Raw genomic sequence first — 56,847 nt, 5'->3', positions numbered from 1 at the left:
TGCTTTTTTTCAACAGTCATTTTAGGTCTAGGCGATTCTAAATGATTCTTAAGCCACCGTTTAATTTCAGTATCAATAATATGCATATACTCAAATCCTATCTTAGCGCAATAGATTGCCTCTAAAATAGTAATGATTTTTCGTAAGGGTAATTTATCAACACCTTGTAAGGTCCCTGTATCAAAAATAGTTTCCATATCAGGTTCAGATAACCCATAATAAGCGGGATCTAAATCAATAGGCTTAGAGGGTTGATTATCTAATGGGTTGATATTTGCGGCTTGGTGTCCACAGGTACGATAATGATTAATTAATCGGGCCACTGCGGTCTGTTTTTTAACACTTTGCTCTGTAAAACCTTGAAGCCTTACCAAAGGACTTGAGGTCGATGCTGCTAAATTTGCAAACCGTTCGACAATAGGACTGTGCGGCATATCCGTAATGCCCTGATGTAAATGACTGAATTTAATACGCCAACTTTCTTCAATAGATTCTGGGTTTTCCAGGTATTGTTCATACATATCTTCAATAAAAACAGCATTACTGCCATAAAAAGCGGAAGACTCTCGAAATAGTTTTAATAAATCACTCATGCTAAATTAATTCAATGTTGTTGAGAGGGGTATCAAACGTTATCTATTCTAGCTTAGAAAGAAACTATTTACTAAGTTTCACGCCTGTTAAATACGATATATAAAACAAATACCTTAATTTAAAATACCCTAATCTTCTACATTTGTCCTGCTTTATTTAGAAAAACCTATCTACTAAAATCATAGGAAAATTATATGACCTCATTAACACTCTCGGCTATTCCCATTTTTACTCTGGCATTACTCCTAACTGCGTGTAATCCTGAGCCTATTATTTACCACCAAGACCATTACAAAGGTTTATCGCAACCCATCATACCTAGCCAACCCAGCACAACAAAACCCAAAACGGCCCCCAAACAAATAGGTCATTATTCAGCCTCTAAATTAACAGGGGCTTATGCAAGTTCTACGGGGACTCGTAATTTTATCCGTTATATGGCAAAAGAGCATGGATTTAAACAAAATTATTTAAATGGTTTATTTTCACAAGCGCGTCATTTACAATCGGTCGTGAAACTAGAAACACCTTCCTCAAAAATAAAAACGAGCTTTGTTCCATCCCCTGGTAGCTGGTCACGCTATCGCAAAAAATTCCTTACCACCACTCATATTAATAATGGGGTGAAATTTTGGAAAAAAAATGCCCTTACGATTCAAAAAGCAAGTGCGACTTATCACGTTAACCCTGAATATATCGTGGCGATTATTGGTGTTGAAACATTTTTTGGATTGAATGTAGGGAAAACACGCACACTTGATGCTTTATCCACCTTAGCGTTTCACACTAAAAGACGCAGTAAATTTTTCACCTCTGAACTAGAAAATTTTTTACTGATGACAACGGAAGAAAATTTAGAGCCTCGAAAAGTGGTCGGCTCTTGGGCTGGGGCAATGGGATTAGGTCAATTTATGCCCAGTAGTTTTCGTCGATTAGCGGTTGATTTTAACGAAGATGGCAAGCGTGATTTATGGAACCCAACGGATGCCATTGGAAGTGTCGCCCATTATTTTTCAAAAAGCGGTTGGCAATTTAATAAACCTGTTGTCACTAAAACGCAACAAAAAACATCCGCCTCAACGATTAAATTAAGTGCTTATTCAGGCAATGAGTTTTGGCGTACACACCCTAATTTTAAAGTGATCAAAAAATACAACCACAGCAATCATTATGCGATGGCGGTTCATCAATTATCTCAGGCCATTAAACAACGTTATCAACAATGAGCTAACGTATTCCTTTTAACTTTTTTTATTATGGAGTGAACATTAAATTTCACTCCATTTAAAATTTCCAACGCACTTGCCCGTAAATACTCCGCTGTACATTACTGTGTGGCTTATTACCTTCTATCCTAGGATACTCTTCATGTGACTCATTCAATAAATTTTGTCCCACTAACGATAACTCAACATCGTTAATAACGTCCCAGGCTAAACGGGCATCTAGCTCTAAATAATCATTAACCGCTTCAATCTTATCCGTATAACGTAACCATAAATCTAAGCTTACATCATAGTCAAAATCCATACTGGAACGTAACGACACTTGATTACGCGGGCTATGCTTACCTTTATCCCGAGTATCAAGAAAAGCAACATCATTATCCTTTTTTAACTTCATTTGAAAATAACTATAACTCCCTTTTAATGTCCACCAATCATAAGGCCGCCACGTTGAAAAAATTTCAGCCCCATAGCTATACCCCGAAACATTATTTTCAAAACGAGTGATAAAATTTCGCTGCCCTTCAATTTCACTGACAAAAGTCGTTTCAGTAATGTCTACAACATCGTCATATTCACTATAAAAGGCAGCAAAATCCCAAGAGAATTGTTTAGAAACTTGTTGCCGAATGCCAAATTCATAAGAAATTACACTTTCTGATTGTACATTCTCATCGCCCTCAGTAACAAACGTATCATCACCAAAAGAAATAGAAAAGTTTAAATCATGTTGCTGTCTTGAAGGGGTTCTTACCGCCCTAGAAACAGCCGCCCAAGTACTCGTTGATTCGGTTATGTTCCACAATAAACGGGCATTCGGTTGTATTTCAAAACCACTGTACCCATTATGCTCAATTTTTGTTCCGATAATAAATTTAAGTGTCTTCGGGATTAATGCAATCTCATCTTGAATGAAAGCACTAAAAATATGATTATCACGTGTAATAGGATCATAAGTACTCTCTGGTAACTTAAACACGTTTTTAACTTCTTGAAAACGATAGCCTAATCCCCAAATAACTTCATTTGAATCATTAAAACGATAACGTTGCTGTAATTCAAAATCAGCCGTATGTGTAATCGATTCAGTTATTGATGTATCCCGCTGTTGATAATCATAGTAAGCTTGTAATCGCCAATCTGACTTATCTGAGGCTTTTACTGACCAACGTGTCAATACATTTGCCCCTTCTGTACGCGCTCTTACACTAGAGGAATCCATTAAATTTGCGGTATACGTATTACCCTGTACTAGCCATTTATTTTCTTCATCAGGTTCACCATCCATACGAAAACCCAACTGATAACGCTCCCAATCATCCTTTACATCACCATCCAATTCATCACGCTTTAAGGCCTTACCATAAACACGGTAACCCGTATTTTCATTAATTTTTCCACCATGGCGTAAACTAACAAAGCCACGCTCCTCTGAACCGCCCCCCGCCACTGCTAATGTTCCTTGCGTATCTTTAGTGTCTTTAGTGTCTTTAGTAATAATATTAATAACACCATTAACGGCATTCGCCCCCCATAACGTCCCGCCTGACCCTCGAATAACCTCAATTCGTTCTACATCCTCTAAGATCAGATCAACATTATCCCAATAAACCCCTGAGAAACTCGCATCATAAACCGATCGGCCATCAATCATCACTAGTAATTTATTCGAAAACAAACCATTAAATCCGCGTATCGTAATCGCCATTCCATACGAGCTGTAACGCGCCACCTGAACACCGGGTGCCATTCTCAAGGCATCTGCAACTGATTTAACCCCAGAGCGATGTATATCGTGTTGCGTAATAACAAATACCGCCCCCGTTGTTTCTGAAATTTTTTGCTTTTTCTTAGCCGCTGAAAACACAATAGATTCAGCTTCTATCCACTTGCGTGACTCTTCTATTGCTCGCTTATCTTCCTCAGAAAATGTCGCTAAACTCACATCGACCAAAAAAAGACTTCCAGCCACTATTGTTATTATTTTTCTAAGCATCATTTGCTCCATTCATTCCGCTTTATTTTTTCGGTAATTGTTCAATAGACACTAAAAGCTCTTTTAATGCCATATCACACTCAGATAAAGCCTCAAAACAATTTTCTTGGTTATTAATAGCATCTTCTAATTTCTGAGATTTTTCATATAATTTATAAGCACTAAGATTACCCGACACCCCTTTCAAACTATGCACTAACCGACTTGCTGTTTCTTCATCTTTAAGACAAAACGCCTCATTAATTTTATTGGTTATATCCGTAAAGTCTGCTTCAAAACTTAATAATAGTTTACGAAAAATACTTTCTTTTCCGCCTAAACGATCTAAAGCCAATTCAACATCAATGCCTGATAAGTTCGAAAATTCCTGCTGCACGCTGGTTGGCTGTGATATCACAGGTTCAAAAACATTAGCCGGCTCTTTTTCTATTTGGGGCTGTACCCAACGTGCAAAAATACTGAGTAATTCATTCATCTTAAAAGGCTTACTGGCATAATCATTCATTCCAGCGTGTAAACATTTATCTTTTATATCTGACATTGCATGAGCCGTCAGCGCGATAATGGGCAAGTCTTGATATTTCAAATTACGTCGAATTTGCCGACAGGTTTCATAGCCGTCCATTTCAGGCATTTGTAAATCCATTAACACTAAATCAAATGGTTGTTGATTAATTTTATCTAAAGCTTGTTGTCCACCCTCGGCTAAATCGACAATTAAACCTTCATCTTCTAACATCTCTTTAGCAATAAGGCGATTAATATCATCATCATCAACCACTAAGATTTTAATCCCTCGCATTAAGACATTCTCACTGCCATCCAAACTTAATGCCGATTGAGATGAAGCAGGTAAATTGACATATAAAACACGTGCAATATTTTCAAGCAAATCTGTCGGTTCAACAGGTTTAATTAATAAAGCGTCTATATCCCCTTGATTAACTTTAGATAAAACATCATCACGACAATGAGACGTTACCATAATAATCGTAGGAATAGGGATAACATTCTCACTGGCTTTTATCCGTTTTGAGGTTTCAATACCATCAAGACCCGGCATTTCCCAATCCATTAAGATAAGTCCGTAAGACGATGTGGGGGATGTTTTTAATAAAGATAAAGCTTGCTCGCCTGACTCAACACTATCGACTTCAAATCCAAAGGATTCTAAATACGTTTGCAACACGGTTCGAGAAATAACATCATCATCGACAGCCAATATTTTTAAATCTTTAAGTGCTTCAGGTAACACATAATCGCCCGAAATCAATTCGGGTTCATAATTTAAATCTAATTCAAAATAAAACTGACTGCCTTTTCCAAGTTCACTGCTAACCTGAATTTGCCCCCCCATCATTTCAACTAGCTGCTTTGAAATAACCAGTCCTAAGCCTGTCCCGCCATGCGTTCGCGCAATCGTTTCATCCGCTTGACTAAACGATTGAAATAGCCGCGATAGTTGCTCAGGACTTAACCCTACTCCTGTATCAGCGACACAAAATTTAAGACGCACCTTATTAGATTCCGCCGCTAATAACGTAATGCTAACCAAAACGTCACCCGTGGTGGTGAATTTAATTGCATTTGTGACGAGATTTAATAAAATTTGCGTGAGTCTTAAAGGATCTCCAATTAAACATAAAGGAATATCCTTCTCAAGCGAAAATCGCAAGCCAATAGATTTTTTTTCCGCTTTGACCAAGGTTAAGTTCGATATATCATCCAGAACATTTTTAAGATTTACCTTTATTGCTTCAATCTCTAATTTACCTGCTTCAATTTTAGCAACATCCAACAAATCATTAATTAAATAAACTAAGGTATTAGAAATAGTAACAATATTATTTAGATGATTACGCTGTTTTGACACTAGCTGTGTTTTTAACATTAACTGAGTCGTATTAATAATCGCATGCATCGGATTACGAATTTCATGACTCACAGTGGCTAAAAATTCAGTTTTTGCTTTACTGGCATTTAACGCTTGATCGCGTACTTCTTCGAGTTCAAGGGTTCTTTTATCAACTTGCTCTTCTAAGTCATGATTATAATTTTCAAGCTTTTCGTACGAATCTTTAAGGTTCTTAGACATTTCAACAAATACATCTGCTAAAATTTCAATTTCATCACCCGTTTTAAAATTAAGATTTTCTGCGACTGAAAAGTTACCCGCTGCCAATCGGCTTGCAGCCTTCGTTAAATCGCTAATAGGTCTAGAAAACCTAGTCGATAACATAATAATAATTAACGATGAAAAAAGTAAAAATATCGTCGAAATTAATAATGATTGGATCATCATTTCTTCAATAAGCAGCGTATTTTTTTGCTTCGATTCATTAATTTTTTGCTGTAAGGATTCTAATGAAAAGCCCAACCGCAAAACGCCCCATTGGGACGTACTAAATTGTATCGGTAAAATAATTTCTAATATCTTTATTTGTTGTCGTTGATATTCATACTCACTTACCGTTTGCTGCTTTACAGCAAATAAAGCCGCTTCCGTATTTAAAACATCACCTTCCAACTCAGGCTTTAAGGTGTGGGTAAAGGCTTTACGCGACATAGACATTAAAATGGCATAATTTAAATCTTTATCACTATTCACCCTTTTTTTCAATAAATGACTAATTTCGACAAAATTATAAAGTGATAAACCTTCTTCAACATGAGCCGATAATGATTCAGAAACGGTATTGGCCCGTAGTGTTAAATGGTCCTTCATCAATTGAGTTCGTGCTTCTAACTCATCTTGAAGAAAATTAGTTTGAAATTTTATCTGAATATAGGTGATTATAACCAATAGACTAATCACTAAACTAACCATAGTAGAAAGTAACTTCCAGCGAATCCCCCTTTTAAACCGCTTAATTTTCATAAATATTCTCTACTCTATAATCTGATTAACAGAATCTAGTGCCTGCTCATTTAATTTTAAGGAATAATGTGCGTTCAATGCTTTCATATTCAAAATAATATGAAAACCTGCCGCGGCAACAATTTTCTTATCAATAGGCCGATTATTTAAAACATCGTCAACCAGCGTAACCACTTGACGACTTATCGTTGGAATATCAGACGAAATAACCAATAAAGCCCCTAAGTCTGCATAAAAATTTTCATAAGCAAAAACAGGCTTTTTCATTTTATGACTGTAATCAAAAATTTTTTCAACGGTTTCATGCGATGCCGTTGCTGAATCGGCAATTAACCATAAAGCATCCACCTTACCTAATAATGCTTCTAATTTTGATTCAAATACGTCATCCTTATCAACCGCCTCACTAATTATTTCTATTCCTACATCATGGCTCGTTGAAATGGCCTCGTCTAACCATTCTTGATTCATATCACGACTATAAATAATACCTAATTTTTTTAATTCGGGAAAAATATAGCGGTACATCATTAACTGCATTCCTGCAGGCAATTCATTAGCAACCCCATAAGCATTATCTTTTTTAGGTAATCGTAACGAATTAATAATGGTAGAAAAAACAATCGGTTTATTTATTCCCAATTTAGTCACAAAGTGATAAGCCTTTGAACCGATGGTATAAACAATATCGGTTTCCTTTAAAAGTGTTTTCGTCTTTTCATCTAAAAATGATTTATTCGCCAAATCAACATGCGTAAGCTGATAAGACTGGTTATTTTCAAATGCTTGCTCAGACCGCTGGTAATTGAGAAGATTCGCATTTGAATTAACAATTAAAAGTTTGCGATCATCAGCTCTCACGGGATTACTGAGAAACATGATTGTAATTAAAACCAGGATTAAACCATTACATAACATTAAACGCATAGAAGAAAACTGATCTGACCACGTTGAAAAAGAAAATAAGGCGTAAAATTTCATTATTCGACTCCGCCTTGAAATTGCAATTGCTTAAGTTCAGGAGGGGTTAAATAATGCCAACCATCTAAACCTAATAACCGAAGCCTCTTTTTCCCATCCTCGGTCTTATTCATCTGTAATAGTACATCAACCAGCTCCTGTGCTTTTTTATCTCCCTGCTTAATAACAGCCACTGTACGCAGCTTTTCTTTACTTTTTCCGATAGCATTAAGTTGAATAGCAAGTTTAGGGTTGACAATTTTAAGCTGATTTAAACTTATCTCACTACTTAACGCCGCAGCGGCCATTCCATAGTTAAGTGAGATTAAGGCATTCATATCCGTGGGAACAACAAGAAATTTGATAAGCTCTATAGATTCTTTTGATTGTAACGGGAACATTTCATACAAAAGGTTTCGAGAATATTGCTCATTACCTGCTGTCGCTATCATCTTCCCTTTTAAATCACTAAACCTAAGTTGTGTTGATTTAACTAGCAATACTTTTTTTTGAACACTTTTTCCATTAAACTCAGCAATTAAAATCGGCTTAATCTGTTTGTTTTTTCGTAAGAATTGATAATGCCAACTTGATAATAAAAATACACTGCCTTGTGTATTTTCAAGCATTTTTTCAAACGTTTCCTTGTTTTCAAACGGTTGAAATTGAAATTTTCCAAACACTGATAAATACGTATCAAACGATATTTTTAATGATCGAAAATTATTAATATTAGATTCTGGATTATGAAAATAAATTTTCCTATAACTCAGTAAATTCGATTGTTCATCCGCTTTAGAAATAGGGGTTGTATAAACACAAGCAACGACTAAACTAACGGATAAAGATAAAAAACGTGATAAAAAAAAAGTCATATGTAGGTTATATTCAGTAATCAGAATTTCACAAAAAGTAAGCAAGGTGTTATCAACCTAGGAAGGTGATATTAAAATACCCGAGCTTTTTGTAGCCTTTATATTGCTACCTACGCAGTGTGAGCTTTGAAAATTATTAAGGTTCATTCCTTAAGTCATTCCAATAAGCATGAAAATAAGGAATATATTACATAAGCATATAACTTATTTCTTATTAAGGTCAAGAAGAAAATTGATATAAAAACGGTTTACTTTATAATAAATTTTCATTATTTTATTCGTATTTCGTACATAACAAATAAAGACTCATTTAATTTTGTCCTATCCAGAGATAAAAATATTAGGCTTTTGCGTGCTGTAGCAATAGCCTATTAGACATAAATTAAACGATATCTTCTAGGCAGCTATAATAGGTAAAATTACCGCTACCTAGATTAAGCCTTAGCCCTTATATTTTTAATTGACAGGGGTAAAAAAATTCACCCATTATTTAACATCCGTCAATAGACTTGTTCTTTAAGAAGAAGTTAATATATCATGTTAAAATTCCATAGGATAGCCGCTAAAAAAGAAAATAAATCTTTTACACCTTCTTTTTTATTTCTAAACTTGTCAACTAGGCATCTATATCTTTTCATTCCACCGATTACATGCTCAACAATGACTCTTTCACGACTCATCTCTTTGTTTTCTTTTTTTTGATTTTCAGTTAATGTTGGGTTTGGATTATGCTTAGATTTATTTGGTTTTTTATGAGGAATATTTACCGAATTAGTTTTATATTCATTATTAAACCCCAAATAACCTAAATCAATAAATATATTAAAATTACTAAACCAATTTAATTCTGGATTAAATTCTTTTTAAACATTCCATAATCATGATTTTTACCGGAAAACTAACCCCAATATATAAAATTAAATGACCTAAAGAAGCTATAGTGGTATTTTTAATTGTATGCTGTTTTTTTTACCACTGTAAAATTCATTTTGTTCTTCATAGTCACTAGGGCGTTGTACAGCACGCTCTGTAGCATCTATTATCAATGTTTGAATTCCGCCAAAAGCCTGCTGCATTTCTTCAGGGGTTGAAAAACTTGTTGCAGGTAAAACATTAAATATATCTAACGTCTTTATTAAAATTGGAAATAATTTGTATACATGAGTATGGGCGCATGATTTATTCATATTAAAAGAAAACCCTAAGTGATCGAAAGTAGAATAACACTTCATATAATTTAATATAAATAATAATTTGTCTGCGGGTGTTTTTAATGTGCTATCTAAACCACTACCGTATTTTCTTTCTTTATTTTCATGTTTTTCTTTTTGATCTTCAATAAGGGTCTTTTCAAATAGAGATAATAGTAAAATAAAATGTTCTGTTTTTAATCCTGTTAAAGCTCTTAACTGTCTATCATCATAAATTCTTGGTAAAATTTCTTTTATTTTCATGTTATACTTTGATTTTTATTTTTTATAGAAATTTATTATAAAGCTTATTTATTATTTTTAATAATTTAATTTAAAGTTTATTTATTAGGCTGTATCAACTGATTGTGAGTGTTATCAAGTATATATAAGCAATTGATTTTAATATATTTTATTTAGAAGAACAAGTCTAATAACATTAACCATGCTGACAACTTCCAGTATGAATATGCCCATGTTCTAATTCATCAGCCGTCGCTTCACGAATATTAATAACTTCAACATCAAATGTTAACGTTTCACCTGCTAAAGGATGGTTACCATCAATGGTGATTTCATCCTCCTCAATTTTAGTAATACTTACAATCCCCGTTCCATGGCTTACATCCGCATTAAACATCATCCCTACTTCTAATTCCTCAACGCCCTCAAACATTGACTTATCAACGACCTGCTGCATATCCTCTTGATAAAGACCATAGGCTTTCTCAGGTTCAATCGTTACATTAAAAGTGTCACCCACCTTTTTATCGGCTAACGCCTCTTCTAGCCCTTTCACTATATTATGAGCCCCCTGTAAATAGACTAAAGGCTCTTCACCTTTTGAACTATCTAGTTCGCTACCTTCGCTATTTGTCAATGTATAATGGATAGAAACGACTAAATTATCTACAATTTGCATATAAAATCCTGTGAATAAATTTTAAAAGAGGTACATGATAGCTTATTTATTCTTTATAGTCTTTCTCTAATCACTTAGCCTGATAGCAGTAAGCCTTACAATCTAAATTCCTATAATAAATGCCTCTCCTTTAGAAATCGCTAATTCAATCATAGAAAAACAATATCAAGCACTGCGTTTTCCTTGGAGTCCACCAGTATGCATAGCAATGATCGAAGAACCCGCGTTAAAATAACCTTGGCCAATTAAATCATAAAGTGCAAAAAGCATTTTACCACTGTAAATAGGCTCAATTTCTATTCCATGGTCTTGTTCAAATTGCATTATAAACGTTAATAATTCAGGCTTTGTTTTTGCAAACCCACCAAAATGATAATTTAGGTTAATCGACCAATTTTCTCGCACGCCTATTTCTGTCGATAATAATGATTTCACCTCATTTCTTAAAAAATCGCCCCCTTTTAAAGCTGAAATACCCAAAACCTGACATTCCTTAGAAACCGCATTAATCATTCCAGCTAAGGTTGTTCCTGTTCCACAAGGGCTACAAATCCAATCAAATGGTTGATTTATTTCATCTATTAACTCCGCAACCCCCTTTAAAGCCAATTCCGATGTGCCACCTTCTGGCAACCAGTATTCATTAGCGTTTAAATCAGGAAGTGCATCATAATGTTGGTACGTTCTTAATTGTCGATAATCACTCCGACTTATAAATTCAAGTGTCATTCCCCACTTTAAAAGATCCCTTAAGGTTGGGTTAAGGTATTTTGGGCGTTCACCTCGAATAAACCCCTTAGTTTTTAAGTTTAATAATTTTCCCGTAAACGCTAACGCATGAAGATGATTAGAATAAGCCCCCCCCATACTAACCAGCGTGTTTTTATCTAAAGTTAGCGCGTGATTTAAACTGTATTTTAATTTACGCCATTTATTTCCTGAAATAATAGGGTCTAATAAATCATCTCGTTTCAGATAAACCTTAAGTTGATGCTGTTCAAATAAAGGCTCATATAAAGGTGTAAGTATTGACGGTGAAAATCGCTTTTCTAAAACCTGTAATCGCGGGTGTATCATTCTGTTATTTAATAAAGATCAATCGGATCAACATCTAAAGACCCTTTTACATTACTTACGTCGAGTCGCTTATTTATTTCAGGCATCAATGAGGTTAAAAAATGCTGTAAAACGATTCGCCGATCACTTTGAAATAATAATTGATAGCGATATTTCCCTTCACGTTTTGCCATAGGCGCGGGAATAGCCCCTAAAATTAAGACCTTAGAGTTACATTTTTTAGTTAACGGTTTCAGTCCCTCAAAAAAATAATTTAATCGCCGCCTCGTTAATAGACTCTACACGCAATAAGGCTTGATAACTATAAGGGGGGAAGTAAAGCCGCTTGACGTTCAGCTAAAGCAGTCTGAGCAAAACGTGCATATCCCTCCTGAATCAATGCAACTAATAGCGGGTGTTCAGGTTGTCGCGTTTGCAATATAACTCGTCCCAATTTATTACCCCGCCCTGCTCTACCCGCTACTTGCGTAATTAATTGCGCTAATTTTTCAGCCGCTCTAAAATCTAGACTGAATAATCCACGATCAATATCCAATAAAACCACCAACGTGACATTAGGGAAATGATGCCCTTTCGCTAACATTTGTGTCCCTAAAATAATATTCGCTTCACCTTGGTTAATTTGAGCTAAATACGCCTCTAAACTGCCTTTTTTTCGAGTGGTTTCAGCATCTAAACGAATAATTTTTTTATCAGGATAAAGTTGATTAAGCAATAACTCGACCCGCTCTGTCCCTATCCCCAGTGCATTTAATTCATTTTTTTGACAAGCAGGGCAAATTTTAATTAATAAATACAGTTGTTGACAGTGATGACAACGGAGTTGATTTTTCTGCTTATGAATCACTAATGGGGCATCACATTGTTGACAACAGGCAACCCAACCACACCCATGACACATTAATCGAGGTGCAAATCCACGTCGGTTTAAAAAAATTAATACTTGTTCCTCTTTATCCAACGTTTTTTTTATTTGCTTTAATAAAATAGACGATAACCCTTGCTGCATTCGCTTATTTCTAATATCCAACACCCATAATTCAGGTTTTTTAGCACCGCCCGCCCGTTCAGGTAATCTTATTTTTTGATAACGTTTCTTTTCAACATTGGCCAATGACTCTAAAGAAGGAGTCGCCGATCCTAATAAGATCGGAATATTTAATAATTTAGCCCGCATAATCGCAACATCACGCGCTGAAAAACGTAATTTATCTTGTTGCTTAAATGAACTATCATGCTCTTCATCTAAAATTAACAACCCCATTTTTTTAAACGGCGTAAATAATGCAGAACGAGTGCCTAATAAAATAAACGCTTCACCTGATTGCATGGCTAACCATGATCGTAGTCGTTGCCGATCGGTTAGTTTTGAATGATAAATCACAATAGGAACCGAAAAGCGTTGTTTAAACCGTGCTTCTAATTGAGGCGTTAACGTAATCTCAGGGAGTAATACCATCACTTGTTGCTGCCTTAATAAAACATGGGTAATAAGCTGCATATAAACTTCCGTTTTTCCACTACCCGTTACTCCCTCAAGTAAAAAAACTTGAAACGTACCTGATGCCTTTTCGACTATAGTCACCGCATCTTGTTGAGATGAATTTAAGAGCAGCTCATCTTCATTTAAGGGATTTTCAAGGTCAAACTCAGCAAAATAACGCTCTTCAACAATTAACCATTCTTTTTTTAATAACGCGGTTTTAACGGTTCGCCAATTTTTATTCCATGACTTAAATATTTCATTATTAACCGCGCCAGTCTTCTGTAATTTTTGAATAAAAACTTGCTGTGTCGAACTAAGTGTCAGTAATGCAACATCAACAGCCTGCCCCTCAGACGTTAATGAATAATAAGGTTCTGTTTTTAAAATAGCAGGCTCCCCTTTTTTCAATAACGACGGCAAGGTATTACAAAAAATATAGCCCATGGGATAATGATAATAATGACTTAACCAATGTAATAATTGCCTATCATTAGTCGCAAGTAAAGGATAATCATCTAAAATTTGAATCAAGGCTCTTAATTTTGAAACCTCAATCTCAGTTTTAGTCACTAACTCAATAATAATCGCTACTTTTTGAGTTCCTCTAAAGGGAACTAAAACACGGAGACCTACTTTAATTTTATCTGTCTCCATAAATTCAGGAACCCAATAATCAAATAACTGGTTTAAACTCACAGGAACGGCAACTTTAGCGATTAATATTTTTGAAAGTGGAAAGATAGAATGATTCATTTTATGGGCCAAATTTTACTAAACGCAAGCTAACCCCTTATTGAAATTAGTTTATTTAAGTTATCCACAGAAGCTGTGGATAACCCTGTGGATAACTTTTTCAAATACACTCAAAGTAACGGTTTTTATTACAGTTTTATTACATTGTACAGATTATAACCATTTATTAAAATCCTTTATTTTCAATGAGTTATAAAAAAATAATTTAAGGTGTTTAATTTTTAAAACTTCTTGACAGCCTCTAAATTTTTTTTATCTTATCTGTGGATAACATTTACTGACCAGACGTTAATTAGGAATAAAAATGGTGAGTGAGGCTTTTAAGATCGTGTACTATAAAAACCGAAGCCTCTATAAATGCCAAGGACACGAAGTTGGGCTACATTAAACGCCTAAAATTAAATAACGCAACGTCATTTTTTCGGTAGGACAACAATTATTATGATAAAAACCAGTCAATCTATAAAAATTTATCGCCTACTTATTTGTTTAAGTTTAATGTTAATCATTAGTTTACATACAACTAATCAGTTAATATTACCTCTTATCTCTCGACTAGAACATATTTGTTATGACTTGCGTTTAATCGCAACGATGCCTGAGACAATGGATGAACGCATTGTTATTGTCGATATTGATGATAAAAGTTTATTACAAGAAGGTCGATGGCCTTGGTCACGAAATAAATTAGCGTATTTAGTCGATATGTTATTCGATTATTATAATGTAAGTTTATTAGGTTTTGATGTTGTTTTTGCAGAAAAAGACACCTCATCGGGTCTTAATTTACTTGAAACCTTAGCTCACAATTCCTTAGCCAATAATGCATCTTTCCAAGCTGTTTTAAATAAGATGCGTTCAGAATTATCTTATGATGCCTTATTTGCTCAAAGCTTTGAAAATCGAAATATTATTTTAGGTTATTTTGTAAGTCATCTCGCGAATAAAGCCAATCCTAGCACTAAACTTCCTAAAGCTGCGGTTATCACTCAGGCCCCGTTTTCAAATTGGTTATTTGAAGCCAAAAGTTATGGTGGGAATTTAAATAAATTACAAGACAGTGCGCGGTCTGGCGGTTTTTTTAATAACCTTGGTGCGGATAGTGATGGTGTAAGTCGTCGATTACCGTTATTAGTTAATTATAAAACCGAGATTCACCAAGCCTTATCCTTAGCTATTTTTAGGCAATATCAAGGACTTCCCCCGCTTGAATTTATAACTAATGACAGCTACGGGGATAATAAAATGGGGCAGCGACTTGAGTATTTAAAAATTCAATCATTTACGATTCCTGTTGATGAACAAGGGGCGGTCTTAATTCCGTATCGTGGAAAGAAAGGGATGTTCCCTTATATTTCAGCAACGGATATTTTAAATGGTCTCGTTGATATTGAAAAATTAGAACATAAAATTGTTATTATGGGGGCGACGGCAGCGGGCTTATATGATTTACGAAGTACCCCGATGCAACGACAATACCCTGGTGTTGAAATTCATGCCAACATTATCAGTGGAATATTAGACCAAACCATAAAATCAAGACCTAATTATATTATCATCTATGAATTGTTATTATTAGTGATGATTAGCGGTATTATTATTTTCATTATTCCACGCTTATCAGTCACGAAAGCAACGGTTATTTTTATAGGGTTAACCGTATTTATTTTTGGAATTAATCTTATTTTATGGGTTTATTTTAACCTTGATAGCAATCTTGCAACCCCCTTATTATTGCTTTACGTCTTATTTAGCATTCAGTTGTTTTTTGGTTATTTTTTTGAAACTCGCCGTAAAAATAAATTAGGCAATTTATTTGGTCAATATATTCCGCCTGAACTAGTCGAACAAATGAATCAAACCGATGAGGACTTTTCGCTCAAAGGTGAAAGTAAAGAAATGACGGTTTTATTTTCTGATATTCGTGGCTTTACAACCCTTTCAGAAAACCTAAATCCACAAGAACTTTGCGAGTTAATTAATGACATTTTAACGCCAACCACTCAAATTATTCATCAAAATAAAGGAACTATTGATAAATATATCGGGGATGCGGTCATGGCTTTTTGGAATGCTCCTGTTAAAGATAATAATCACGCTGCCAATTCGGTACAAGCAGGGCTTGATATTCTAACTAATTTAAAAGATTTACAAGCTGAATTTAAAGAAAAAGGGCTACCCCGTATAGATGTTGGGATTGGAATTAACACGGGGATTATGAACGTAGGAAATATGGGATCACAGTTCAGAACCGCTTATACCGTCATGGGAGATGCCGTTAATTTAGGCTCACGCTTAGAAGGGCTTACTAAATATTATAGCGTTAAATTAATTGTCAGCGAAACGACTAAACGAGCAGCCCCTCTCTATGTTTACCGTGAATTAGATAGGGTACAAGTTAAAGGTAAAAAGGAACCCGTCACTATTTATGAGGTTATTTCAAATCAACAGGTAATTACGGCAGACTACAGTGATTATTTAAATTTATTAGACTATGCGTTTAATGACTATTACCAGCAAAAATGGATAGAGGCAAAAGAGAGATTTAGCTATTTACACCAACAAAAACCCGATGATCGATTACATTTACTTTATCTCGAAAGAATTGAAAATTTTATCGCTCATCCGCCGGCAAAAGACTGGAATGGTATTTTTATTCATACCACTAAATAGAAAGGCTACCAACTAAAGACGGGACACTATATGGCGCGAGGCTTAACCTCAACGTGTCCCATCTTAAGTTGGTAGCCAATAGAAACCCTTATTTTTTATAATTATTTTTTTCATGGGTTTCTTGATGCTCAATTTCATCAAATTCAGCTTCTAACTCAACATCGTCTATTTCTGTTTGATAACGTGATTTAGGAATAAAAAATCTAGAAAAAACTAAGCCTATTTCAAATAATAGCCAAATAGGAATGGCTAATAAGGTTTGAGAAATTGCATCAGGCGGGGTTAAAAACATGCCAATAATAAAAGCCGCCACAATAATATAAGGGCGTTTTTCTGCCAAACTTTTAGGTGAGGTTAATCCCGTCCAAACTAAGACAATCGTAAAAATAGGGACTTCAAAGGTAATACCAAAGGCAAAGAAAAGGGTTAAAACAAAATCCAGATATTTACTAATATCCGTCATAATCGCCACATTATCAGGTGCGGCGGTCGTTAAAAAGCCAAAGACTAAAGGGAAAACCACAAAATAGGCAAACGCAACGCCTAAATAAAATAAGAACGTGCTTGCGATTAATAAAGGGAAAATCATTTTCCGTTCATGTTTATATAAACCTGGGGCGACAAAGGCCCAAAATTGATACAAAATAAAAGGGACTGCAATAAATACCGAAAAAACCAGTGCCAGTTTAAAGGGCGTAAAAAAAGGCGAGGCAACATCAATAGCAATCATGGTGCTATTTTCGGGGAGATGTTGCAACAACGGAACAGACAATAGCGTATAAATTTCATTGGCATACCATGCCAATCCGAAAAACACACACACAATAATAAAAACCACTTTTAACAAGCGATTACGCAATTCAATTAAGTGGGAAATAAAGGGTTGTTCTGAATGATTCTCTTGATTCATGATGATTTTTTATCAAGGTCAATGAGTGCATCTTTAGCATCCTCAGTTGCCTCATGCGTTTCATCAATAATGGATTGAAAGTTTTGCATCTCTGCTTTTTGTTCTTCAACAATTTGGCGCATTTCTTCCGCGTGTAACTCTTGATTAATTTCAATTTTAACCGCATCAATGGTATGACGCGCTTTGCCCACCCAAAACCCTGCAATTCGCGCCGCTTTAGGTAAGCGTTCAGGTCCTATGACTAATAAACTTACCAAACCAACTAAACATAACTCCCAAAACCCAATATCAAACATAGGCTAATTATTTAACCTTCTTTTTTGACTCAGACTCAACTTTGCCATCAATTATATTATCATCGTCTTCTTCGGTTATTTTGTCCTTTTCTTCACCCTCTTTCATTGAAGAACGAAAGCCTTTAATCGCCCCGCCTAAATCTGAACCTAAATTACGCAAGCGTTTAGTACCAAAAAGTACCACGACAATGGCTAAAATAATTAATAACTGTACAGGACTCATTCCCATGTTTTTACTCCTCTTTTATTTAGATCGTTGAGCTTTTTCTTCTAAGCCTGATAATCCGAAACGGCGTTGTAACTCGTTAAGCACATCATCAGGATGCAGGTCTTGTTGTGCTAATAGCACCATGCAATGAAACCATAAATCGGCGGTTTCATAAATAATTTGTTGTTTATCGCCATCTTTTGCCGCAATCACGGTTTCAGTGGCTTCTTCGCCTATTTTTTTTAAAATCGTATCTAAGCCTTTATTATAAAGACTGGCGACATAGGATTTATCAGCGGGTTGTTGTTTGCGCTGTTCTAGGACTTCTGCGAGTTGAGTTAGCGTATTATTCAAGGCTCTATATTTCCAGTAATTAGGTTCTCTGTGTAGATTTGCGATTGCAATAATAAACACTTCTTTTTCAGAAATTTGATAAACAATGGCATAAGGAAAACGTTTGACTAAGCAGCGTCGAATGTTGCCTTCGATGATTTTCCAAGCTTCAGGATTACACCTAATACTTTGAATAGCCGCATGAATATCGCGGATAAACTTTTTTCCAAAATTAGGTTTTTGCTGTTGATAATAATCATAGCCATCATCTAATTCAGCTTCTGCGCGTGAATGAAATCTTATTTCCATTCGAGTCCATATTTGGCAAAGACTTCTTTTGCACTACACGTTTTAGCTTGTCCAGATTCGTATTCTTTAATGCGCTTGTTAATTTCTTCTAACCATTTATCACTCAAAACGGGTTCGCTTTCGTGAAGGCTTTCAAAAACCTTTTCAGCAAAGTTTGCTCTGGCAACAAGCGGAAGTTTCAATACTTCATTAAAAAGTTGTTGTTCTAACATAATATGACCTAAATTAATTCGTGAAAAATTAGGTGAGTGAATCTATTTTATTCTAAAATACCAAACATCACAGCAAAGAGTTTTTCTAAATCAGAGGGAATTAAAAAAGCATCAATATCCTTTTTAATGATTTTATTTTTTCTATCAAGCACACCAAATCGCCACATATCCCCCATCGTTACCGCGCCATATAATAAGTTATTTTTATTATCCGACATATAGCTTTCTATGGCTATCATCTCCACTGCTAATTGGGTAAATCCTTTATCGACTTCTGAATTTTTAGCTTCAATCACAATAAATTCTTGTGAAGAATGAATTAAATAATCAATACTGCCTTTTAAGCGTTCGCTGACATTTACGGTATATTCAACATCTATTTCTATGTCTATATAATCCAGTAATTCTAACAGCAAAGGAGAGACAAAAAACTCTCGTTTAGCCGTTTCGGAATTAAGGGATATATGAGGGAGTTTTTTATAAAAAGTCTCTCTTAATTTGTCACAATTAAGCGTGTCGATTTGTTTTTTAGGTAATTCTAGTTTTTCAAGTTTAAACGCATAACCTAATTCGGCTAAGATGTCTCGTGTTGAGTAAGGTAGTTTAAAATAATCTGAAAAAGTATAGCTTTTATTTTTTTCCAGAATTGTTTTTTTCATCATTCAATTATTTATAAATCTCATTAGGATTTTTTAAAACAGGTTCAACCGCTTGCCATTCACCCTCAATCAACTGACGATAAAAACAACTTTCACGTCCTGTATGACACGCAATACCGCCTTGTTGTTCAACTTCCAATAAAATTACATCTTCATCACAATCAAGCTGAATACTAATAACTTTTTGTTGATGCCCTGATTCTTCGCCCTTACGCCAGAGTCTATTCCGAGAACGTGACCAATAAACCGCATAACTTTTTTCAACCGTTAACGCTAAAGATTCACGATTCATCCATGCGAACATGACCACTCTACCTCTGCCTGTTTGTTGAGCGATAACAGGGACTAAGCCATCTTCTGTCCAGCGGATTTCATCTAAGTAATTCATTTTTTAAATAGCCTAATCAAATGATTCAAAAATTTGGGTTAAATCAAGTTTTAAATCAGGAAAAAAAGAGGGTGTTATAACATCATCATCGGTAAACATAGCGTTTAATTGGTAGTTTTTATTTTCATCTAAAATGAATTGATGAATCGCAAAATCATTCGGATAAACAATCCAATATTCATGCACACCGCTTTCTTGATAAAGTGCAAATTTTACCTGTGTTTCTTTTTTTGAATTGCCTTTAGATAAGATTTCAATAATCCAATCAGGCGCACCGTTACAACCCTGTTTATCTAAAAAATCAGGATTACAAACAACACATACATCAGGCTGTACGACGCTGTAAATATCTTGACTGGCTAATAAGGATTTCTTGCGGTCATATAGGCGAACATCAAAAGGCGCAGGGAAAATCTGACATTTTTTACCCCTTAAATAACTGCCAATATCAATAATTAAATTTCTTTCAATTCGTTGATGATTAACATTAGGTGCTGGTGACATCAATGAAATTTTACCTTTAATTAGCTCAACCATTTCATCTAATTGCCAAGTCAAATAATCGGCATAATTATACGATTTATTTAAATCTAATTGTGATAGATGCGTAATTTTAGTCATATCATTTGCCAATTCATTTTGAATCATCAACAAACTATTAATTTGTTATTGCATTATCAATAGGTATTATAAAAGAACTTTTGATATGATTAACATTGATATTGTAAGATCCCGCTGTTAATCCATTAACATCAAGAGGAATAACTTTTTCAAAGGGAACTAAAGCCGCGATACAAACTTCACCTATTCTTTTTTGAGTAATTATTATCGTAAATGTTTCACCCTGTTTTTTAGAATACGTTTTATCAATATTTCCGCAACCATCTGAAAAAACGCCTTTAGCCACAACATTAACCTGAACAGGGAATGATTCAAGAATTTGAATATCAACCGTTTGAATTGGGGCATATTCAATGGAATTAGCTTTTATTTTTGTATAATTTATGACTTCAAAATCTAATGCTTCTCTTTTATGTTGCATATTAACTTCATAATAATCAGTCCCAATTAAGACTTTTGGGATAATCAAAGTCCCTGATTTTTCATCAAAAATGGCTTCATTTTCAGCTTGAGATATACCCGTAGAAATAAGTAATCCACAGACAACCCTAATTAAAATTTTATTTTTCATAGCAAACCTCTTAATTTTTAATTAAATTAAATTAAATTCAATTTTTATAGACTCCAAATAAAGCGTATCAGGACAAATATCCTGCTCATCTACCCATGCGACACTACCACCAACAACACGAACTTGATTAAAATAATTTACATCCTGTAATTCTTTAAAAACACCAAAATCAAGCAAATATTTACAATCATAAATTCCAACTTCATCGTTAGTAAACTCTAATAATAATTGATAATCACTAAGTGGTTTTACCGATTTAACTCGTGGATTCATAATATTAGCCTAGTGGTTTAATCTTGTAAGGATGCTCACCTGAAACGGCAAGTTCCCAATCAGCCATCAATTCATCTTTATGTAATTCAACCCAAGCTTGCAATAATTTCATTTTAGACTTTGGAATACTACCTTCCAAAACATCACCTTCTGGAATTGAAATCACAACTTCATCATCTTGATATTTCACATGAATATGTGGAAGTTTGTGTTGTTTATTATCCATAAAATACATATAAACAATAAGACCGTAAAACATTGAAATACTTGGCATATCATTTCCTTTTTTATTAAAATCATGTGAATTCAAGTTATAAATAATTTATGATAATTATCCCTTTTTACATAAAATAAATAGTTATTTCATCATCGACACCAAAATCCCCATAATTTTAGTCACATCAGCAATATAATATTCGGGTAAATCAATATAAGCCTTCTTATTTTCATAGCGCAAAAACCGCCATGTACTTCCCGTCGTAACCGCACCATAAATAACCGATAAGTGCGTGCCTTCTTTATCATTAAACAAACTCGAAGCATACATTTCAGCAATACATTGACCCAAGCCGCTACCAATCGACTCATTTTTTGCCTCAACTACGGTAATAATAGGGCTACTCATGTAAAACTGCTCACTCGATTGACTCATAATAAAATCACAAAAACCCGTGAGACTTTTGGATTTATCCACGTCTAAATTAATTCCTGAAAAAAAACTCACTTTATTATCAAGTTTTTTTCGTACCTCCAATAAAACATTGGCAATTACCAACTCAGAACGCGCTTTTTCTGTCCCTAAAGCCATTGCAAGCGGGAGATTGTATTTTAAAGTTGAGGTTAAATAATCACTGATTTTAACTGCCTCTACTGGGGAAAATAAATCCTCATCTTCAATAACTTTTATTCCCAAATCCTGCTTAATTTTTTTTAACGTAAAATCACTATATGACATCGTTTATACATCAATTTTCAAAGGAAACTTAGGGACTAATTCAGAGTGAACTAATTCATGTTGAGAATTAAAAAACTGCATTTCACCTTGTTCACTGCATAACCAAACTTCTTTTGCCCCGACCTCAAAATATAAAGCTCTTTTTTCAGTCATTTCTTTTTTCGTATTACTACTAGATAAAACCTCAATACATATTTCAGGGGCAATAGGTGACTCAACTAGATATTTAATTTCATTTAGTAGTTCTAATGATACCCAAGCAACATCCACAGCTTTTGTTCCTTTGCTTGTTTTTATAGCAAATTCCGGTAAAGCTTTACCTTTAGGTAATAAGGTACGTAAGATGAATTCTATTTCACCTTGAAAAACAGAATGATAAATCTTGACAGGACTCATTATTATTTGACCATATTCATTTAATTCAATTTTGAACGGTAAATTTTGTAAATCTGAATGCTCACATACTTCTTGCCAATTCATTTCACACCTCACAAAAAACTATAATCTAACTTCAATTCCACGCGCTTGCATGTGCAATTTAGCTTCCTCAACACTGTATTCCGCAAAATGAAAAATACTCGCCGCCAATACAGCATCGGCTTTGCCTTTAATAACACCATCGGCTAAATGGTCTAAATTACCGACTCCACCAGAGGCAATCACTGGCACAGAAACCGCATCACTGACCGCACGCGTTAATTCTAAATCAAAGCCAATTTTAGTACCATCTCTGTCCATGCTGGTTAATAAAATTTCACCTGCGCCAAAATCAACCATTTTTTTAGCCCATTCAATCGCATCAATACCTGTGCCTTTGCGTCCACCATGGGTGAAAATTTCCCAGCGATTCGGCTCATTATTGACACTGACTTTTTTAGCATCAATCGCAATCACAATACATTGTGAGCCAAATTTTTCAGCGGCTTCCTTAACAAATTCAGGTCTAAAAACCGCCGCGCTATTAATGCCGACTTTATCCGCTCCCGCATTTAACATGCGGCGAATATCCTCTAAAACTCGAATACCGCCGCCTACCGTTAAAGGAATAAAAACTTCACTGGCGACTTGTTCCACCACATGAACGATAGTGTCCCTATTATGATGGGTGGCCGTAATATCTAAAAATGTGATTTCATCCGCGCCTTCACGGTCATAACGTCGAGCGACTTCTACAGGGTCGCCCGCATCTCGAATATCGACAAATTTAACCCCTTTAACAACTCGTCCATTATCGACATCAAGGCAGGGAATTATACGTTTGGCTAGGCTCATATTGTATATTGCAACACTTTTAATTTTAAATAATCATCTTTAAGCGCAAGATTCTTAAAATCTTCATCTTTCGATAATCGTTTTGTTAATAAATCAATATTAATATCATCATTTGTATCAAAAATACGATACAGTTCCTTTTTAGTTAATTCGTTTATTTTTCGGTGCGCAATAATAACTCTATCACTTACAGATTTTTCAGGATCAAAACATAATTTATCAATTTGTTCAGGTGTTAAATCGGGGTTAGCCGCAATTTCCTCCCTATCTTTTTTTTTCTTACTATTAACCATTTCATCAATAGTATAAAGACTTAAGGTGAAAATATTTTTACGAATTTCGGACTTTGTTGTTTCCCAAAGAACATCAATAAGCTCATCTAGTGCCTTGCCTGTAGTTGAATATTTCCATGATTTTTTTGCAACAATATTAACAATAAATGAGGTAGGTTCTACACCAGGATAAGCTTCATCAAAAGTTAAATCTTTATAAATATAGCCTTTATCATTACCCATTTTTATAAATGCTTGTAATTTATTTATTAACTCTACTTTATTCATTTTCTATCCACTCTAATAAACCATTCCCACAGCCTAATAACCTAATTAATTCTTGAACATCACTTGGCTCTTGATAATTTAATTGATAACGAGTTTGTTCATTCCAAATACATTTACCAGAAACATGAAATAGCTTTGATAATGTTTTATCAAGTATTATGTCATTGGACTTATCATTTTCAAGTTTGTCTTTTAAACCACTGAAAACTAATAACATATTAATATCGTGAACTTTCACCTTGTTTCTAACCTTACTTACCCATTCTATGTTACATGTATCATCAAATAAGTTATTAACACCAAAACGTTCACAAATTTTGGCTTTCAACATTAATTCGATACTATAACCTGCAAGATAAAATGCACCATCGTATTTGTCATCATTACACAATGTTTTTGCTTCTTCCAATCGAAGTTTAGAAAGATTTTTTATTTCATTAGGATTTCTCATGTTAATATTTTAGCTTATAAAGTTTCAAAAGAATTCCATCAATTCATACCACAAATCCGAATGGTAAGAATATTTTTAAGGACTTTCTCATCTCACTTAATCGCTCATAAGCAAGATTTCTTATTTCTACTGGGCTTCTCATATAAACCGTTTAATGATGATGCTTAAGCAAATCCGTCTCACCTTCATGAAAAATACTTAAAAGATATACACTCTCACGGGTTTCAAACGTAGTGGTTTCCCAGAGGACATCAATGAGGACATCAATAATTCTATCACGGTTCCCCCCCATAATATCTATCCACTCCTTTTTCACCATCATCTTGACAATAAAGGACGCAGGCACGCCATTAACCTTCGCTTCATCAAAATAAAGCTGCCCGATTATATACCCCTTATCTTGACACGCTTCTTTGAATTCTCTTAAATTAAAGCTTAACTTTTCTTCTTCATCCATCGTTATACTCTCTATTTATAATTCATTTATTTATAAAACAATCGCCATAAATAAATGCCTTATTTTTTTAGTTATTATAATCTAAACGATTGATTATGAATAAGACTCAGAAACCTTTTCCGCTTCAATAAAATCCAATGTTCCTTCATAAATAGCGCGTCCCGTAATTGCACCCATAATCCCTTCATTAGCCACATGACCCAACGCGTGAATATCGTCTATATTTGTTATTCCACCTGAAGCAATGACAGGAATATTAATGGCTTGTGCTAATTTTACCGTTGCCTCAACATTGACTCCTTGCATCATTCCATCTCGTGCAATATCCGTATATATGATTGCTTCTACACCGTAATTTTCAAATTTCTTAGCTAAATCAATAACATGATAATCTGATAATTTTGCCCAGCCATCAATAGCAACCATGCCCTCTTTTGCATCTAACCCAACAATAACATGCCCTGAAAATTCTTTTGCAACCTCTTTCACAAAATCAGGATCACTGACGGCTTTAGATCCAATAATAACGTATTCAACGCCTGTTTCCAAATAAGCATTCACCGTTTCTTTATCACGAATTCCACCCCCTATTTGTACAGGGACATTAGGATAACGTTTAACGATTTGATTAATCACCTCTGCATTTTTAGGTTTCCCCGCAAAGGCACCATCTAAATCAACGAGATGAATGCGTTTAGCCCCTGCCTCTACCCAACGCCCAGCAACAGCCACTGGGTCATCTGAAAATAGGGTGTTATCGTCCATTCGTCCTTGGCGTAAACGAACACATTTTCCATCTTTTAAATCAATTGCAGGAATTAGTAACATAATTATAGTTTTTTAAAGCGGTGAGAGAGGTTAGAATAAAAATAAGCCATCGGTAAAATGGTTTTTATTGCACGTTAATAGGTGATAACTTCGCTACCTTTACCCACAAGGACAACATCCGCATCACGCAAAGCAAATAAGCCAACCGTGACCACCCCTGGAATATTATTAATCTCTTTTTCCAACGTCATCGGCTCCATAATATTTAAATTATGAATATCAATAATTTCACAACCATTATCCGTTACATAATTTTGTCGCCAAACAGGTTGTCCTCCCATTTTAACTAATTCTCTAGCCACATAGCTACGCGCCATAGGAATGACTTCAATCGGTAAAGGAAATTTTCCCATCACGTCAACACACTTGGAATCATCAACAATACAGACAAATTTATTACTGACGGCCGCTACGATTTTTTCACGCGTTAATGCCCCACCGCCGCCTTTAATCATTTTCTTTTGTGGATTAACTTCATCTGCGCCATCAACATAAACGCCAATTCTATCCACTTCCGATAATTCAATCACCCGAATCCCGATTTTTTCTAATCGTTTAGTGGTGACAATAGAGCTAGAAACAGCCGCATCTATATCATTTTTTATATCGGCTAATAAGTCAATAAAAAAATTAACCGTGGAACCCGTACCCACACCAATAATGGATTCACCTTTTACATATTTAATTGCAGATTTTGCAACTTGTTGTTTTAATTCATCTTGAGTCATTATACTTTGCCTTATTAAGGTTAAAAAATAAGATCTTGTAAAAATTTATTTATCTTTCACAAGACCTTTTAATAAAAATCTAAACCTTGAAATGATAACCGATATAAGAAATTTTATCTAATGACAAGGAAACCCTGAACTATGACGCGTGTCATGTGTTGCATTATGAATCACCTCTAAAGGCGCGAACCCAACAGCAGATAAAATAATAAGCCCTAATAAAGCACTGGCTAAAATTTGGCTCTTTTTATTAACCTGATTTTCTTCCCGTATTTGAGGTTGTGTAGTAATAGACATAGTTGTTCCTTAAGAATTAAGTGGATGAATAAATTTAGCCGTTAACAAGGCCGATAACATGCCAATTATAAGCCATAATAAACCATTGGCAACACTGGTCTGTAAGATGAAGTCATGCCATAACATCGTTAATACATTGATAGCATGAGGATCTGTATTTACAAACCCATGAATTTCAGGCTGTGGCGCACCAATTAGGTGAGGAATCAATAATAAGCCCCCCCCGATCCCTTTTAAAGTGATTGATTTAAATGCAATCAACCACAAGCCAATGCCTGTTAATAAAACGGTGAGTAACCACCAGCTTTGTCGTCCTTCTAAATGCGCCGCTTCCATCCCTGGAATTTCAGGTAAGAGTCCTAATGCTGGGGCAATAAAAACACTTAAATAAGCGGCTCCGCCCCAAAAAATACCTTGTGATAATTTAATTGACGTTCTGACTGCCATCGCACTTAATAGTAATAAACTAAAAGCAAAGCACACTAAAAAATTAGCCATTAAGCTAAAAGATGAACGCTCCGTCCCCTCTTCTGGACTCCATGCTTCCGCCACGCCTGTCGCATTCGGTTCAGTCACCTCATAAAGTTCTGAGGCTAAAATAATAGGCGTTATAAAGAAATGTTGATAAAGGCTTAAAAATAAACCTGCAACTATCGCAACAGCCATCGCGGATAAAATAAGATTTCTAAAATACATAAAAGGTCTCTAGTAACGGTAAGTAATAATAGCGCGTAACTGGTTAGTGTCTTCATTTGAATTTTTATCATCAACCCTCGCATAAATTAATTCCGTGGTTAACGTATCATTCCAATTGTAATTGATAAAATAATTAATTTCTTCTGTCTGGTAGTCGTGCTTATTCATTGCATTAAATTCACCGAACACAATGCCAAAATTTATGTGATCATTGAGGGTATAATCTAAACCAATTAAGTAACTTTGACTATCAACACCAATGACAGCATCCAAGGTTTGATCTTCTAGTGACGTAAAAAAAGCCCCACCGCCGATACTCGCTAACGCGCCTGATTTTCCAAAGTTTTTATTATACGCTGCGGTGAGCGTTAATCCATGAATTGAAACCGCCCCCATAACGCCAAAAGTATGCGCCTCAATAAGCCCCAATTCATGTCGTCCGATTGAATGCCCCCCATCATATTGCACCCCTAAACTATATGAAATACTTTCCGTTAAATCATGTCTCATAATGAGTTCCCCATAAGTCATAACCAAATGATCGGGAATTAAATAAAACCAAGCGTTTCCAGTTAAAAAGGCTTGCTCATAACTTAACCAACTAACCCAAGCTCCTGACTGTTTTCCACCCAGCGCTTCACCAATGGAAATAAAATGGGAGGCGTTAACGCCATTTTCCCAACCCGATGCTTCACGAATAAACCCAGCTCCCCCATATAAATTTTCAATGAAATGATAATCGACCAAATAAGCTTCAAATAAATTGGCGACCATGCGTAAATCATCGCTATCTAAATGCGGAGAATCAAAATTTTGTCGCCCTAAATGAGCTTCAAAATTTTCATACGATAACGTTAATACCGCTTCACCTAACATTAAATAACTCTCTTTATTCGCATTAAAAAATTCACCATGAAGGTTATCATCATTGTGGCTATTTAAGCCTGAGTTTAACACGCCAAAAATACCTAAATGCGCTTTAACATACGAATTAAGACGATAGCCACAACCTAATTCCGCCGCAACAGCACTGGCCGAGGTTGTGTTAACAAAATGAACCTGTGTTTGAATAAAACCTGTGCGAAGATAACCACTGCAGCCATAATAGTCTTCTTCGTGCTCAACAGCCTGATAAGATTCCATATTATGAGGAGATTTGTAATTAAAAACTTTATCTTGCTCTTTGTCACCATGAAGGTGTGCATAAGCTGGGCTAACAACGAAGGTTAGCAAAAATAAATAAGGGGGGTACATAATGCCCTCTGCGCCGCCCGCGCAAAATGAAAACTAAAATGCAGCAGAGGGAGAAGGGCAAACAAAGGGGGGTATAAAATACAAGACTTTGCCCGCATAAACAGCCCACCGCTGTGCGAATAAACTCATTGGCAGGTCTCCGGGCTTATAAGTGGCTAATGGCCTAATAAATCGCCTTCCCATCGTTAAATAGACAGTGGCTTCAGATTTATTTTTTACTTATTTACCGTTGCGGGGGCAGCGTCGGCTTTGTAAGGATTAGTCCTTACGCACCGACTTCCCATTTAAGTCTTCATTAATTAATCAATTCAGACACCAGAAAGTAGGGAGGGGATTATAACGAGTTAGCAAGTTAAAGCAAGTTAATTTTATCCCCTTACATCACAACAACTGATAATGTCATTGTAAAAACAAACATAAAAATAACCGAAAAAATTAACGTAATATTATAAGGACTGGCTTCATTTAAACGCTGATATTCTTCTTTAAAAGCAATCCATGTACTACTGGATTCTTTGGTTGCTTTAAATCGACCTGCTAAGGTGCGCTTTTCAACTTCATCCGCTTCTGCTGCAAGGATTTCATCTAAAGGCGAATAAAAACAATCACATTTAGGGCATTTATATTCTTCACCTTTACGGTGATGGTTACATTCGGGGCATCGAGTCATGTTCATTGAGCTGTACCTTGACGTTAATTAGAATTAAAAGTTTTTCTATGGTACTTAAAATTATCAACGAGGTGAACTGAAAATTATTTAAAACACGTATTTGCAGGCATGAAGGGGAAACTTTACAATAACCTAATTCACTCTAATTTTTTTTAAATCTTAATGATTAATTTTTTTTTAATTGGGCTGCTTTTATTTGGGTTTTATTTTTTTTCTAATGCCTTAAAAGCGCGCGAAACTGCCCTCAACGCGGCCAAACGTCATTGCCAAAAGCTGGAATTACAAATGCTGGATGAATGCGTTGCTCTCACTGCTTTCTGGATAAAACGGAATAAAAAGGGACAATTTGAAGGTTGGCGTTCCTACAGCTTTGAGTTTTCATCCACAGGATTAGAACGCTATCAGGGAAAGCTGACGCTATTAGGTTCAACGATTATCGCCATAGAACTCGAACCTTATCGAGAAGGATAACGCATGTCATCAAAGTATAAATCACAAATTTCAACTGAAACTGAAACCGAGGCGATGAAAATTGCACGCGCCACACAACGTCCTCAGCAAACAAAAGAACACACTAAATTAATTACTCAAGGGATTGAAAAAGGAATTGCGCAGTATAAAAAACAGCAAAAAATGAAAAATAGGGAATCCGATAAACACCGTAAACAGGTCATTAAAACCAAACAAACGCCTATTGAAACCGTCGTTCCTGTCAACCATTCAAAAGCGCACTTAATACCTTGGTTTTTACTCGGGGCAACATGGCTTGCTATTGCACTTTATACGCTCACTCAAAATGAATTATTTTAGTGAAGCTTTCTTTGCCGCGTGCCAACTCATTATTCAGTTTGACCCCGCTATTTACCAAATTGTTTTTACCTCCTTAAAAATTTCTTTTATCGCAACCTTCTTTGCCAGTTTGATCGGTATTTTTTTAGGCATTAATCTCGCTATTCATCACTTTACGGGCAAACAATTCGTACAACACTTATTAAATACCGCGATGGCGATGCCAACCGTGATGATTGGGCTTATTTTTTATGGTTTATTTAGTCGACGAGGCTTATTAGGTGACTGGCAATTACTTTATACGGACACCGCCGTTATTATCGGGGAAGCCTTTTTAATTACCCCCATTATCATAAATTTAACTTTTATTGCCGTACACGCTAGCGATCCCCGCTTACTTGAAACCTTAAAAATGTTAGGAGCAACCGCATTTCAACAAATAATGCCTATTTTTAGTGAATGCCGTCTTGCCATCCTTGCAGCAATAATAACAGGATTTGGACGCGCTATTGGCGAAGTAGGGGCTGCAATGATGTTAGGGGGTAACATCCAAGGAACAACACGAACAATGACCACTGCCATTGCCTTAGAAACCAGTAAAGGGGATTTTGAACGCGGATTAGCACTCGGCTTATTATTGTTATTAATTGCCTTTGGTCTTAACTTAGGATTACAGTATTTAAGTCCTGACACTCGTTAAACGGAAAAAATCATGGTCTCTAAACATTTTGTGAATAATAATCCCCTTACGCCCCCTTTTCCTGAAAATACCGAACACGCTATTTTTGGTTTAGGTTGTTTTTGGGGGGCAGAACGGATGTTCTGGCAACAGCAAGGGATATTTTCAACTGCTGTCGGTTATGCGGGCGGGAAAACAATAAATCCCACTTATGATGACGTGTGTACAGGAACAACAGAACATGCCGAGGTGGTTAAGGTTATTTTTCACCCTGATGAAATAACGTATTTACAACTTTTAGCGTTATTTTGGGAATCACATAATCCAACTCAAGGCATGAGACAAGGGAATGATAAGGGAACACAATACCGTTCTTGTTTATATACTTTTTCAGCGCAACAACAGCAACAGGCTAAACAGTCAAGAGACCATTATCAGCATCAATTGACCTCGAAGGGATTCTGTAAAATTACCACTGAGATAAAAACCAGCCCTATTTTTTATTATGCTGAAAATTATCATCAACAATACTTAGCCAAAAATCCCGCAGGCTACTGTGGCTTAAAAGGGTTGGGCATTAAGTTGAACCCCTGACCCTAGTTCATTTAATGCACTAGCAACGGTCGTTAAAACAAAATAAAATCATAAAAAATGTCTACATTATAAATTATTCATGTTAAATTTATGACAACCACTCAAATAGAAGATATAACGGTTATATTAATATCCCTTATATTTTTAGAGTAGGTGTTTATTTATTTTTTAACAAACGCATTGTTAATAGTTTAAAACGTATGAACATGACTAATAAGTTCATCATGAATAATAAATTTTGGAGGATATATGTTTAAAATTCGTCTCTTAGCGGTTGCAATTACGCTTGCAAGCTCTGTTTCTATGGCACACGCATGGGAAAGCTTACCCACAAAAGCCCCTGCACCTGCGGATAACCCCACAACCGCTGAAAAAGTTAAATTAGGGCAAATGCTTTATCATGATCCTCGTTTATCTTCAACAGGCACCGTTTCCTGTGCATCCTGCCATAACACGATGGCAGGTGGCGAAGACAACCGTGCAGGCTCTATGGGCGTTCATGGTCAAGTCGGGGGACGAAGTGCGCCAACCGTTTGGAATGCTGCGTTTAATAAAGTACAATTTTGGGATGGACGTGCGCCCAGTTTAGAAGCTCAAGCCGCAGGCCCTGTCACTAACCCCATTGAAATGGGAATGAAAAGTTGGGATGATGTCGTTGTCCGCTTAAAAGCAGTTGAAGGTTATCAAACGGCCTTTACTGCGGTGTTTGGTAAAGATTCAATTTCAGAAGAAAATGCCACTAAAGCGATTGCGGCTTATGAACGAACCTTAATTACCCCTAACAGCCCTTATGATAAATTTGTAAACGGCGATAAATCCGCGTTAACCCCTCAACAAATTCGAGGCATGAAAAAAGTGGCTGAATTAGGGTGTACCTCTTGCCATAGTGGCGCTGCTTTTAATGGAGCAGGTACGTTCCAAAAATTTCCAGCGAATGACAATGGCTATTTTGAAGCTAAATTTAACTTCAAAAAAGACAAAGGGCTTGCAGAAGTCACTGAAAAAGAAAAAGATGAACATTTCTGGAAAGTCCCAACCTTACGTAATATTGCGCTAACGGCACCTTATTTTCATAATGGTTCGGTTAAAACCTTAAAGCAAGCCGTTGAAATAATGGCTAAATTACAACTTAATAAAGATTTATCAGATAACGAGACTGCTGATATTATTGCTTTTTTAAATGCGCTAACAGGTCAATTTCCAAAACAAACTATGCCAGAATTACCATCAACACCAGGATCAACCTTTACACCATAATAACGTTATTGTCGAAGAATCTGGCTTTCAATGGTCGATTCTTCAACGAGTTACACGGTTGAATATCCTATTCTCAAAAAACGCGATATTTATATCGCGTTTTTTGTTGAAGACCCACGTTAACTGATTTCAAATACCTATCTTTTCTCTTGTTGTTGTAAAACAAGACTATAAATAACCAATACTTCGGACAGTTTTAAAAAAGGTAGCGGTCTTAATTCTATAAGATATTGATTTTAAAGGGTTTTATATTTACGAGATGTGTTGGTAAATTCTTTTTAAAATCAATGAGTTACAAAAACTGTCCGAAGTATTGAATAACAGGAAAAACCAATAAACGCAATAATAATACCGTAAACATCCCCCCCCCTAATACTGGAGCTGCAATACGTTGTGCAACATCTACACCTGTTCCTGTACTCATCATAATAGGAACAAGTCCTGCCATCGTTGAAATCGCGGTAATCGCTACAGGACGAACTCTTAACGCGGTTGCAGTTTCAACGGCTAAGGAACGCCATTTTAATAATACCCGAAACTACACATTGGTTTACGCAATAAAACATATCAATCATGAAGAACATGAAGTTTTAATGATTTTTCTTCATGAACTTCATGTTCTTCATGGTAAAAATATATTTCAAGTTTCGGGTATTATTTAGTTCTCATTCCTAACCGCTCCTTTTGGCTTAATCGGTGGTATTTGGATTACTTATTTTTATGATTTTAATTTATCGGTTGCCGTGTATGTAGGTTTTATCGCTCTCGCAGGCACAGCGGCGGAAACTGGGGTGATGGTATTAAATTTTATAGATATAGAAATGGCTAAATTACGCCGACAAAAACAACGGTTATTATCCGCAGAGGAAATCAGCTTAGGAATGAGAACTAAATAATACCCGAAACTTAAAATATATTTTTACCATGAAGAACATGAAGTTCATGAAGAAAAATCATTAAAACTTCATGTTCTTCATGTTCTTCATGATTTATATGTTTTATTGCGTAAACCAATGTGTAGTTTCGGGTATTATTAAAATGGCGTTCCTTACCAACTAATATAATTTATTAATTTTTGGGTTTTATTAAATCCGCATTCCTAAGAAGGTGATGGGGGGTTACAAAGATGAAAACTGCAATGCAGGGTTGCATGACACAGTTGCATCGTCTTGTTTGAATGCTTTTGTAAAGGCGACTCAATGGTTTTATCGCTAGATTCAAAAGAAGGGGAACCCATTACCATACTTGTCTGTTTTGGGTCTAAACTATTTTTGTATCTACTTTAAATCTCAGGGTAAAGATAAAATTTCTAAAATAGATTTGACAACATATCATAAAAGAACGAACATTTACATACTTTGAATATCCACGACCTACAGGCTGAAACTAACGTCATTTATCAAGCAATCGCTCAAATGGAAAGTAGCGAAGCGCAGGATATTGTCAAAAAAATATTCAATCTTATTGAACGCTTAGCCAGTGATAAATTGTCTTTAGAAACTGAATTACAGCAACTTCGTGACGAGGTTAATCGCTTGAAAGGTGAGCAGGGAAAGCCTGATATCAAACCCAATAAAAATAATAAGGGTGATGATATTTCATCCGAAGACGAACGTAAAAAAGCACAAGTTGACGCGCAAAAAGAAACTAATAACGACACTGAAAATACGGACTCGGATAAGAAAAACGCCGCCGTAAACCCAAGATCCCACGAGTTAAAATCGACCAAACGCTAAAATGCCTACTCGACAAAACTGGCTTGCCTAGCGACTTAGTATCTAAAGGCTTTTTCGTAGCTTAATTCCCATGCTTAAGTCTCAGGAAAAAAGCGAGCTTTATCGCAGCGGTATTCTCAACAGTGATACGGTCATATTGATGATACCAGTGCGCGAGTCAACGGTGACAACCACTATTGTCAGGTGGTCTGCAATGACTTGTTTACCGCTTATTTCACCCCTAAAAACAAAGACCGTTTATCGGTTCTGGACGTGCTGACCGATTATGCGCCACGCCATTATATCTACAATCAACAAGCTCAATCCTTGCTTGACGAGTTCAAGTTAGCTGATAAATCGCGGGTAAAAGTTGATGCTCAAATACCTGTTAATACAGTGATGAATCAAGAAGACAAGCGCGTGCGCGAGACATAAGCTTCCAGACTCGAAATGAGAAAGGCACGAAAATCAAAGACAGTTTTATGAGTCTTGCTGAAACGGCTAAAAAACTAGCCGTGAGTTTTTATGATTATGTTTATGACCGAGTTAGTGGTGAATTCAAAATGCCGTCTATGGCGAATCTTATCGCTCAAAAAGCGCAAAGTTTGCAGGTCTGATATTTGTTTTACCCTGAAATTTAAAGTAGATACCTATTTTTCATACAATGACTAAATGCCGCCATAACAGGAGTTGTTACGATTATTAAAACAAAGAAAAAATAGGCGGCGTATTTATACATAGCTATATGGTAATACAATACTTCGGACAGTTTTAAAAAAGATAGCGGTCTTAATTCTATAAGACATTGATTTTAAAGGGGGTTTATATTTACGAGATGTGTTGGTAAATTCTTTTTAAAATCAATGGGTTACAAAAACTGTCCGAACTATTGGTAATAGAGATATTATACAAAATCAATAATTTAATAAAAAACTACCTATTATTAATAAAAACTATTATAATAGAAACTTTTTTCTGTAACACAGCTTTTACAATAGGATGTTTGGGTGTTTCGTAATTTTTTCACTAAATATTTTAGGTGTAAGTAATAATGGTAACAAGTAATTTAGATTTAATAACGACAAACTCACAGAAACAGCTGCCTAGGCGGCGTTTTTTACAACTTTTAGCCGCAGGTTCTGCAACCGCATTAAGTTTCCCAACAGTCGCCTCTGCTACGTTAAAACGTACTTATTTATCCCCTCGTGAATTAAGTTTTAATAATTTACACACGGGTGAAAAACTTACGCTGGCGTATTTTGAAAAAGGTCGGTATATCGACTCTGCACTTAAAGAAATTGATTACCTGTTGAGAGATCATAGAACCGATGATATTCATCCTATGGATCCTAATTTATTAAATTTCCTTTATAAACTGCAATCAACACTTGAAACGACAAAGCCACTTGATATTATTTCAGGTTATCGTTCACCGGCAACTAATCACGCCTTAAGCGCTCGAAGCAGTGGCGTTGCTAAAAAAAGCAAACACATGCTTGGCAAAGCGATTGATATTCGTATTGAAAATATCGAATCAAAACAGATACGCAACGCCGCTATTTCATTACGTCAAGGGGGCGTTGGTTACTACTCAAGCTCTGATTTTGTTCATCTTGATACGGGAAATTTTAGATATTGGTAGTTTTATCCCTCAATTGAATCCTTCATTCGCAGGTAACGGGCCACTCTTGTGAATGTAGGCAGTTAAGTTTGACAGGGGGGGGAGATGGGAATGTTCTTAGGATGGCGGAGAGAGAGGGATTCGAACCCTCGATACGTTGCCGTATACACACTTTCCAGGCGTGCGCCTTCGGCCACTCGGCCATCTCTCCTAATAACTAAATCCTAATCCAGCCGATTATTGTAATTAACTTTATTCCACCTTACAAGTATTTTATATAACTATTTAATAAAATACTCATTATCTTCAAGGCCACTCAATTTTGCCAAGGTTAATAACTGCTCAGGAATATGACTAAAACTGACCTTAGTATTATGAAGCTTACTCAATTTTATCCATTCAATCATTAAAGCCAATCCTGCGCTATCACTTTGATTAACTTCACTTAAATCTATATTAACTTCGTGACTATAACGCGAGTGTCCAAAATCAATTGCTTTCACTATTTTTTTATGAATATGAGCAAACGATAAATCCCCTTTCACGACTACATGACCGTGTTCATGATGACTAATTTCTAAAGCGACCATTTATTTACCTAGTCTTGACTGTCAGATTCGCTAACTTTAAATAGAAATTGACCAATAATTTCTTCCAAAACAATAGCAGGTTGGGTTATATCAATCACACTCTTATCAACAAGAACATCATCCATACCACCGGGTTCTAAACTTACATATTGCTCACCTAATAAACCTGCTGTAAAAATACTTGCTGACGTATCTTCGGGCAATTGATTGTATTGCGCCTCTATTTTCATCGTCACCACGGATTGAAACTTTTTCTGATCCAAGGTAATGGCAATAACACGCCCAATACGTACGCCCCCTACCACGACGGGGGATTTAACCTTTAACCCGCCTGAATTTTCAAAAGCGGCCAAAATGGTATAACTTTCTTCTTCCGTGAAAGAACTTAAATTACTAATTTGCATTGCCATAAAAAATAACGCGGCAATACCTGTGGCAACAAATAACCCAACTAAGGTATCTTGTTTAACGGAGTGTTGCATTAAATGTCTCCAAACATAAGTGCAGTAAGAATAAAATCTAATCCCAAAATAGCAAACGCCGAATTAACAACGGTACGCGTAGTCGCTCGACTGACTCCTTCTGAGGTTGGAATCGCATCATAGCCTTCAAATAAGGCAATCCATGAAATCACAAAACCAAAGACGACACTTTTGATAACGCCATTGAGTATATCATCATAAAAATCTAAGCTACTTTGCATCTGTGACCAATACGAGCCTTCATCCACACCGAGTAAGTTTACGCCAATGAGATGGCCTCCCAAAACACCGACCGTACTAAATAAAGCGGTTAGTAAGGGCAACGAAATAAAGCCTGCTAAAAAACGAGGGGAAATAATACGTTTCATCGGATCAATCGCCATCATTTCCATGCCTGATAGCTGTTCTGTGGCTTTCATCAATCCAATCTCTGCCGTTAATGCAGACCCTGCCCGCCCCGCAAATAATAACGCGCTAACCACAGGCCCTAACTCTCTAACTAAAGAGGTCGCAACCATCACCCCTAACGCTTCATCCGCACCAAAACTGGATAGAATATAGTAGCCTTGCAATCCTAAAACCATCCCGACAAACAAACCTGAAATCGTAATAATATAAAATGAGAGGACACCCACCGAATACATCTGCTTACTCAGTAATCGCGGACGGACTAAAACATCGGCAACCCCCATTAACAGTTGCTGTAAAAAAAAGCTACTACGCCCTAATTTGGCAAAACTAGCGCGCGTTTTCTCGCCTAACCGAGTAAATAAATGAATCATGATTAATTTTTATCAAATGCGAGTAAGTCATCGACATACGCAGGGGCAGAATAATGGAAACGAACAGGACCGTCCGCATCACCGTGCATGAATTGTTGTACCCATTCTGATTTTGAGTTCTCAATCTCTTTAGGTGTCCCGTGACCGACAATTTCACCGTGTGAAATTACATAAATATAATCCGCAATGGCCGCAGTATCTTTCACATCATGAGAAACAATAATACTCGTTAAACCCAAAGTTGTATTTAACGCCTTAATTAATTGAACTAAAGTTGCCATTGAAATAGGGTCTTGCCCTGTAAAAGGCTCATCGTACATAATCATCATCGGGTCTAAAGCAATCGTTCTTGCAAGTGCGACACGTCGTGCCATTCCCCCCGATAACTCATTTGGCATTAAATCTCTTGCGCCACGTAACCCCACCGCCTGCAACTTCATTAAGACTAACGTACGAATCATCGAGTCATTCAGATCGGTATGTTCATATAAAGGGAGTGCAACGTTGTCATAAACACTCATATCGGTTAATAACGCGCCACTTTGAAATAACATTCCCATTCGTTTACGTAAATCATATAATTTTTTACGCGGTAATTGATGTACATTTTGATTATCAACAAGGACGGAGCCTGACTCAGGATATAGTTGTCCTCCAATTATTTTTAGTAGGGTTGTTTTTCCTGTCCCACTAGGCCCCATAATAGCCGTTACTTTTCCACGTTGAATATCTAAAGAAATATTATTAAATATTTTCCGATTCCCTCGTGAAAAAGTTAAATTTTGTACCGAAACAATTGTATTATCAGAGTTCACGCAATTCTTATCATTTTAAGAGTAAAATAAAGCCGCTATTTTCTATGAGTTGACCCCTTTAAGTCAAACATCAATTAATTTGATTGCGGGATCAATCACATTAAAATTAACGCATAAATACGCGTTTAATAAAGCAACAGACGCTTAATTATGGCATAATATTTGCTCATTTACCGAGCGATTAATTAACAATGGACAGCTGAATGGGATTATCGCATCACGATAAAATATGTAAATTGGCACGTGCCGTCATTCAAGTTGAAGCCAATGCAGTTATCTCACTTTCGGATCAAATTAATGATAAATTTGTTCTCGCTTGTCAGTTAATGATGCAATGTAAAGGACGAATCGTCGTGACAGGCATGGGGAAATCAGGACATATTGCGGGGAAAATTGCCGCAACCTTAGCCAGTACAGGAACCCCTGCTTTTTTTGTTCATTCAGGGGAGGCAAGTCATGGTGATTTAGGCATGATTACTCCCCAAGATGTCGTTTTAGCCTTATCAAACTCAGGTGAAACTTCGGAAATATTAACTATTTTGCCTATAATTAAGCGTTTAGATGTCCCTCTCATTGCGTTAAGCGGTAACCCTTCGTCAACCTTAGCAAAATTTGCGACCGTTCATTTGAATGTGGCCGTAAAAGAAGAGGCGTGTCCTTTAGGATTAGCCCCGACATCCAGTACAACGGCTGCCTTGGTGATGGGGGATGCCCTCGCGGTTTCACTTTTAGAAACCAAAGGCTTTACGCGTGATGACTTTGCATTTTCACATCCTGCGGGAAGTCTGGGTAAAGGGTTATTGTTACGCGTTTCAGACTTAATGCACACGGGTCATAAAATCCCTAAAGTAAAGGATGATGCGTTAATTATTGATGCCTTAGTTGAGATGACGGCTAAAAATTTAGGGATGACCGCTATTGTCGATGAACAAAACCATATTTTAGGGGTCTTTACAGACGGTGATGTTCGTCGAATGCTAGGGGAGCATTTAACCCCTGCAACGACAAAGATTACCGATGTCATGACCCAAAATTGTATTGTAATCTCTAATCAAATACTAGCCGCGGAAGCAATGCGTATCATGGAAAAAAAAGAAATTAACGCCCTACTCGTCACCGATAATAATCAATGTTTGATCGGGGCTTTAAATATCCATGATTTAATTCATTCGGGCATTGTTTAACCATGAATTATAAAAATAATAAGACCGCTATTTTAACAACCGTTAAAAATCTAAAGCTCTTAATTCTTGATGTTGATGGGGTTTTAACTGACGGGCGTTTATTCTTTGACTCACAAGGTAACGAATACAAATCATTTCATGCGCGTGATGGGCATGGCCTTAAAATGCTCCAACAAACAGGGGTTGAAATTGCGGTCATTTCAGGACGAAAATCTGCGTCGGTTGCCTTACGAATGAAAAATTTAGGCATCAAACATGTCTATCAAGGACACGAGCATAAAGTGGCCGCCTTTGAAGAAATTCTTTCGCACTTAACTATTACTCCCGAACAAACGGCTCATGTCGGTGATGACTTGCTTGATCTACCTTTGATGAAACGTGCAGGACTTTCTATTGCCGTTCAAGATGCTAATTTTGCCGTTAAAAATTATGCAGATTGTATCACTGAAATCAACGGCGGTTTAGGGGCGGTACGCGAAGTTTGTGATTTTATTATGCAAACACAAGAAAGTTTTGATAGTATTTTACAACGCTACCTAACCTAACTTTGTCTAAATTATGCGTTATTCATTTACCCTTAACAAGTTCTTTTTACAAAATTCACGCACCTATGTTTTAGCCTTTATTTTGGCAGGACTTTCTTGGTGGTTAGTTGAAGCTTTTCAGCTCTCTGATGATCCAAAAAATAAAAAAGTCTCATTATCGACAGACAGTCCCGATTATTTTAGTAAAGGCTATTTGAAAAAAGAAATGGACGAACAAGGGCGTTTAAAATCCAAGTTATTTGCTGAAGAAATGTTTCATTACAGTGATGATGGGGTAACACACATGGTAAAGCCTGTTATGAGCCTTTATAATGAAGACTCTCCTCCTTGGGTCATAAAATCTGATACGGGTATTTTATCGGTAGACGGTAAAGATTTATGGCTGAATGGTCACGTGTTTATTCATCGTGAAAAAGCAGAAGGGGTTAAAGAATTAGGGATTGAAACTCGTAATTTACGCGTTAAACCCGAGGAAAATTATGCAGAAGGGGATGAATGGGCCAAATTAACGTCACCGCCCCAATGGACGGAGGGAGTCGGTATTCAAATGGTCTTTAAAAAACCTATTTCACTAAAATTATTAGCTAACGTAAAGAGCCATTATGAAATTAACTAATCTATCAATCTTATTTTTAAACGGGTTGATACTAAGTTACAGCCCGTTAACGATTGCTCTGGAAAATGATAATGAGCAACCCATTTATATTGACTCTGATACCGCCTCTTATGATGAAAAAAATGATGTCAGTATTTATACAGGAAATGTTGTTTACACCCAAGGCTCATTAGTGGTTAATTCCGATGAAATGACTTTTTATCTAAAAGAAGGTGAAATTACCAAAGTGGTCGCCGTCGGTAAGCCTGCACGTTTTAAACAATCCCCAGGAAAAGGTAAAGATAATATTCATGGTGTAGGCTTGACGGGGGAATATTATCCGTCAACATCAAAACTCCATTTAATTAAAAAGGCCGAAGTTTGGCAATCTGGGAAAAAAACGGCGAGTGATTTAATCATTTATGATACAAGGTATTCAGTCTTAACCGCAGGGGATAGAAACTCCAGCTCTAAACGGGTTCGTACTGTTTTTCAACCTAAACCTAAATCGAAAAAATAAATAGCTATGGCAACTCTGATAGCAAAGCAGTTACTTAAAAAGTATAATAAACGTAATGTTGTGAACGGGGTTTCACTGCACGTTAATACGGGTGAAATCGTCGGGCTTTTAGGCCCTAATGGTGCAGGTAAAACGACGTGCTTTTACATGATGGTCGGCTTGGTGAAAGCAGATCAAGGTGATATATTTGTTGATAAAAAGGTTATTACCCACTACCCCATGCACAGTCGCGCAAAATTGGGGCTGGGTTATCTTCCTCAAGAACCGTCTGTTTTTCGTAAACTCACCGTCACCAATAATTTACGCGCGGTCTTACAATTACGCAATGATTTGAGTCGCGGACAAATAGAGTTACTCATAGACCAGCTTTTAGACGAATTAAGTATTTCGCATTTGCGTAATCAAACGGCCTTAGGACTTTCAGGCGGTGAAAGACGACGTTTAGAAATTGCACGGGCTTTAGCGAGCAACCCACAGTTTATCCTTTTAGATGAACCTTTTGCAGGAGTTGACCCGATCTCGGTGATCGACATTAATAAAATTATTGTTCATTTAAAAGACCGAGGTATTGGTATTTTAATTACTGAACACAATGTCCGAGAAACTTTAGGTATCTGTGATAGAGCCTATATTCTCAATGAAGGCAAAGTCATTGCTGAGGGGGATGCTCAAGAAATTGTCAATAATGAAGAGGTTAGAAAGGTTTATTTAGGTGAAAACTTTAGTCTTTAAGTTTTTGAATCGTTAATCTAATGACTCCTTTAAAAATACGATGAAGCAATCTTTACAGCTGGGCATGAGTCAGCAGCTTACGATGACGCCACAATTGCAACAAGCTATTAAGTTATTGCAGTTATCGACACTTGATTTACAACAAGAAATTCAGCAAGCATTAGATTCAAACATGATGTTAGAGGAGGAAGAAGAGTCCCTTAAAAGTGACCTTTCCGCTAATGAAAAAAAAGAAACCGCTGATGAAGTGAACGTAGAGGCATTATCAACCGATATTCCTGAGGAACTCCCTACTGACTCTACTTGGGATGATATTTATGACAGTCAAGCCACCCCGACCACACAAAGTTCGATCGCGGAGACCCCTGATTTTGAAGCGCAACAAAGTAAAGCGGAAACCTTACATGAACATCTATTATGGCAGTTAGAATTATGCCCGCTATCCGCAAAAGATCATGCCGTAGCGATTGCTATTATTGATGCCGTTAATCAAAACGGTCATTTAAGTATCAGTCCAGAAGAAATCTATCAAGGATTAAACAAACAAATAGATGACTTAGAATTTGATGAATTAATGGCCGTATTACATCAAATTCAAAATTTTGAACCGACAGGGGTTGCAGCGGTTAATTTAAGTGATTGCTTAGACTTGCAATTACGGGCATTACCCCCATCTACACCCTATAAAGAAAGCGCATTAGAACTGGTTAGGCACCATCTTGACTTATTAGCCGCTCAAGAAAAAGTAAAATTAATTAAAAAATTAAAGCTAACCGAAATACAGTTAGAACAGGTTATTGCGCTCATTAGAAATCTAGACCCTAAACCGGGAACACAAATACAAAGTGTTGATTTAGGCTATGTTATTCCTGATATTTTTGTAACAAAACGTAAAAATAAGTGGCTGGTTGATCTTAACCCTGATATTGCGCCAAGACTAAAAATAAACCCTTTTTATTCGGGAATGATTAAACGCGCCGATAACAGTCGAGATAACACCCACATGAAAGAACATTTGCAGGAAGCCAAATGGTTTATTAAAAGTTTACAAGGACGAAATAATACCTTATTGCGGGTTGCAAAATGTATTATCGAAAAACAAACAGAATTTTTAGAGTACGGTGCAATTGCGATGAAACCGATGGTACTTAGGAATATTGCGGATGAACTTGAACTTCATGAGTCCACAATTTCAAGAGTCACCACCCAAAAATATATGCATACCCCTAATGGTATTGTGGAATTTAAATATTTTTTTTCCAGTCATGTTGCTACCGTCGAAGGCGGAGAGTGTTCGGCAACCGCCATCAGGGCATTTATTAAAGAATTAATTGCCAATGAACGGCTGAGTAAACCGTTAAGCGATGAAAAAATATCAGGTATCTTAAAAGAAAAAGGGATTAAAGTAGCACGACGCACCGTTGCTAAATATCGAGAGGCAATGGCAATTGCCTCATCAAGTCAGAGAAAGCGTCTCTTATGATGCTTTTCAGTAACATTTTAAAACTAGGAGATTAATCCATGCAAGTCAGTATCACAGGTCACCATTTAGACGTAACAGAAGCCTTAAAAGCGCATGTTGAAGATAAAATTAGTAAATTAAAACGTCATTTTGATAATGTAACCGATGTACATGTTATTTTAACGGTTGAAAAATTAGAGCAAAAAGCCGAAGCAACGGTACAAATCAGTGGCGCTAAATTATTTGCAGAGGATCATCAAGAAGATATGTATACCGCTATTGATCACATGGTGGACAAACTTGATCGTCAAATTATCCGACATAAAGAAAAATCAAACAAGCATAGATAATACATTCAAACCTTGGGTTAGAATTCAAATCTTAGCTTGAATTCTGACCCAATTTAAACGCCTTTTCACTCCCCACAAAAATGAAGCTCTTAATTGTCAGTGGACTCTCTGGATCTGGAAAAAGTATTGTTTTAGATACACTCGAAGATTATGGTTATTATTGTATCGACAACCTACCTTCCAGCTTACTAGACACCTTCGTGAGTCAAATCATGCAGAGCGAAAAACAAACGTATGCTAAAACAGCCATAGGAATTGATGCTAGAAACAAAAGCACAGGGCTGATTAATTTCAAAGAAAAATTAACCCTTATTCGTAAATTGAATATTGACTGCGAAATTATTTATATGCAAGCGGACGAAAATGTTTTACTTAAACGTTACAGTGAAACCCGTCGTCGACACCCCCTTAGTAACACCCAAGTTTCGCTCACAGAAGCCATTCACCAAGAAGCTGAAATGTTACGCTCTATCGCGGATTGTGCTGATATTCGTATTGATACCAGTCGAACCCATTATCATCAACTGCGTGAATTAATCAAAAATCAAATAGATGATCGTGATGAACGCTATTTGTCCATTCAATTCCAATCCTTTGGTTTTAAATATGGAATCCCCTTAGATGCTGATTTTGTCTTTGATGCGCGCAGCCTGCCTAATCCCTATTGGACGCCCCACTTACGCCAATTAAATGGAAACGATCAAGGGGTTATTGATTTTTTACAAGCCGAAGAATACGTCAACGATTTATTTGAAGATATTGCCCATTTTATTCAACGTTGGACACCTCGGTTTAAAGCCGACAATCGGAGTTATTTAACGGTTGCCATTGGCTGTACAGGCGGTCAGCATCGCTCTGTTTATCTGGCTAACGCACTTGCACATCATTTTAAAAATCAAGCCCTAAACATTATTACTCGCCATCGAGAGTTATAAGTCCTTATTTCGTCCTTTACCCTTGAGTGTCCATTATGCCTATAACTGTTAAACGAAATCACAACAAACATCAATTAGAATACATTATAGAACTTTTAAAAAATGGTTCTATTTTAGAAATTAGAAACTTCATTCATTCAATTTACCCCGCTGAAACCGCGCATATTATTGAATCATTAGAACCTTTTCAGCGGAAACAAATTTGGTCTGTTATCCCTCCTAACGTTATGGGGGAAATTTTAGTAAAACTCCATGTTGAAGTTGCCACGGGGTTAATTAAAATTACGGATCGAAAAGATTTAATCAAAGCGACTGAAAATCTTGAATCCGATGATATGCTCGATTTATTGCATACGTTACCTGAACCGTTATTATCTCAAGTCTTTGATTCAATTGCTGACGTTGAACGTACCCGCCTTAAATCGGCCTTATCACATGATGATGATACCGCAGGAGGTATCATGTCTTTAGAGGTGTTAACGATTAGAGCCGACGTTTCACTGAGTGTCGTTTCTCGCTATTTACACAAACGTGGAAAAATGCCCGAAACAACGGATAGCTTAATTGTTGTTGATCGTAACAATCATTTTCAAGGTTTATTACCCATTACTCATTTGCTGATCAAAGAAGGTCATTTAAAAGTATCGGAAGTAATGAACAGTGATGAAAATGGAATTCCGTATCAAATGCCTGTCTCCGATGTAGCCTTACTCTTTGAACAACGAGACCTATTGTCAGCCCCTGTTTTATCCGAAGAAGGACTGATTTTAGGACAAATTACCATAGATAATGTCATTAATATTATTCGTAATGAAGAAGGCCATTCCTTACTGAGCCGTGTGGGCTTAGATGAAGAACAAGACATGTTTGCCCCTGTTGCTGTCAGCGCGCGACGACGGGCCGTATGGTTAGGGATTAATTTATGCACCGCCTTTTTAGCCGCGTGGGTCATTGGACTTTTTGAAGCAACCATAGATCAAATTGTCGCTCTCGCCGTACTAATGCCGATTGTTGCGAGTATGGGCGGAATTGCAGGGAGCCAAACGCTCACGCTTGTGATTCGAGGAATCGCCCTCAAGCAAGTTAATGATGCCAATGCAGGTAGAATTTTAGCCAAAGAGCTTTCTATCGGGGTTGTTAACGGCGTATTATGGGCTATTGTTGTCGCCATCATTGCAGGACTTTGGTTTCAAAGTATGAGTTTAGGTCTCTTATTAGGTAGTGCAATGGTCATTAACTTAATTTGTGCCGCGCTCGCAGGAGCAACCATTCCATTAGCCTTAGATAAAGTGGGCATCGATCCTGCATTGGCAGGGGGTGTATTATTAACAACAGTTACCGATGTTATTGGTTTTATGGCCTTTTTAGGATTAGCAACCTTATTTTTATTATAAATAAAGGCACCCTAAAAAATTAATACCTTAATCTTTATTACTGCGTCCAATCCTTACTCATAAACACAATTATTGATAACTTAACTCCTTACTATCACTTTTTTGTGGTGATCTATAAAATAATTTGGCATCCTTCATTTTTCAGTTTACAGTTTAAATCGGAGTCCAATAGCTTTAGCTGTTGGCGAATCACGAAAATAGCTAACGCTATTTTACTCCCCACTATTTTTTAGGAATAAAGTGTAAACTACTTTTAAGCTAAATGAAGTATGCCAATAATTTTAAGGTTATGCTAAAAGCTGGAATACAAAACACGTTTTGTATTCCAAACCTTTTTATAGACTATTTAAGATAGCTGATGCTAATGTGCGTAACGTTTCGCTGATTTTCCCTTCTATTTGTATCCTTTTTTCAACGACAACCCACTCTTCCCTCTCAATTAAATTCCAATAAATTTACTAGCTTTTTCAGGTTAATCTCTTTATCCTGTCAATCTTAGTCTAAACTAAATACGACTGGTCATATTTACACTCGAGGAAGACCCCATGAAAATAAAACCCTTACTAGCTGCCTGTTTATTCACATTCACGCCCATTAGCTTTAATAACGCCTATGCGGATGAAACCTGCCAATCCCCCTACATGGCAAAAATCACAGGACAAGAAGATTTTGTTTATGTCTGGACATTAGGAGTCGAAGGATTAGGGGATGAACAAGATAAATTAGTCACCATTGATGTTAACCCCAAATCAAAAAATTATGGAACAGTCATTGCGAGTTTATCCGTTGGTGGACGTAATGAAGCACATCACTCAGGATTTACCGATGATCGGCATTATCTTTGGGCGGGTGGATTAGATACTAATAAAATTTTTATTTTTGATGTTCACACCAACCCAGCCAAACCTAAACTGACCAAAACCATTACCGATTTTGTTAAAAAAAGTGGGGGCGTTGTTGGACCGCACACCACCTATGCCTTACCGGGTCGAATGATGATTACAGGATTATCGAATAACAAAGATCATGGCGGACGGACAGGATTAGTTGAATATAACAATGCCGGTGAGTACATTGCCACCCATTGGACCCCTACCGATAGTGATTTAAAAGGGGCGATTAAAAGTGGATCGTATGCCGATGGTTATGGCTATGATGTCCGCGTTTTACCCCGAAAAAATGTCATGTTAACCTCCTCATTTACAGGATGGTCAAATTACATGATGGATTTGGGTAAGCTTTTAAATGATAAAGAAGCGATGAAGCATTTTGGTAATACCGTGGTGCAATGGGATTTACACACCAAACAACCTAAAAAAATATTAGACGTTCCAGGTGCGCCTTTAGAGATTCGCTGTGCATGGAATCCTAATCACAATTATTGTTTCACAACAACGGCCTTAACCTCTAAAATTTGGCTTATTTATGAAGATAAAAAAGGAGAATGGCAATCTAAAGCGGTCGCAGATATTGGAGACCCCAGCAAAATTCCCCTACCTGTTGATATTTCCATACAAAGTAATGACAATCTTTTATGGGTCAACACCTTTATGGATGGTAAAACGCGCGCATTTGATATTAAAGATCCGTTTAACCCAAAACAAGTTTTTGAACAAAAAATTGGCAAGCAGGTTAACATGGTTTCATCCAGTTGGGATGGAAAGCGTTTATATTACACCACCTCCTTGTTAGCGAATTGGGATAAAAAAGGGAATGATAACGAACAATTTTTTAAACTTTATCATTGGGATGGTAAGCAGTTAAAACAACAATTTAGCATTGATTTTACCAAGGAAAAATTAGGCCGCGCCCATCAAATGCGTTTAGGGGCTTACGCGCTGTATCAATCAACCCCCATTAATAAAAACAAATAAAGACCACCCAACTTAGGAAGGCAAGTTTAATCGCCTCCGAACATTAGGTACAAACTAAAAAATGTGTTTTATAGGCTGGGTAGAGCGATCGCGAAACCCAGCAGATGAATGCAAAATTATCGAGGTCTGCAACCCCCCCTACTAATAACCCACTTAAAAAATTAGGTAATCAGCTCAATTCCATTTTGAATATCACCAATGATTTGTAATTGATTTTCGTTACTTTCACTAAAACCAATTAACACATTTTCTCTGGGCTGAACTTGTAATTGATTCATCCAAAAACTCCCGCCTTCTGCATCCAATTCACGATGTAAAACATTATTATAAAGCGAACTTAAAAATAAATTATCGGTCAAATTTTCACCATACAAGCTTGAAAATTCTTGACTTTGAATAAAGCCTACACTCACCTTTTCAAGTGATTCACCTTTATCAAGCGAATCAATCCAAAATCCCAAACCATTTTTATCAGGCGTTCGATTAAAGGCGGCTTGATAAAGTCGATACGCCTGACCTGCATTGCCATTAATGTCCATAGCGAGGGTTACATCATTAAATTGTAGGCGTTCTATTCCATCCAAGGTATCCGTTTCATTGGATGAATCATTAAGCGTAATAAAAAGTGTGTTTTCATTGGTTTCTATCGTATAGAGGTCACTGTTTTCAGTATAAATCACCGTATCAATGCCCTTGTTTCCCTCAATATAATCATCCCCATTTCCGCCTATTATCCTATTGGCAAGATGATTTCCTATAATTTCATCGTCACCATTACCGCCGATAGCATTTTCAATTTCAACGCCGTAAGCAATCGTAATATTATCCACCGCCACTTGAGAAATAGGGTTTAACTCACCGTTATTATTCATTTCATAAACAATATCACCAATAGAACTAAACTCCCCTGCATTCAAGTTAATGATTGAATCTAAGTTTTGATTGGATAAATCAAAGGTATCAATGCCGCCCGTATCCCAAACCGTTTCTAAAACAGACCCTTCAGGGTATTGATAGAGTGTATCATTACTATTCGTAGTGATATTTTTTCCATATAAAAATTGAATGGCTAAAATATCATAAAGCATCGGTGCGACGGGTTCTACGAGGAATGGGCCTTCTTGCCAGCCCGCTTCTTCATACGCATTATCCGACATGATCGTATATTGACTGGTATCCTCAAGCCCAAATAAGGCTTCATCATTCATTTCATTCATCTCATTAGTGGGTTTTAAGCCTAAAGCAAACCCTATTTGATGCACTAATGCTAAAAATCCTGGCGAACCTATTTGTAAATCACTAACATCAGGATTAATCCAAACATCACCACTGCTTTCAAAAAAAATACCCGCTGGGCTGGGAGAATAACCGACGGCATCCTTGTCATCAATAAGGGAACTAAATGTAAAGCGCATGTCCCCCTGTGTATGGGGTTCTTGAACTTCAATAAAATTAATATTGGCCACATTTGCCCATTGCTGCAAAGCCTCCCTGACCCATTCTTGCTCTTCGGGGGGTTAAAAAGTAGATGTCATTGGGTTCAAACGGTTCATCCCCGCTATAATTATCAACCCATGTGGAGTTTTCAGTGGGAAAACTATAGGTTAAATTAACGCCCTGACCATTGATCTCACTCCATGAAAGTGTACTTAAAAGAGCATCAATACGTTCATCACCTGAAAGTGCTGTTTGAGACATTTTATTTCCTAAGTTTAAATAAAAAAAAGAGGTTTTACGGTTTAATGAGAAAAACCTCATCTATTTTATTATGGATTATCACCAAAAGTATCCAATACCCACGTTAATTTACCCTTTTCATTTTTACCTGCAAAAATGAAATTCGCGTATAAATTTGAATTTTGGTAGCGTAATTTATTAATCCGAATTGAAAGATCATCATTAACCGTTGAATCAATGCCTGTATTACTACAAGAGGCATAAGCTGATGGTGCTGTAAATTCTGACGGTTGTTTTAATAATACGCCAACAGGTGGGGTCGCCCGTTCAAGATTATTTTCTCCCCAACAGGCAATTACGCCGTTTTCTCGGATTCCACAAGCAAAACTTTTAAATACATGCCATTGTTTAGATATAGATGATCTACTACAATCACTTATACATTCAGAATTTCCTCCAGTAGAAACATAACTAAACACACCACTAGGAACGGTTTCTAATGAAGGGCAACTAATAGAGCCATCTGTTTTTAAACCACAAAAAATTGGATCATTAGAAGTGTTTGATTTTCTCCCTAGAAAAGAAATAACCCCATAATCAATTTGCGTCAAATAACCATAAGACTGATTAGTTTGCCCCCAACAAATAGCCACCCCATCGGTCATAATTCCACAAGTCGTTTTATAACCCGCAACAATAGATTTAAACGTATCCGCTGCAATATTCGCTTGACCACTTTCACCATCGCCCCAACATTCCACCGTACCATCAGGTTTTAAACCACAACTATGGGCATCGCCTAATGTTAATTGTTGAAAAGGCCCCGGAGGATAAGACACCTGACTGCTATCATTCGCGCCCCAACAAATCGGTGAACCATTTTCTTTTAACGCACAGGCATGTTTTCCACCGACTTCCACTTGAATAAATTGCCCTGGAGGCGGTGACGTTTCCCCTGATGTATCTTCACCCCAACAAGAAACTGAACCATCCGTACTTAACGCACAATTAAAATTAAACCCCGCACTGACTTCGGTAAACGTCCCGTCAGGCGGATCAACTTGATTTTGACTATTATCTCCCCAACACACTAAGGTATTATCTTCTTTAACTCCACAAACATGATTCGCACCCGCACTCAACGTACTGCCTGCGTAAACACTGGATAAACTGTAAAATAGCAGATAAGCCATTAAAATTAATACTTGGTTGATTTTATTTTTTAACATGAAGTTCACCTATTTAGATAGTTGAATCGAACTACTTATACAATCACCTGTGCCAATATAATCAAGAAAAGGATTGTATTCTACTTTACATTTTTCTATATTAATCCCGCCATCACCATCGCTTGAAATATTAGTAACATAAGGGCCTGCGGTAGAACACGCGGTTAAAAAAAAATACTAATGGGTAAAACGATAAATTTTAATAACGTCATAAGAAACTCCAATTCCATACTGAAAATAAATTTTTAAATGTCATTTATATATACGGGATAGGAATTTGGTATTATGGGCTACCAATTTAAGACGGGACATCCAGCAATTTCAAAGGGTTAGAAAACACACGCTTTCGACTATTTCTAGGAAGCGGTAACTCGCCCATTTCATTCAGTAGCCATGAAAACAAGTCTGGAAACTCGGTATCAAATAAACGCATGGCGGCGGTTGTGCCATCCTCACGTTTGATTCCGTAGTTATGAATGACCGTCAACGCGTTTAATCGCTTTTTATTCAAACCTCGCCCATTGCGATACATTTGCGATAAACAGCCATTTCGCCCTTCCACCGCAGATGAACTGCGTTGAAACTGCCTTGCCATATGCTCCGCCAATGTTAGCCATCGCTGCATTTCACTGATTGATAACTTTGCACTAAATGGGTCTGATTTGAGCTTATCAGACGCGGTTTCCCAAGCTTTTCGATAGTTTTCCTTTGACCTGCGGCTTTTAGTTTGTTCCATTTTCTGATGCCAATAAACAACGGGTAATAATGTTGTGGTCAACCAATATTCGGTATCCGCATCAAGCCCCAAATTTTGCAAGGTTTCGCGTACCCAAAGCCACCAAAAACTGATGGATACCGCTAACGGTTTTATTTGATTACGAAACTTTTTCATCACGCCTTTATGATCGTTAATCCCTTGTTTTTCCGCTATTTTTTCAAAGGCTCGCGCTCTTAACTCTAGCAACTTCTCAACCTGTTCCGCATCGTTTCTACGACTATCATTGAGTGAAAAAGGATGAACTTCATCCGCAATCCCTTGTAAGTTTTCGTGATAATCTGTTTGTATTTTTTTGGCTTCTTCAAGCTCTTTTTCAGCCGTTATCCGTGTTGTTTTAAGTCCAATAATTTTCTGCATCGTTGCCGTTTTAGAAACAGTAGACTCTGCGGTTTGCGCTGCTTGCCGCTGTTTTTCAGCCCTTGCTGCACGCCTGCCGATTTTCGCGCCTAACCAGCGACTCATATCTTGTTGAGCATGAAAAATATCTGCCCCCGATTCGCACTTAAACCCCGTCACTGCCATTTTTATCAACGCCTTAGCGCGATCACTAATCGCATGATTAACCTCAATGCCTAATGATTCTAATCGTGGCGAAACCTTTTTATACCAAGTATCGTAGCACCTATCATCGCTAATATCTTCCAACAAAAGATAGCCAGAACGTAAGTCCATTAAAACTAAAATCATAAAGTTGCCGAAAAAGTCTCATCCAGCCCAGCAACAACTTTACGTGTTTGTTTTTTCACACTTTTTTCGCATTCTTGCTGAAACTGCGGCAATAAGACTTCCATTTTATTGATTTGAGTCCGCAGTGCGTCGGGTGATACGCCCACATGGGTGTCAATCCGTATCATTTTAAAAAACAGCGATAAAGTCTCTGCACCTACGCCTGCCTTTAATCCAAAGACATACAAGGCGGAAAACACCATTAATCTTTGCCAAGAACTACCTGCCTCGGTTTCCCATAATGATGATTCAGGATGTCGATTTCGCTTTGTTTGCGCTTGACGATGACGATGCACACTGCTTTTTGAGCGACCAACAATTGAAGCTAAGTTACGAACAGTTTGCTTGCCTGTTGTTGTAATTTCAGCGATAATTGCGTGACTAGCTGCGCGTATTTTCTGTGTTGTTCTGTTTTTTTAGTCATTAACCTATGATACAAGAATATCGCAGTTAGTTCTTTATTTTGTCCCGTCTTAAGTTGGTAGCCGTATTATGGAAAGAAAAATAAATTTTAATTAATTTAGGCTATAATCGTCCCTTTTTATCGACAACCTATTAAACATTGTGGCTAGTTTAACAAACGATTTAACGACTTTTCAGGGATTGATTTCCACCCTACAAGACTACTGGGCTAAACAAGGCTGTATTTTATTACAACCGCTGGATTTAGAAGTGGGAGCGGGGACGTTTCATCCTGCAACGTTTTTGCGAGCCATCGGGCCTGAGCCTTGGAATACCGCGTACGTACAACCATCACGCCGTCCTACTGATGGGCGTTTTGGGGAAAACCCAATGCGGCTACAACATTACTACCAATACCAAGTCATCCTAAAACCGTCGCCTGATAATATTCAAGAGCTTTATTTAGATTCATTACGTCATATAGGGCTTGATTTATTAGAGCATGATGTTCGGTTTGTTGAAGATAATTGGGAATCACCGAGTTTAGGCGCGTGGGGATTAGGCTGGGAAGTGTGGCTAAATGGGATGGAAGTCACTCAATTCACCTATTTTCAGCAAATTGGCGGATTAGAATGTAAACCTGTTACGGGTGAAATCACCTATGGTTTAGAACGTATCGCGATGTACATTCAAGGCGTTGAAAGTGTTTATGATTTAATTTGGGCAAATACACCTCAAGGCGTTGTCACTTATGGCGATGTATTTCATCAAAATGAAGTTGAAATGTCAGAATTTAATTTTGAACACGCGAACGTTGCTTTTATGTTTGAGTGTTTTAATACCTATGAACAAGAATGCGTTAAGTTAATTGAAAAAGACTTACCGCTTCCAGCGTATGAAATGGTTTTAAAAGCATCACATACGTTTAATTTACTGGATGCGCGTCATGCTATTTCAGTCACCGAACGACAACGTTATATTCTCCGCATACGTAATATGGCAAAAAAAGTCGCCGAAGCGTATTATCAACGCCGCGAAGCATTAGGCTTTCCCTTATGTAAATAAGGCCATGATTAGATTAATGAAACCCAGTCTTTATATTTGTCTGGGTTTCGTTATTGTTCCACGAATTTAAATTCTATTTAAAATCATAAAAATATTAAGTTTCATAATAGCCTATCGTAATTTTATAGCTTAATTAGCAACAAGAGATTCTATAATATTTTTTTCAATTTTATCAATTACATTTTTTATTGAAATTTGTTTTCCTTGAAATTCATCAATATGAGGCGTAACGCCTGAACTACTTGAAGAATATAAAGGGCAACCAACTTAAAACGGGACAGTTTTAGCCTCTTAATATTTGCAAAGCGAGGAAATTCAACAATTCCGCCAGTAGTTTATTTTACTGGCTGTCTCATCTTAAATTGGTAGCCCTTTTCGTCCATGAACGGGTTCATGTTCGTTAGCATAAAACATGATAATAATAGACTTGTTCTTTAAGAAGAAGTTAATATATCATGTTAAAATTCCATAGGATAGCCGCTAAAAAAGAAAATAAATCTTTTACACCTTCTTTTTTATTTCTAAACTTGTCAACTAGGCATCTATATCTTTTCATTCCACCGATTACATGCTCAACAATGACTCTTTCACGACTCATCTCTTTGTTTTCTTTTTTTTGATTTTCAGTTAATGTTGGGTTTGGATTATGCTTAGATTTATTTGGTTTTTTATGAGGAATATTTACCGAATTAGTTTTATATTCATTATTAAACCCCAAATAACCTAAATCAATAAATATATTAAAATTACTAAACCAATTTAATTCTGGATTAAATTCTTTTTTAAACATTCCATAATCATGATTTTTACCTGGAAAACTAACCCCAATATATAAAATTAAATGACCTAAAGAAGCTATAGTGGTATTTTTAATTGTATGCTGTTTTTTTTACCACTGTAAAATTAATTTTGTTCTTCATAGTCACTAGGGCGTTGTACAGCACGCTCTGTAGCATCTATTATCAATGTTTGAACTCCGCCAAAAGCCTGCTGCATTTCTTCAGGGGTTGAAAAACTTGTTGCAGGTAAAACATTAAATATATCTAACGTCTTTATTAAAATTGGAAATAATTTGTATACATGAGTATGGGCGCATGATTTATTCATATTAAAAGAAAACCCTAAGTGATCGAAAGTAGAATAACACTTCATATAATTTAATATAAATAATAATTTGTCTGCGGGTGTTTTTAATAGACTTGTTCTTTAAGAAGAAGTTAATATATCATGTTAAAATTCCATAGGATAGCCGCTAAAAAAGAAAATAAATCTTTTACACCTTCTTTTTTATTTCTAAACTTGTCAACTAGGCATCTATATCTTTTCATTCCACCGATTACATGCTCAACAATGACTCTTTCACGACTCATCTCTTTGTTTTCTTTTTTTTGTTTTTCAGTTAATGTTGGGTTTGGATTATGCTTAGATTTATTTGGTTTTTTATGAGGAATATTTACCGAATTAGTTTTATATTCATTATTAAACCCCAAATAACCTAAATCAATAAATATATTAAAATTACTAAACCAATTTAATTCTGGATTAAATTCTTTTTTAAACATTCCATAATCATGATTTTTACCTGGAAAACTAACCCCAATATATAAAATTAAATGACCTAAAGAAGCTATAGTGGTATTTTTAATTGTATGCTGTTTTTTTTACCACTGTAAAATTCATTTTGTTCTTCATAGTCACTAGGGCGTTGTACAGCACGCTCTGTAGCATCTATTATCAATGTTTGAACTCCGCCAAAAGCCTGCTGCATTTCTTCAGGGGTTGAAAAACTTGTTGCAGGTAAAACATTAAATATATCTAACGTCTTTATTAAAATTGGAAATAATTTGTATACATGAGTATGAGCGCATGATTTATTCATATTAAAAGAAAACCCTAAGTGATCGAAAGTAGAATAGCACTTCATATAATTTAATATAAATAATAATTTGTCTGCGGGTGTTTTTAATGTGCTATCTAAACCACTACCGTATTTTCTTTCTTTATTTTCATGTTTTTCTTTTTGATCTTCAATAAGGGTCTTTTCAAATAGAGATAATAGTAAAATAAAATGTTCTGTTTTTAATCCTGTTAAAGCTCTTAACTGTCTATCATCATAAATTCTTGGTAAAATTTCTTTTATTTTCATGTTATACTTTGATTTTTATTTTTTATAGAAATTTATTATAAAGCTTATTTATTATTTTTAATAATTTAATTTAAAGTTTATTTATTAGGCTGTATCAACTGATTGTGAGTGTTATCAAGTATATATAAGCAATTGATTTTAATATATTTTATTTAGAAGAACAAGTCTAATGTGCTATCTAAACCACTACCGTATTTTCTTTCTTTATTTTCATGTTTTTCTTTTTGATCTTCAATAAGGGTCTTTTCAAATAGAGATAATAGTAAAATAAAATGTTCTGTTTTTAATCCTGTTAAAGCTCTTAACTGTCTATCATCATAAATTCTTGGTA

At 36.3% G+C, this 56,847-nt stretch carries 66 protein-coding genes, 1 tRNA gene, 6 pseudogenes and 1 riboswitch (2 of these 74 only partly in view); of the genes and pseudogenes, 23 read left to right on the top strand and 50 right to left on the bottom strand.

Features of this window, described 5'->3' with window-relative positions:
- Positions 1–593 carry the beginning of a 2-oxoglutarate dehydrogenase E1 component gene (locus Q9M50_11600; protein MDQ7091260.1) on the bottom strand. 2,227 nt of this gene lie to the left of the window's left edge, so the window shows 593 of its 2,820 coding nt (coding positions 1–593); the start codon lies at positions 591–593; its stop codon lies beyond the left edge, outside the window.
- 195 nt (positions 594–788) lie between these two features.
- Here Q9M50_11600 and Q9M50_11595 point away from each other — a divergent pair, with 195 nt between their 5' ends.
- Positions 789–1,820 (top strand): lytic murein transglycosylase, encoded by a 1,032-nt coding sequence (locus Q9M50_11595; GenBank protein MDQ7091259.1) that lies wholly within the window; start codon positions 789–791, stop codon positions 1,818–1,820.
- A gap of 58 nt (positions 1,821–1,878) precedes the next feature.
- On the opposite strand, the gene Q9M50_11590 is transcribed toward Q9M50_11595, so the two are convergent.
- The 9 genes and pseudogenes from Q9M50_11590 to Q9M50_11550 form a co-directional block, all read right to left on the bottom strand.
- Complete coding sequence (locus tag Q9M50_11590; GenBank protein ID MDQ7091258.1) at positions 1,879–3,828, bottom strand: TonB-dependent receptor; 1,950 nt, start codon at positions 3,826–3,828, stop codon at positions 1,879–1,881.
- Between the two features lie 10 nt (positions 3,829–3,838).
- A complete protein-coding gene (locus Q9M50_11585) occupies positions 3,839–6,694 on the bottom strand; it encodes a response regulator (protein ID MDQ7091257.1) in 2,856 nt (951 codons plus the stop codon).
- A gap of 9 nt (positions 6,695–6,703) precedes the next feature.
- Positions 6,704–7,675, bottom strand: coding sequence for an ABC transporter substrate binding protein (locus Q9M50_11580; GenBank protein ID MDQ7091256.1), 972 nt, complete (start codon positions 7,673–7,675; stop codon positions 6,704–6,706).
- Positions 7,675–8,529 (bottom strand): PhnD/SsuA/transferrin family substrate-binding protein, encoded by an 855-nt coding sequence (locus Q9M50_11575; protein ID MDQ7091255.1) that lies wholly within the window; start codon positions 8,527–8,529, stop codon positions 7,675–7,677. Before Q9M50_11575 ends, Q9M50_11580 begins: the two co-directional genes overlap by 1 nt.
- Before the next feature lie 527 nt (positions 8,530–9,056).
- Complete coding sequence (locus Q9M50_11570; GenBank protein MDQ7091254.1) at positions 9,057–9,329, bottom strand: transposase family protein; 273 nt, start codon at positions 9,327–9,329, stop codon at positions 9,057–9,059.
- Positions 9,330–9,464: 135 nt separating this feature from the next.
- Complete coding sequence (locus Q9M50_11565; protein ID MDQ7091253.1) at positions 9,465–9,983, bottom strand: transposase family protein; 519 nt, start codon at positions 9,981–9,983, stop codon at positions 9,465–9,467.
- Positions 9,984–10,158: 175 nt separating this feature from the next.
- Complete coding sequence (locus tag Q9M50_11560) at positions 10,159–10,641, bottom strand: peptidylprolyl isomerase (protein MDQ7091252.1); 483 nt, start codon at positions 10,639–10,641, stop codon at positions 10,159–10,161.
- Between the two features lie 165 nt (positions 10,642–10,806).
- Positions 10,807–11,715 (bottom strand): pyridoxal-phosphate dependent enzyme, encoded by a 909-nt coding sequence (locus Q9M50_11555; GenBank protein MDQ7091251.1) that lies wholly within the window; start codon positions 11,713–11,715, stop codon positions 10,807–10,809.
- A gap of 11 nt (positions 11,716–11,726) precedes the next feature.
- Positions 11,727–13,957, bottom strand: a pseudogene (locus Q9M50_11550) (primosomal protein N').
- Positions 13,958–14,398: 441 nt separating this feature from the next.
- Between Q9M50_11550 and Q9M50_11545 the strand changes: the two are divergent.
- Positions 14,399–16,630 carry an adenylate/guanylate cyclase domain-containing protein gene (locus Q9M50_11545; protein ID MDQ7091250.1) on the top strand — a complete coding sequence of 744 codons (2,232 nt, stop codon included), beginning with the start codon at positions 14,399–14,401 and terminating at the stop codon, positions 16,628–16,630.
- Positions 16,631–16,718: 88 nt separating this feature from the next.
- Here Q9M50_11545 and tatC read toward each other — a convergent pair whose 3' ends face one another.
- From tatC to Q9M50_11425, 24 genes and pseudogenes are all read right to left on the bottom strand, one after another.
- Positions 16,719–17,540 carry a twin-arginine translocase subunit TatC gene (gene tatC, locus Q9M50_11540; GenBank protein MDQ7091249.1) on the bottom strand — a complete coding sequence of 274 codons (822 nt, stop codon included), beginning with the start codon at positions 17,538–17,540 and terminating at the stop codon, positions 16,719–16,721.
- On the bottom strand, positions 17,537–17,836 hold the full coding sequence (tatB, locus tag Q9M50_11535; protein ID MDQ7091248.1) for a Sec-independent protein translocase protein TatB: 300 nt from the start codon (positions 17,834–17,836) through the stop codon (positions 17,537–17,539). Before tatB ends, tatC begins: the two co-directional genes overlap by 4 nt.
- Positions 17,837–17,843: 7 nt before the next feature.
- Positions 17,844–18,065 carry a Sec-independent protein translocase subunit TatA gene (locus Q9M50_11530; protein ID MDQ7091247.1) on the bottom strand — a complete coding sequence of 74 codons (222 nt, stop codon included), beginning with the start codon at positions 18,063–18,065 and terminating at the stop codon, positions 17,844–17,846.
- A gap of 15 nt (positions 18,066–18,080) precedes the next feature.
- Positions 18,081–18,398 (bottom strand): phosphoribosyl-ATP diphosphatase, encoded by a 318-nt coding sequence (locus Q9M50_11525; GenBank protein ID MDQ7091246.1) that lies wholly within the window; start codon positions 18,396–18,398, stop codon positions 18,081–18,083.
- Between the two features lie 99 nt (positions 18,399–18,497).
- Positions 18,498–18,686, bottom strand: a pseudogene (locus tag Q9M50_11520) (type II toxin-antitoxin system RelE/ParE family toxin).
- On the bottom strand, positions 18,677–18,898 hold the full coding sequence (locus Q9M50_11515) for an addiction module protein (GenBank protein MDQ7091245.1): 222 nt from the start codon (positions 18,896–18,898) through the stop codon (positions 18,677–18,679). The pseudogene Q9M50_11520 and the gene Q9M50_11515 overlap by 10 nt, the downstream one beginning before the upstream one ends.
- Before the next feature lie 47 nt (positions 18,899–18,945).
- Complete coding sequence (locus Q9M50_11510) at positions 18,946–19,560, bottom strand: hypothetical protein (GenBank protein MDQ7091244.1); 615 nt, start codon at positions 19,558–19,560, stop codon at positions 18,946–18,948.
- Between the two features lie 4 nt (positions 19,561–19,564).
- Positions 19,565–19,945 carry a phosphoribosyl-AMP cyclohydrolase gene (hisI, locus tag Q9M50_11505; GenBank protein MDQ7091243.1) on the bottom strand — a complete coding sequence of 127 codons (381 nt, stop codon included), beginning with the start codon at positions 19,943–19,945 and terminating at the stop codon, positions 19,565–19,567.
- Between the two features lie 12 nt (positions 19,946–19,957).
- Positions 19,958–20,566 carry a Uma2 family endonuclease gene (locus Q9M50_11500; GenBank protein MDQ7091242.1) on the bottom strand — a complete coding sequence of 203 codons (609 nt, stop codon included), beginning with the start codon at positions 20,564–20,566 and terminating at the stop codon, positions 19,958–19,960.
- A 37-nt stretch (positions 20,567–20,603) separates the two neighbouring features.
- Complete coding sequence (locus Q9M50_11495) at positions 20,604–21,137, bottom strand: hypothetical protein (GenBank protein ID MDQ7091241.1); 534 nt, start codon at positions 21,135–21,137, stop codon at positions 20,604–20,606.
- A gap of 21 nt (positions 21,138–21,158) precedes the next feature.
- The gene (locus Q9M50_11490; protein ID MDQ7091240.1) at positions 21,159–21,410 is read right to left on the bottom strand and encodes a DUF2442 domain-containing protein; all 252 of its coding nucleotides are present in this window, start codon (positions 21,408–21,410) and stop codon (positions 21,159–21,161) included.
- 4 nt (positions 21,411–21,414) lie between these two features.
- Positions 21,415–21,684 (bottom strand): DUF4160 domain-containing protein, encoded by a 270-nt coding sequence (locus Q9M50_11485; protein ID MDQ7091239.1) that lies wholly within the window; start codon positions 21,682–21,684, stop codon positions 21,415–21,417.
- A gap of 84 nt (positions 21,685–21,768) precedes the next feature.
- Positions 21,769–22,365: a hypothetical protein gene (locus Q9M50_11480; protein MDQ7091238.1), complete on the bottom strand. Its 597-nt coding sequence runs from the start codon at positions 22,363–22,365 to the stop codon at positions 21,769–21,771.
- Between the two features lie 3 nt (positions 22,366–22,368).
- Positions 22,369–22,845: a Uma2 family endonuclease gene (locus Q9M50_11475; protein MDQ7091237.1), complete on the bottom strand. Its 477-nt coding sequence runs from the start codon at positions 22,843–22,845 to the stop codon at positions 22,369–22,371.
- Between the two features lie 18 nt (positions 22,846–22,863).
- Positions 22,864–23,637 carry an imidazole glycerol phosphate synthase subunit HisF gene (gene hisF, locus Q9M50_11470; protein ID MDQ7091236.1) on the bottom strand — a complete coding sequence of 258 codons (774 nt, stop codon included), beginning with the start codon at positions 23,635–23,637 and terminating at the stop codon, positions 22,864–22,866.
- Complete coding sequence (locus Q9M50_11465) at positions 23,634–24,197, bottom strand: hypothetical protein (GenBank protein ID MDQ7091235.1); 564 nt, start codon at positions 24,195–24,197, stop codon at positions 23,634–23,636. The genes hisF and Q9M50_11465 overlap by 4 nt, the downstream gene beginning before the upstream one ends.
- Positions 24,190–24,648, bottom strand: a complete 459-nt coding sequence (locus Q9M50_11460) for a hypothetical protein (protein MDQ7091234.1) — start codon at positions 24,646–24,648, stop codon at positions 24,190–24,192. The genes Q9M50_11465 and Q9M50_11460 overlap by 8 nt, the downstream gene beginning before the upstream one ends.
- Positions 24,649–24,799: 151 nt before the next feature.
- Positions 24,800–25,105: a hypothetical protein gene (locus Q9M50_11455; protein ID MDQ7091233.1), complete on the bottom strand. Its 306-nt coding sequence runs from the start codon at positions 25,103–25,105 to the stop codon at positions 24,800–24,802.
- A gap of 93 nt (positions 25,106–25,198) precedes the next feature.
- A complete protein-coding gene (hisA, locus tag Q9M50_11450; protein MDQ7091232.1) occupies positions 25,199–25,933 on the bottom strand; it encodes a 1-(5-phosphoribosyl)-5-[(5-phosphoribosylamino)methylideneamino]imidazole-4-carboxamide isomerase in 735 nt (244 codons plus the stop codon).
- A gap of 74 nt (positions 25,934–26,007) precedes the next feature.
- On the bottom strand, positions 26,008–26,661 hold the full coding sequence (gene rpiA / locus Q9M50_11445; GenBank protein ID MDQ7091231.1) for a ribose-5-phosphate isomerase RpiA: 654 nt from the start codon (positions 26,659–26,661) through the stop codon (positions 26,008–26,010).
- A gap of 117 nt (positions 26,662–26,778) precedes the next feature.
- On the bottom strand, positions 26,779–26,958 hold the full coding sequence (locus Q9M50_11440; protein ID MDQ7091230.1) for a CbtB domain-containing protein: 180 nt from the start codon (positions 26,956–26,958) through the stop codon (positions 26,779–26,781).
- Between the two features lie 9 nt (positions 26,959–26,967).
- Positions 26,968–27,654, bottom strand: coding sequence for a CbtA family protein (locus Q9M50_11435; protein ID MDQ7091229.1), 687 nt, complete (start codon positions 27,652–27,654; stop codon positions 26,968–26,970).
- Positions 27,655–27,663: 9 nt separating this feature from the next.
- On the bottom strand, positions 27,664–28,797 hold the full coding sequence (locus Q9M50_11430) for an OprD family outer membrane porin (GenBank protein ID MDQ7091228.1): 1,134 nt from the start codon (positions 28,795–28,797) through the stop codon (positions 27,664–27,666).
- A 223-nt stretch (positions 28,798–29,020) separates the two neighbouring features.
- Positions 29,021–29,243: riboswitch (cobalamin riboswitch) on the bottom strand.
- Positions 29,244–29,284: 41 nt separating this feature from the next.
- On the bottom strand, positions 29,285–29,584 hold the full coding sequence (locus tag Q9M50_11425) for a hypothetical protein (protein MDQ7091227.1): 300 nt from the start codon (positions 29,582–29,584) through the stop codon (positions 29,285–29,287).
- Positions 29,585–29,740: 156 nt separating this feature from the next.
- Between Q9M50_11425 and Q9M50_11420 the strand changes: the two genes are divergently transcribed.
- The 5 genes from Q9M50_11420 (at position 29,741) to Q9M50_11400 (ending at position 32,897) form a co-directional block, all read left to right on the top strand.
- Positions 29,741–30,049 carry a DUF3301 domain-containing protein gene (locus tag Q9M50_11420; protein MDQ7091226.1) on the top strand — a complete coding sequence of 103 codons (309 nt, stop codon included), beginning with the start codon at positions 29,741–29,743 and terminating at the stop codon, positions 30,047–30,049.
- A gap of 3 nt (positions 30,050–30,052) precedes the next feature.
- Positions 30,053–30,388 (top strand): DUF2956 domain-containing protein, encoded by a 336-nt coding sequence (locus Q9M50_11415; GenBank protein MDQ7091225.1) that lies wholly within the window; start codon positions 30,053–30,055, stop codon positions 30,386–30,388.
- Positions 30,375–31,067, top strand: a complete 693-nt coding sequence (locus Q9M50_11410; GenBank protein ID MDQ7091224.1) for an ABC transporter permease — start codon at positions 30,375–30,377, stop codon at positions 31,065–31,067. Before Q9M50_11415 ends, Q9M50_11410 begins: the two co-directional genes overlap by 14 nt.
- Before the next feature lie 12 nt (positions 31,068–31,079).
- Positions 31,080–31,640, top strand: coding sequence for a peptide-methionine (S)-S-oxide reductase MsrA (gene msrA, locus Q9M50_11405; GenBank protein ID MDQ7091223.1), 561 nt, complete (start codon positions 31,080–31,082; stop codon positions 31,638–31,640).
- 249 nt (positions 31,641–31,889) lie between these two features.
- Complete coding sequence (locus Q9M50_11400; protein ID MDQ7091222.1) at positions 31,890–32,897, top strand: cytochrome-c peroxidase; 1,008 nt, start codon at positions 31,890–31,892, stop codon at positions 32,895–32,897.
- Positions 32,898–33,189: 292 nt separating this feature from the next.
- On the opposite strand, the pseudogene Q9M50_11395 reads toward Q9M50_11400, so the two are convergent.
- Positions 33,190–33,393, bottom strand: a pseudogene (locus Q9M50_11395) (efflux RND transporter permease subunit).
- Between the two features lie 184 nt (positions 33,394–33,577).
- Between Q9M50_11395 and Q9M50_11390 the strand changes: the two are divergent.
- The 5 genes and pseudogenes from Q9M50_11390 to Q9M50_11370 all read left to right on the top strand — a co-directional run bounded on the left by Q9M50_11390 (position 33,578) and on the right by Q9M50_11370 (position 36,254).
- Positions 33,578–33,793: pseudogene (locus Q9M50_11390) on the top strand (hypothetical protein).
- 462 nt (positions 33,794–34,255) lie between these two features.
- Positions 34,256–34,633: a hypothetical protein gene (locus Q9M50_11385; GenBank protein ID MDQ7091221.1), complete on the top strand. Its 378-nt coding sequence runs from the start codon at positions 34,256–34,258 to the stop codon at positions 34,631–34,633.
- 183 nt (positions 34,634–34,816) lie between these two features.
- Positions 34,817–35,047 carry a hypothetical protein gene (locus Q9M50_11380; protein MDQ7091220.1) on the top strand — a complete coding sequence of 77 codons (231 nt, stop codon included), beginning with the start codon at positions 34,817–34,819 and terminating at the stop codon, positions 35,045–35,047.
- Between the two features lie 47 nt (positions 35,048–35,094).
- Complete coding sequence (locus Q9M50_11375; GenBank protein ID MDQ7091219.1) at positions 35,095–35,229, top strand: hypothetical protein; 135 nt, start codon at positions 35,095–35,097, stop codon at positions 35,227–35,229.
- Between the two features lie 434 nt (positions 35,230–35,663).
- The gene (locus Q9M50_11370; protein ID MDQ7091218.1) at positions 35,664–36,254 is read left to right on the top strand and encodes a DUF882 domain-containing protein; all 591 of its coding nucleotides are present in this window, start codon (positions 35,664–35,666) and stop codon (positions 36,252–36,254) included.
- A gap of 102 nt (positions 36,255–36,356) precedes the next feature.
- Here Q9M50_11370 and Q9M50_11365 read toward each other — a convergent pair.
- The 5 genes from Q9M50_11365 to Q9M50_11345 form a co-directional block, all read right to left on the bottom strand.
- Positions 36,357–36,444, bottom strand: a tRNA-Ser gene (locus tag Q9M50_11365).
- Between the two features lie 70 nt (positions 36,445–36,514).
- Entirely contained in the window at positions 36,515–36,823 is a 309-nt protein-coding gene (locus tag Q9M50_11360; GenBank protein ID MDQ7091217.1) for an STAS domain-containing protein, read from the bottom strand.
- A gap of 8 nt (positions 36,824–36,831) precedes the next feature.
- Entirely contained in the window at positions 36,832–37,305 is a 474-nt protein-coding gene (mlaD, locus tag Q9M50_11355) for an outer membrane lipid asymmetry maintenance protein MlaD (GenBank protein ID MDQ7091216.1), read from the bottom strand.
- Complete coding sequence (gene mlaE / locus Q9M50_11350) at positions 37,305–38,087, bottom strand: lipid asymmetry maintenance ABC transporter permease subunit MlaE (GenBank protein MDQ7091215.1); 783 nt, start codon at positions 38,085–38,087, stop codon at positions 37,305–37,307. The genes mlaD and mlaE overlap by 1 nt, the downstream gene beginning before the upstream one ends.
- Positions 38,088–38,089: 2 nt before the next feature.
- Entirely contained in the window at positions 38,090–38,902 is an 813-nt protein-coding gene (locus Q9M50_11345; protein ID MDQ7091214.1) for an ABC transporter ATP-binding protein, read from the bottom strand.
- A gap of 203 nt (positions 38,903–39,105) precedes the next feature.
- On the opposite strand from Q9M50_11345, the gene Q9M50_11340 reads away from it, so the two are divergent.
- From Q9M50_11340 to Q9M50_11295, 10 genes are all read left to right on the top strand, one after another.
- Complete coding sequence (locus Q9M50_11340) at positions 39,106–40,086, top strand: KpsF/GutQ family sugar-phosphate isomerase (GenBank protein MDQ7091213.1); 981 nt, start codon at positions 39,106–39,108, stop codon at positions 40,084–40,086.
- A 2-nt stretch (positions 40,087–40,088) separates the two neighbouring features.
- Positions 40,089–40,631: a 3-deoxy-manno-octulosonate-8-phosphatase KdsC gene (kdsC, locus tag Q9M50_11335; protein MDQ7091212.1), complete on the top strand. Its 543-nt coding sequence runs from the start codon at positions 40,089–40,091 to the stop codon at positions 40,629–40,631.
- Positions 40,632–40,644: 13 nt separating this feature from the next.
- On the top strand, positions 40,645–41,247 hold the full coding sequence (gene lptC, locus Q9M50_11330) for an LPS export ABC transporter periplasmic protein LptC (GenBank protein ID MDQ7091211.1): 603 nt from the start codon (positions 40,645–40,647) through the stop codon (positions 41,245–41,247).
- Positions 41,234–41,746 carry a lipopolysaccharide transport periplasmic protein LptA gene (gene lptA / locus Q9M50_11325; protein ID MDQ7091210.1) on the top strand — a complete coding sequence of 171 codons (513 nt, stop codon included), beginning with the start codon at positions 41,234–41,236 and terminating at the stop codon, positions 41,744–41,746. Before lptC ends, lptA begins: the two co-directional genes overlap by 14 nt.
- A gap of 6 nt (positions 41,747–41,752) precedes the next feature.
- Positions 41,753–42,478, top strand: coding sequence for an LPS export ABC transporter ATP-binding protein (lptB, locus tag Q9M50_11320; GenBank protein ID MDQ7091209.1), 726 nt, complete (start codon positions 41,753–41,755; stop codon positions 42,476–42,478).
- A gap of 40 nt (positions 42,479–42,518) precedes the next feature.
- A complete protein-coding gene (locus Q9M50_11315) occupies positions 42,519–43,961 on the top strand; it encodes an RNA polymerase factor sigma-54 (protein MDQ7091208.1) in 1,443 nt (480 codons plus the stop codon).
- 38 nt (positions 43,962–43,999) lie between these two features.
- Positions 44,000–44,290 carry a ribosome-associated translation inhibitor RaiA gene (raiA, locus tag Q9M50_11310; protein MDQ7091207.1) on the top strand — a complete coding sequence of 97 codons (291 nt, stop codon included), beginning with the start codon at positions 44,000–44,002 and terminating at the stop codon, positions 44,288–44,290.
- Positions 44,291–44,370: 80 nt separating this feature from the next.
- On the top strand, positions 44,371–45,225 hold the full coding sequence (gene rapZ, locus Q9M50_11305; protein ID MDQ7091206.1) for an RNase adapter RapZ: 855 nt from the start codon (positions 44,371–44,373) through the stop codon (positions 45,223–45,225).
- 35 nt (positions 45,226–45,260) lie between these two features.
- Positions 45,261–46,619, top strand: coding sequence for a magnesium transporter (gene mgtE / locus Q9M50_11300; GenBank protein MDQ7091205.1), 1,359 nt, complete (start codon positions 45,261–45,263; stop codon positions 46,617–46,619).
- Positions 46,620–47,164: 545 nt separating this feature from the next.
- Positions 47,165–48,493 (top strand): selenium-binding protein SBP56-related protein, encoded by a 1,329-nt coding sequence (locus Q9M50_11295; GenBank protein ID MDQ7091204.1) that lies wholly within the window; start codon positions 47,165–47,167, stop codon positions 48,491–48,493.
- A gap of 161 nt (positions 48,494–48,654) precedes the next feature.
- Here Q9M50_11295 and Q9M50_11290 read toward each other — a convergent pair whose 3' ends face one another.
- The 5 genes from Q9M50_11290 to Q9M50_11270 all read right to left on the bottom strand — a co-directional run bounded on the left by Q9M50_11290 (position 48,655) and on the right by Q9M50_11270 (position 53,199).
- Positions 48,655–49,977, bottom strand: a complete 1,323-nt coding sequence (locus tag Q9M50_11290; protein ID MDQ7091203.1) for a DUF4214 domain-containing protein — start codon at positions 49,975–49,977, stop codon at positions 48,655–48,657.
- Positions 49,946–50,191, bottom strand: coding sequence for a hypothetical protein (locus tag Q9M50_11285; GenBank protein MDQ7091202.1), 246 nt, complete (start codon positions 50,189–50,191; stop codon positions 49,946–49,948). Before Q9M50_11285 ends, Q9M50_11290 begins: the two co-directional genes overlap by 32 nt.
- Before the next feature lie 68 nt (positions 50,192–50,259).
- Positions 50,260–51,399: a hypothetical protein gene (locus Q9M50_11280; protein ID MDQ7091201.1), complete on the bottom strand. Its 1,140-nt coding sequence runs from the start codon at positions 51,397–51,399 to the stop codon at positions 50,260–50,262.
- A 298-nt stretch (positions 51,400–51,697) separates the two neighbouring features.
- A complete protein-coding gene (locus Q9M50_11275; GenBank protein ID MDQ7091200.1) occupies positions 51,698–52,864 on the bottom strand; it encodes a DUF6399 domain-containing protein in 1,167 nt (388 codons plus the stop codon).
- Positions 52,861–53,199, bottom strand: coding sequence for a hypothetical protein (locus Q9M50_11270; protein ID MDQ7091199.1), 339 nt, complete (start codon positions 53,197–53,199; stop codon positions 52,861–52,863). The genes Q9M50_11275 and Q9M50_11270 overlap by 4 nt, the downstream gene beginning before the upstream one ends.
- Positions 53,200–53,467: 268 nt before the next feature.
- Here Q9M50_11270 and glyQ point away from each other — a divergent pair, with 268 nt between their 5' ends.
- On the top strand, positions 53,468–54,370 hold the full coding sequence (gene glyQ, locus Q9M50_11265; GenBank protein MDQ7091198.1) for a glycine--tRNA ligase subunit alpha: 903 nt from the start codon (positions 53,468–53,470) through the stop codon (positions 54,368–54,370).
- A gap of 445 nt (positions 54,371–54,815) precedes the next feature.
- Here the strand turns inward: glyQ and Q9M50_11260 are convergent.
- The 5 genes and pseudogenes from Q9M50_11260 to Q9M50_11240 all read right to left on the bottom strand — a co-directional run.
- A pseudogene (locus tag Q9M50_11260) lies at positions 54,816–55,247 on the bottom strand (transposase family protein).
- A 26-nt stretch (positions 55,248–55,273) separates the two neighbouring features.
- Positions 55,274–55,552, bottom strand: a pseudogene (locus tag Q9M50_11255) (transposase family protein).
- A gap of 35 nt (positions 55,553–55,587) precedes the next feature.
- Entirely contained in the window at positions 55,588–55,971 is a 384-nt protein-coding gene (locus Q9M50_11250) for a transposase family protein (protein MDQ7091197.1), read from the bottom strand.
- Positions 55,972–55,997: 26 nt separating this feature from the next.
- Complete coding sequence (locus Q9M50_11245) at positions 55,998–56,516, bottom strand: transposase family protein (protein ID MDQ7091196.1); 519 nt, start codon at positions 56,514–56,516, stop codon at positions 55,998–56,000.
- 152 nt (positions 56,517–56,668) lie between these two features.
- On the bottom strand, positions 56,669–56,847 hold the 3' portion of the coding sequence (locus tag Q9M50_11240) for a hypothetical protein (protein MDQ7091195.1). 19 nt of this gene lie beyond the right edge of the window; 179 of the gene's 198 nt are visible here — the last part of the coding sequence; its start codon lies beyond the right edge, outside the window — the gene reads right to left on this strand; its stop codon occupies positions 56,669–56,671.

Source organism: Methylococcales bacterium, from assembly GCA_030949405.1.
Lineage (GTDB): Bacteria > Pseudomonadota > Gammaproteobacteria > Methylococcales > Methylomonadaceae > WTBX01.
Note: the sequence above shows the minus strand (reverse complement) of the source record. Positions and strands in the feature narration are given on the sequence as shown.

Excerpts from the sequence above, each read along its gene's own strand:
- Q9M50_11595 (MDQ7091259.1), top strand. The coding sequence starts at position 789 with ATGACCTCATTAACACTCTCGGCTATTCCCATTTTTACTCTGGCATTA.
- Q9M50_11590 (MDQ7091258.1), bottom strand. The coding sequence starts at position 3,828 with ATGGAGCAAATGATGCTTAGAAAAATAATAACAATAGTGGCTGGAAGT.
- Q9M50_11585 (MDQ7091257.1), bottom strand. The coding sequence starts at position 6,694 with ATGAAAATTAAGCGGTTTAAAAGGGGGATTCGCTGGAAGTTACTTTCT.
- Q9M50_11580 (MDQ7091256.1), bottom strand. The coding sequence starts at position 7,675 with ATGAAATTTTACGCCTTATTTTCTTTTTCAACGTGGTCAGATCAGTTT.
- Q9M50_11575 (MDQ7091255.1), bottom strand. The coding sequence starts at position 8,529 with ATGACTTTTTTTTTATCACGTTTTTTATCTTTATCCGTTAGTTTAGTC.
- Q9M50_11565 (MDQ7091253.1), bottom strand. The coding sequence starts at position 9,983 with ATGAAAATAAAAGAAATTTTACCAAGAATTTATGATGATAGACAGTTA.
- Q9M50_11560 (MDQ7091252.1), bottom strand. The coding sequence starts at position 10,641 with ATGCAAATTGTAGATAATTTAGTCGTTTCTATCCATTATACATTGACA.
- Q9M50_11545 (MDQ7091250.1), top strand. The coding sequence starts at position 14,399 with ATGATAAAAACCAGTCAATCTATAAAAATTTATCGCCTACTTATTTGT.
- tatC (MDQ7091249.1), bottom strand. The coding sequence starts at position 17,540 with ATGAATCAAGAGAATCATTCAGAACAACCCTTTATTTCCCACTTAATT.
- tatB (MDQ7091248.1), bottom strand. The coding sequence starts at position 17,836 with ATGTTTGATATTGGGTTTTGGGAGTTATGTTTAGTTGGTTTGGTAAGT.
- Q9M50_11530 (MDQ7091247.1), bottom strand. The coding sequence starts at position 18,065 with ATGGGAATGAGTCCTGTACAGTTATTAATTATTTTAGCCATTGTCGTG.
- Q9M50_11515 (MDQ7091245.1), bottom strand. The coding sequence starts at position 18,898 with ATGTTAGAACAACAACTTTTTAATGAAGTATTGAAACTTCCGCTTGTT.
- Q9M50_11510 (MDQ7091244.1), bottom strand. The coding sequence starts at position 19,560 with ATGATGAAAAAAACAATTCTGGAAAAAAATAAAAGCTATACTTTTTCA.
- hisI (MDQ7091243.1), bottom strand. The coding sequence starts at position 19,945 with ATGAATTACTTAGATGAAATCCGCTGGACAGAAGATGGCTTAGTCCCT.
- Q9M50_11500 (MDQ7091242.1), bottom strand. The coding sequence starts at position 20,566 with ATGACTAAAATTACGCATCTATCACAATTAGATTTAAATAAATCGTAT.
- Q9M50_11495 (MDQ7091241.1), bottom strand. The coding sequence starts at position 21,137 with ATGAAAAATAAAATTTTAATTAGGGTTGTCTGTGGATTACTTATTTCT.
- Q9M50_11490 (MDQ7091240.1), bottom strand. The coding sequence starts at position 21,410 with ATGAATCCACGAGTTAAATCGGTAAAACCACTTAGTGATTATCAATTA.
- Q9M50_11485 (MDQ7091239.1), bottom strand. The coding sequence starts at position 21,684 with ATGCCAAGTATTTCAATGTTTTACGGTCTTATTGTTTATATGTATTTT.
- Q9M50_11480 (MDQ7091238.1), bottom strand. The coding sequence starts at position 22,365 with ATGTCATATAGTGATTTTACGTTAAAAAAAATTAAGCAGGATTTGGGA.
- Q9M50_11475 (MDQ7091237.1), bottom strand. The coding sequence starts at position 22,845 with ATGAATTGGCAAGAAGTATGTGAGCATTCAGATTTACAAAATTTACCG.
- hisF (MDQ7091236.1), bottom strand. The coding sequence starts at position 23,637 with ATGAGCCTAGCCAAACGTATAATTCCCTGCCTTGATGTCGATAATGGA.
- Q9M50_11465 (MDQ7091235.1), bottom strand. The coding sequence starts at position 24,197 with ATGAATAAAGTAGAGTTAATAAATAAATTACAAGCATTTATAAAAATG.
- Q9M50_11460 (MDQ7091234.1), bottom strand. The coding sequence starts at position 24,648 with ATGAGAAATCCTAATGAAATAAAAAATCTTTCTAAACTTCGATTGGAA.
- Q9M50_11455 (MDQ7091233.1), bottom strand. The coding sequence starts at position 25,105 with ATGGATGAAGAAGAAAAGTTAAGCTTTAATTTAAGAGAATTCAAAGAA.
- hisA (MDQ7091232.1), bottom strand. The coding sequence starts at position 25,933 with ATGTTACTAATTCCTGCAATTGATTTAAAAGATGGAAAATGTGTTCGT.
- rpiA (MDQ7091231.1), bottom strand. The coding sequence starts at position 26,661 with ATGACTCAAGATGAATTAAAACAACAAGTTGCAAAATCTGCAATTAAA.
- Q9M50_11440 (MDQ7091230.1), bottom strand. The coding sequence starts at position 26,958 with ATGTCTATTACTACACAACCTCAAATACGGGAAGAAAATCAGGTTAAT.
- Q9M50_11435 (MDQ7091229.1), bottom strand. The coding sequence starts at position 27,654 with ATGTATTTTAGAAATCTTATTTTATCCGCGATGGCTGTTGCGATAGTT.
- Q9M50_11430 (MDQ7091228.1), bottom strand. The coding sequence starts at position 28,797 with ATGGAATCTTATCAGGCTGTTGAGCACGAAGAAGACTATTATGGCTGC.
- Q9M50_11425 (MDQ7091227.1), bottom strand. The coding sequence starts at position 29,584 with ATGAACATGACTCGATGCCCCGAATGTAACCATCACCGTAAAGGTGAA.
- Q9M50_11420 (MDQ7091226.1), top strand. The coding sequence starts at position 29,741 with ATGATTAATTTTTTTTTAATTGGGCTGCTTTTATTTGGGTTTTATTTT.
- Q9M50_11415 (MDQ7091225.1), top strand. The coding sequence starts at position 30,053 with ATGTCATCAAAGTATAAATCACAAATTTCAACTGAAACTGAAACCGAG.
- Q9M50_11410 (MDQ7091224.1), top strand. The coding sequence starts at position 30,375 with ATGAATTATTTTAGTGAAGCTTTCTTTGCCGCGTGCCAACTCATTATT.
- msrA (MDQ7091223.1), top strand. The coding sequence starts at position 31,080 with ATGGTCTCTAAACATTTTGTGAATAATAATCCCCTTACGCCCCCTTTT.
- Q9M50_11400 (MDQ7091222.1), top strand. The coding sequence starts at position 31,890 with ATGTTTAAAATTCGTCTCTTAGCGGTTGCAATTACGCTTGCAAGCTCT.
- Q9M50_11375 (MDQ7091219.1), top strand. The coding sequence starts at position 35,095 with ATGAGTCTTGCTGAAACGGCTAAAAAACTAGCCGTGAGTTTTTATGAT.
- Q9M50_11370 (MDQ7091218.1), top strand. The coding sequence starts at position 35,664 with ATGGTAACAAGTAATTTAGATTTAATAACGACAAACTCACAGAAACAG.
- Q9M50_11360 (MDQ7091217.1), bottom strand. The coding sequence starts at position 36,823 with ATGGTCGCTTTAGAAATTAGTCATCATGAACACGGTCATGTAGTCGTG.
- mlaD (MDQ7091216.1), bottom strand. The coding sequence starts at position 37,305 with ATGCAACACTCCGTTAAACAAGATACCTTAGTTGGGTTATTTGTTGCC.
- mlaE (MDQ7091215.1), bottom strand. The coding sequence starts at position 38,087 with ATGATTCATTTATTTACTCGGTTAGGCGAGAAAACGCGCGCTAGTTTT.
- Q9M50_11340 (MDQ7091213.1), top strand. The coding sequence starts at position 39,106 with ATGGGATTATCGCATCACGATAAAATATGTAAATTGGCACGTGCCGTC.
- kdsC (MDQ7091212.1), top strand. The coding sequence starts at position 40,089 with ATGAATTATAAAAATAATAAGACCGCTATTTTAACAACCGTTAAAAAT.
- lptC (MDQ7091211.1), top strand. The coding sequence starts at position 40,645 with ATGCGTTATTCATTTACCCTTAACAAGTTCTTTTTACAAAATTCACGC.
- lptA (MDQ7091210.1), top strand. The coding sequence starts at position 41,234 with ATGAAATTAACTAATCTATCAATCTTATTTTTAAACGGGTTGATACTA.
- lptB (MDQ7091209.1), top strand. The coding sequence starts at position 41,753 with ATGGCAACTCTGATAGCAAAGCAGTTACTTAAAAAGTATAATAAACGT.
- Q9M50_11315 (MDQ7091208.1), top strand. The coding sequence starts at position 42,519 with ATGAAGCAATCTTTACAGCTGGGCATGAGTCAGCAGCTTACGATGACG.
- raiA (MDQ7091207.1), top strand. The coding sequence starts at position 44,000 with ATGCAAGTCAGTATCACAGGTCACCATTTAGACGTAACAGAAGCCTTA.
- rapZ (MDQ7091206.1), top strand. The coding sequence starts at position 44,371 with ATGAAGCTCTTAATTGTCAGTGGACTCTCTGGATCTGGAAAAAGTATT.
- mgtE (MDQ7091205.1), top strand. The coding sequence starts at position 45,261 with ATGCCTATAACTGTTAAACGAAATCACAACAAACATCAATTAGAATAC.
- Q9M50_11295 (MDQ7091204.1), top strand. The coding sequence starts at position 47,165 with ATGAAAATAAAACCCTTACTAGCTGCCTGTTTATTCACATTCACGCCC.
- Q9M50_11285 (MDQ7091202.1), bottom strand. The coding sequence starts at position 50,191 with ATGTCTCAAACAGCACTTTCAGGTGATGAACGTATTGATGCTCTTTTA.
- Q9M50_11280 (MDQ7091201.1), bottom strand. The coding sequence starts at position 51,399 with ATGTTAAAAAATAAAATCAACCAAGTATTAATTTTAATGGCTTATCTG.
- Q9M50_11275 (MDQ7091200.1), bottom strand. The coding sequence starts at position 52,864 with ATGATTTTAGTTTTAATGGACTTACGTTCTGGCTATCTTTTGTTGGAA.
- Q9M50_11245 (MDQ7091196.1), bottom strand. The coding sequence starts at position 56,516 with ATGAAAATAAAAGAAATTTTACCAAGAATTTATGATGATAGACAGTTA.